We start from the raw sequence: 57,671 nt of genomic DNA, 5'->3' as shown, positions 1-57,671 counted from the left end.
CCCAGGTCATGCGCTGACCGATCCACTGCTGCAACTCCGGCAACCGCTCGGCGTCCACCGCCCGCTGCCATGCCGCGGCATCCAGCGCACGCAACTGCCTCTGCACGACATCCACGGCCTGCCGCAGCAAGCCGGGTCGCTGCATCAGCTCCGGGTCTACGCCCAGGGCGCGGGCCAGATCCTGCTGTGCGGGTGGCAGATCGATAGGAGCCGAGTCCGGTTCGCTACCCAGGTCGGGCGAGCTGGTTTCGGGCGGCTCGACGGTGGCTGGGGTCTCGGTGCCGATGGTGTCGCGGAAGATCCCCGCAAGTCGCTCGACGAGATTCGCACCCGGCCGGTTAACGCCGCGGCGGGTCTTCTCCACCCACTGGACGGCATTGTTGGCGGCGGGGCCGTCGATCATCTTCCGCCCGGCCTTGGTTTGCAGGAAGGCGTCGACTTCCGGACCGGCCAGCCGCTCGGCGTCGGCCCGTGACATGCCGAGCCGGGTGAATTCCTCGATCTTGGAGGCCAAGGTACCGCGCCGGACACTCGCCGATGGCGTTTCCTGGTATTCGCGATACCGTTGCAGAACAAGCGCTTTCGCCTGTTCGGCGGCCACCGGATCGCCGTGCTGGGCGATTTCGTCCAGCAGTTTACGCAGGCCCTTCGGCAGCTCGAGATCAGCTGCGGCAACCTGCGCCCCGGCGAGGAACTGGGCGAGTTCCTTCTCGACCCACTGCTTGGTCCGGTCCGCGGCGTCCCGGCCGATGCGGTCCAGCGACCGCTCGCCGACGAGCTGCTCGTCGGCGAACCGCCGAGCCTCCGACTCCACCTCGGCTTCCGGGTCCTTCGCCTGAAGCTGGTTCGTCTTGTTGTTCACGAACTCTCGATGGGCGCGTACCGCCCGCTCCTGCCGGAACTCCCGATAGCGCTCGAGCACAGCGTCTTTCACACTGTCGGCGAAATCCGGGTCGGTGGCGGCGCCGTCGATCCGGTCCAGGATCGCATACAGCGCGTCGGGCAGTTCAGTATCCGGCAGCGGCGGAATCGAGCGCTGCTCGGCGCTGCTCGAATCCGGCCCGATCTGGGTGTTCGCGTGATCGATGACCTCGATGCGATGGTCCTCGAGCACGCGGCCGTTCTCGTCCTCGATGCGAATGGCTTCGATTCCGGCCTTCTCCGTCGGCGCGATGCCGTCCAGGAAATGCCACACCACCCTGGGTGGCTTCCCGTCGACCCACAGGGCCCGATTCAGGTACGCGATCTGCAATTGCCGACGCACCTGCGCTTCGGTTTCCGACTTCATCCGCCGGTCCTGAGTGACCGTTCGCTGACGCGTCTTCACCTCGTTCCAGGTGGCGCCGCGGTCGGTGACGATATCGACCTCGCCATCGATCGCACCCCCCATCGGCAGGTTCGCGTCGATCAGCATTCCGACGCGGACCACGCCGTCCAGCCGCGACGCAATCGTGAATTCACCGAGGAGCCCGCGCACTATGGCATCGAAGCCACGCAGGAACGACGAGTCGTCCATAGGAGTGGCCAGTCGGCCGGTCGGCGTCTTGCCCTCGAAGTAGTGGCCGGCCAACTCGGCCAGCTGGTTGCGCATCCCCGTGATAGTTGTCTGCCAGTGGTCGGCACCCTTGTCACGCAGGTCGGGTTTGGCTGCCAGCAGCGCATCGAGGGCTTGCTGCGCCTGGGCCACGCGGTCGAGCAGAGCTTCGATCCGGTCGATGAACACGCGCTGCTCGGCGGGCAACTCCGGATCGATATCGGAATCGATCCCTTGCAGTGCCAGGTCGATCCGGATGAGCCGAGCGCAGAAGTCGCCACCCGCTCGTTGAGCGCCGGCTCGGATCTGGTCGACCCATCGGGCAGTGTTGTTCGCGGCGTGCAGGCTGATGCCCCGCTCCGCTCGTGTGCCCGCTACGGGCTCGCCCGCCTGCCGCACGGCCTCCTCGACTTGCCGGCGGTGCACCTGGTATTGCCTGCGCACGAAATCCTTGGCTCGTTCGGCAGCTCGGGGATCCGTTGCGGTGGTATCGATCTGCGCCAGCACACTCCGCAGCGCCTTTGGCAGCGGCGCGTCTGCCCGTCCGGCCGCCGCGGCATCGCCTTCGGGGGAACTCGGCGTGTTCATGCCGAAGGAGACATCATCGGCGGGCGGCGCCGCGTTCGGGTCGGCGAAATCGGGGGCCAGCAGGATGGCCTGGCCGTCCTTGTACACCGTGGCCCAGAGGGCGGCGGTTTGGTCGGTGCTGCCGCCGGCGAGGTCTGCGAGCGAGACCTCGGTCGTGGTGGTGCCGCTGGTGAGTTCACGGGTTCCGGCGAGTGCGGGCCGCTGGAACCATTCGCGGCCATCGGGGTCGACCCGGTCCAGGATGACGGCTTGTCCGTTGAGTTCGAAAGTGTGTGTGCCGTCGGCGTTTTCGCCGATGTAGGTGAGGGCGGCGGCGTGGCCCATGGCGCCGTGGCGGTCGGCGGTGGCGCGCTGTTCGAAGAGGTAGGCGGTGGTGCCGGGGCCGGAGTCGAGCAGGCCGCGCACCAGGCGGGCGTGGGCGGTGGAGTCGGCGTCGGCGACGAAGCCCTGCACCGGTGCGCCATTGAGCTCGGGGACGATATCGCTCCACAGCACACCCGCCAGTGAGGGCTCGAGCAGGTCGGCGTCGGTGACGGTGGTGCCCTGCGCCTGGTTGACGAATCGCGCGGCGACCGGCACGCAGTCGTTGTCGTGCTGGTCGAGGTAGTACCGGGTGCGTGGGAAGGCGCCGTCGCCGTCGACCTCGACGGTGACCGCCAGCACCTGCTCGCCGGGCCTGCCGGTGACGCGCGCCGAGACGTGCACGCCGCCGCGGGCCAGATCGTGGTCGTTGGTCGTGAAGGACCGGGTGGCCCGGTGGACGATGTCCTTCACCTCGGCGAGCGCCTGGTCGACCTTGGCCGCGGGCCAACCGCCCATGACGGCGCGCAGCCTGCTGTCCACCCCGTCCAGGCCCTGCATGCCGTAGTAGAGCGGGAGCGAGAACTGGCGGGTGCGCGCCGGATCGTTGACGTTCGGGTCCAGCCCGGAGGTGAAGTCGAGCGGGTCGGCGCGGCGGCCGGTGAGCCGCTGCCACAGCGTGCGCTTGCCGGGCAGATGCGGGCGGTTGGCGTCCCAGTCGTAGCCTGCGGCCTTGGCGGCCGCGTGCGCCTGATGCCCGGTCGCCTTCGGATTGCGCGCCTGGAACTCCGCTTCGAACAGCGCGCCCTCGAGCGCGATGATGTCCTCGCGCACCGGGTGTCCGGCGATCAACCGGTTCCACATCGCGACGACGTCGGCGATCTGGTTGACCTCGGAATTGCGCAGCAGGTAGTCGCGCGCCCGGTTCAGGCTCCGCACCACCTCGTCGGGTGTGCGGGTGTTGCCCGCGTGATCACGCAGCCAGGTCGAGCCGTCGGACCGCTTGGGCATGTGCTTGCCCTTGGGGTCGCGCACCCAGGCCTTGCCCGGGCCGCGCACCCAGCGCTTGGGGTCGCCGCCGGAGTAGCGGTCCGGATCCGAGAGCGCGTTGTCGACGATCCGGGCCAGCTGGCTGTCGTGCTCGTGGACGCGGTTGTGTTCGAAGTCCGCGTAGGCGGCGTCGGTCTCCTGCTGAATCCGCTGGCGCTCGGCGTCATTGGCGCGCCACTCCTGCGCCAGGCCCTCGGGGATGTCGACGCTGTCGCCGGTGTACGGGTAAGCGTACGTGCCGTCCAGCCGCTTCTGCTCGGAGTTCAGCGCGAGCGGCGCCAGCTCCTCGCGGTGCAGCGCCTGCGGGTCGGGCTGGCCCTCGTTGAACCAGGCGTAGGTGCGGGTGCCGCGCACCACCGGGATCAGGTGGATCCACTTGCCGTCGCGTACGGCCGGAATCCATTGCGTCACATCGGCCATGGCCTGCGCCACATGCGGATGCCGGTTCACGAAGTCCACCGACAGCGGCAGTGGGATCGACTGCCCGTGTGCGGTGTTCGCGGGCAGCCACTGGGTGGTGCGCAGGATGGTCCGGCCGATCCAGGGACGGTTCTGGATCAGGTTCTTCGCCCACGGATGGGTCGGTATCCGCTGGAGGATGCCGATGACCAGGATGCGGGCGTGGAACAGGTTGAGGCCGACGTCCGAGCTCCAGGCGTTCACGCCCTCGGGGACGTTGTAGATCGTCTTCGCGAACGGCAAGTTCTGCGGGAACAGGAACGCCGGAACCTCACCCGGCTCGAACTCGTGCAACCCCGCCATGATCTTGTCGAAGGTCGGCACCATCGACACCTTGAACAGGAACGGCGGCTGCGGGTCGGTCCACTTCTCCTTCTCCCACTTACGCGGATGCTTGGCCGAATCCCACGAACCGGCGCGCTGGGTGAGTTCGGCGTCGGTGGACGGCAACGCCACCGATTGCTGGTAAGCACCGTCGGCGTCGACCTCGACCTGACGGAACTGCACGTTCACCGGAATGACCGACGATTTCGCCATGCCGAGCAGCAGGCTCACGTCGGTCTGCGGCGGCAGCGCCGCAGACAGGGCCTGGCGGTAGTCGTTGACATCGGTGTCGGTGCCGACAACCACCGTCTGCGAGTTCGTAGCCGTGGGGCTGAGCGACGGCCGCACACCCACCCGATCGGAGATCGGCAGCAGGCCCAGCTCGTCCAGCGCGTCCAGCGCGGCCCGCCGCTCGGCGATCCGCTTGTCGAGATACTCGGTGAGCTGGCTCTGTTCGGCTTCCAGTTGCTGGATCTGGTTGATCAGCGCGCGCAGCTGCTGGAGCTCCTGGGCGCCCGGCTCCAGCGGACCCTGGTAGTCCGGGTTCAGCTGGTTGTCGTCGACGATCTGGAAGACCTCGGCCAGGGCGTTGCGCGACCTGGTGCCTGCCAGGATCTCCTGGGTGAGCGCGGCGCGCAGCTCGATCAGCGGACCGGGCGGGGTCTTTTCGTGCAGCGCCGTCTGCGTGGCTTCCAGCTGCGCCAGGGCGTGTAGCGCGTCCCGCAACTTCAGTCGCAGCACGGCCAGATCGGCCTGCTTGGCGCGCGAAGACGCCCGCGTGTCAACGGGTTCCGCTTCGAGATCGCGGATTGCCTCGCGCAGCGTCTGCACCGCGCCCTGGCCGCGGGTGATCTGCTCTTCGAGAGTGCGCCCGAACTGCTGGGCCAGGTCCACCCGATCGCGCAGCACGAACGCCGCGGTGAGGTTGTCGACCAGCTCCAGATCCTTGCGGAACTGGGCACTTTCGGTCTCGCCGCCCAGTTCGCCGTCCAGCTGCGCCTGCAAGGCGGCGGCCTGCGTCCCCAGGTCCGCCAGCCGCGCCCGCGTCTGCGCCTCGGTCCGGTTCAGCGCGTCCTCGTGCGCCTGCACCGCGGCGGTGCGGGCCGCTTCGGCCTCCGCCTTCGCGAGTTCCGCTGTCTCGGTCAACTGTTCGGCCTGCGCGGCCAAAGCCTGTGCGTCGGCTTCGCGACCTGCCTCGATCGCCTCCAGCGTCTGGGTCGTCAACCGCACCGACTGCGCGCGGGCCGCGGTCTCGCGGGCCAGCGCTTCGGACATCTCGGCGCGAAGCGCGTCGATCCGAGCCGAGGGCGGCGCGTGCGCGGGTGGCTGACGGTGCGCGGGGACAGGCGAATTCGGACCGGGGGTCTGGCCGATGCGCAGGTCCGCGTCGGGCTGGGCGGCGAACCTATCACCGAGGCCCTGGATCACCTGGCCGTCACGCCACACGACCGCCCAGGTCGCCTCGGTGGTGTCGGTGGTGCCGCCGGTGAGCTCGGCCAGCGAGACCTCCGTGCCATCGGGGCCGATGAACAACGCGACCCCGTCGCTGTCTGTGTGGCTATAGGTCACAGCAACACCGTCGACCTCGAAGCTGTTGCCGCCCACGTACTTCAGCGCGAACGAATGCGCACCGATACCGTGTGGATCCGCATCGGGCGGGCGTACCTCGCGCTGATCGAGCACCCAGGCGATCGAACCCGGGCCGGCCTGATCCATCAGCGCCTGCACCAGGTTGGCATGTGCGTAGTTCACGCCGAAGTCGAAGCCCTCGACCTGCGCGCCGCGCAGCAACGGCTCCACATCCGACCACATCCGGCCCGCCAGGTTGTCCGGCTGCGGAACAGGCCGGCCGACGACATCCGGCTCCCCCGGTACGCGCTGATCGTCGGCTACCAGGCGCAGTGAATCATCGACACAGGTGTTGATCGGCGCCCGGTCGGGCGCGGTGACCGGAGCCGCAGCGGGGCTCGGAACCGCGGTCGTCGCGTCCACCACATCGGCGACCGCGGGAACATCGAATGCCACCCCCGACTCGGTGAGCCACGGTGTCAGCCGTGCCTGCAGATCCCGCAGCACCGCGCGGATACGGGCCGGATCCGCCCCGAGATCGACATTGGTCAGGCTCGCTGTCGTGGCATCGCCGGTCCGGTCGAGCAGGAGCGTGACAGCACCGGCTTCGCCACGAACCGGGTTGAGCCGCAACGTGATCGCGAGCTCGCCGGTACCAGCCCGCACACCGTCCACCGAGATCCAGAAGTGGTCACCGAACCCGTCGAAGAGACCGGCGGCGCCCTGGCCCGCTCGATCGATCAGAGCATCGACCGAGGGCATGCTCGCGTTCGGCTGCCACAACCGGCCTTCTTCGGTGAGCTCGAATTCGACATCGCTGAGATCCACACCCAGCCTGGTCAATTCGTAGCGAAGCTGCGCGATGTTCCGGTGCTCGGACATGCCGTCGGTGAACCCACCGGACGCGGGCAGCACTGCACGCAACTTGCCGTCGACGATGTGCCACATCCCGTACATGGACGGGCCCTCGGCCGGACTGGCGTAGGTGTTGTACAGGCCCGGATGCAGGACGGCCGCCGAGCTCGCCGATCGAATGTCACCGGGTGTGGTGCCGAACAGGAAATTGTCGCGGTTCTCCGGATCACTGCTGTACAGGTCGCCGTTCTCGTCGCGGAACAGGCCGTTCTCGTCCACCCACAGCCGGTTGTAGGGGGTGTCCGAACCCGCGAAGGGCATGTGGGTGGTCCCGTTGCGCGGAGTCGCCAGTTCGTAGGTCGGCTTGGTCGCGGCGATCTCATCCGATGTCGCGGCCACCTCGCTGAACTCGGCCCACGCCATCTTGCCCGCGTCACCGGCGAGAACAGCGACGCCGGACCGCTCGCCGTGCACAGCATCGCCCGGCTGAGTGTCGAGTACCTGCAGCAGCACCTGCCGCGCGCCCGGCGTGCCGACGAGACGCAAACCGACCCGCACCGGGGCGCTGCCCGCCCGCGACACCAGATCCGCGGCCGCGTTCTGCACCGAACGCCGTTGTCCGACATCACCCCACTCCGCCGCGGTCAGTTGCCCGCCGACCCAGTCCACGATCCCGGCCATGTCCGCGTCCGATGCCACCGTGGTGTCGACCGCGCTACCGGCGTCCCCGAGGAAGGTGGCGCGCGTTTCGCGCAGCCACGGCCCGATCTTGGCGTGCACCTCGTCCAGGGCGGCGGCAACCCGGACCGCGTCCGGCCCGAGCCGGACATCGGTGTAGTGGGCGGTGGGTGCGCCCGCGGTGTTCTCCAGCACCAGCGTGACCTGCCCGGGCACACCGCGCACCGGGGCCAGGCTCAAGGTGATCGACAGCCGGTCACCGGTCGCTTCGATATCGGTCACATCGACCGAGAAATCGGCGCCGAAACCGCGCAAACCCTTCGTGATCAAGTCCCTGGTCGCGGCATCGACCGCGGCCTGCTCGATCAGCAGACGCGGCGCCGCCAGCACCCGTGGTCCCTTCCAGATCCCTTCCTGGTTGTAGGCGCGGAAGTCGACCTGGGCGAGGTCCACGCCTGCGGCGAGGAGCAGATGCTGGAGCTGGGCGGCAAACTTCGGGTCCAGCGACCCCGCCCAGAACGCCTCCGCCGACGAGGCCCACACCCCCGTGATCCGACCGTTCTCGATGATCCACACACCGAATGCGATCGGGCCTGCCTCCGGATCGTCGAACGAGCTGAACAACTCGGCGTGCGAGGTCACATCCGTCGGCGCGCTGCGGATCTCCTCAGGGAAGATGATGAAGACTTCGCCCAGCTCGCCGGTGTTGTGCAGGTTGCCGTGCTGGTCGTAGACCCTGCCGTCCTGGACGGTCAGCGTGCCGAACTGGGCGCGCGCGCCCAGATCGCGCCGATAGGTATCCGGCCGGTTGGGTTCGGCGACATCGTATTCCGGCACACTCGGCTCGACACGAGCGTTCACCGGGGGCGCGGCGGCTGGCTGGGAACCGAGGTTCGCGACCGGTTCGGCTCCAGGATCGGCGTCCGCCTCCGCGCCGAACTCCAACTCCGCGGCATTACGCGAGATCATGGCGAGGATGTCGTTGATCTGGCTCTGCAGCACCGCGATCTGGTCGGGGTATCCCGGCCGCTGTTCCCGGCGAATCTGTTCCAGCCGCGCCTGCGCGCTCGCCAGGGCGTCGGTCAGCACACGCTCGCGTTCCTCGGCGATCTCGGCGCGCTCGGCCGGGGTGACGAAGGACAGCACGGGCGGCTGTCCCGGCCGGAACAGCACCAGCGGCTCGCCGCCTTCGGAGTGGTCCTCCATCATGCCGATGTAGGCGTCCCAGTCCTCCAGCTTGTCCGGGTTCCAGTAGGCCAGCGGCGGATGCTGCACACCCATATCGGCGGCCAGCGCCACCTCCAGGAACAGGAAGTTCTCCGTCGGCGACAAGCGGCTGCGGTCGGGGTGCCGCAGGTCGAACAGATCGTGGTCGCCGGTCAGCGGTTTCAGGACACCGCGCCTGGTGAAGCCCTTGACCACGCCGTTCTCCACAGCGAACCGGCCCTGCGCGATGAAGGCGTCCATCTTCGTGCGCAGTTTGATGTACTCACGCACGCGCTGTTCGTAACGCGCTTCGAGGGCTGCCCAGTCCGCGTCGGATTCATTGGTGCGCGGCGGCATCCGCAGGTCGTGCCGCCCGCCTTCCGGGAATCGGAAGAAGCCCACCAGGCCGACCGCCTTCGCGGGCGCACCCAGCATCACGTCGTATTTGTTGATGGTCTTGGCCTTCATCAACTCCGGCTTGTCCGCGGCATCGTCGTAGATCCACGGCACCGAGTCGGGGTTGGTCGGGCGCACCCAGAGGTGGAGGTCGTGTTCCTCCACGAAGTTCTGTAGTTGTTCCTGGCGATGTAGCGGGATCCCGCGCTCGGCTTCGAGTTGCGCTGGCGTAACCGGTGTTTCGCCGGACTGGTCGGCCGGATACGAGCCGATGTAGACGTCGTCGCCGGGACGGGGGGCGTTCACGTCGCCGGTGTGCAGGACGATCGCCTGCTGGTTCTGGTAGGCGGTGGCCCACAGGGCGACCGTGCCCTCGCGGGTGCCGCCGGCCAGGTCGGCGAGGGAGAGCTGCTGGGGTCGGCTGCTCGGGAGGGCGGCCGGTGCGTCGAAGTATTCGCGGCCGTTCTCGACCCGGTTCAGGGTGACCTGCTCACCGTTGAGCTCGAAGACGTGCCTGCCGTCGACCTCGCCGACGTAGTGCAGCGACATGGCGTGACCGATGGCGCCGTGCCGGTCCGGGTTGCCGCGCTGTTCGATGACGTAGGCGGTGGTGCCAGGGCCCGCGTTGATCAGGCCCTGGACCAGGCGGGCGTGGCCGCTGGTCTGGGCGGTGGTGGCGAAACCCTGGAGCGGCGCGCCGTTGAGCGCCGGGACCAGGTCACCGAATCGCACACCGGCCAGCGTCGACGGCGCCAGCAGATCCGCATCGGTGACGACACCGCCCTGGGCGGCGTTGACGTGCTCGCCTGCCAGTTGCACGCAGTTGTTGTCGTGCTCGTCGAGCAGGTAGCGCTGCGGGCCGAGGGTGCCGTCGCCGTCGGAGACGATCTTCACCTCGAGCACACCCAGACCGGGTTCGCCGGTCACCCGCGCCGAGACGTGCACGCCGCCGCGGGCGATGCCGTGATCACCGTGGTGGGACTGGGTCGCCAAGGCGACGAGATCGGTCACCTCGTCCAGTGCCGTCTCGACCTTCGCGGCCGGCCAGCCGGACATGATGGCGGACAACTGATCTCGGATATGGCCGAGCCCTTGCATGCCGTAGTACAGCGTGCTGCCGAACCGGCGGGTGCGCGCCGGATCGTTGGCCGTCGGGTCGATCTCGGAGGTGAACCCGAGCGGTGTCGGGCGCGCACCGGTCAGGCGCTGCCACAGAGTGCGCTTGCGCGGGTGCAGCGGGCGCTTATCCCAGTCGTAGCCTGCGGCTTTCGCCGCCGCGGTCGCCTGCTGCACAGTGGCGGCGGGGTTTTGCGCGATGAACTCGATCGAGGCGAGCGCGGCCTCGATCCCGACGATGTCCTCACGCACCGCCTGGTTGGACAGCAGCCGCTGCCACATAGCGGCGATGTCGATGTTCTTCGGGATCTCGGTGTTGCGCAGCAGGTAGTCGCGCACCTGGCGCAGCGTCTCGATGACGTCGTCGCGGGAACGCAGGTTGCCCGCATGGTCTGTGAGCCAGGTCGAGCCGTCGCCGTGCTTGGCCATGGTCGAACCGTCGGGGTCGCGCACCCAGGCATTGCCCTTGCCGCGCACCCAGCGCTTCGGGTCGCCGCCGGAGTAACGATCCGGATCGGCGAGGGCACGGTCGGCGATCTGTGCCAGGTTGCTGTCGGCCTCGAAGACCCGGTTGTGCTCGAAACCCTCGTAGGCGGCCTCGGTCCGCTCCCGGAGCTCGGCCCGTTCGGCTTCGTTGTCGGCCCAGCGCTGCCGCAGCGCCTCCGGAATCTCGACACTCTCGCCGGCGTAGGGCAGCGCGTGGGAGCCATCCAGACGCGCCTGCTCCGAATTCCGTTGCAGCGTGGCTAGTTCCGGGTTGTGCAGCGCCTGCGGATCGGGCTGGCTGGTATTCAGCCAGCCGTAGGTGCGGGTGCCGCGCACCATCGGGATCAGCTGGATCCAGCGCCCGTTGCGCACCGCCGGAATCCATTGCGCCACATCGGCCATGGCCCAGGCCAACGCCGGATGCCGTTTGGCGAAGTCGGCCGAGAGCGGCAGCTCGATCGACTTGCCGTGCGCGGTGTTGGCGGGCAGCCAGCGGGTGGCCGAGAGGACGAATTTGCCGATCCAGGGCCGGTTCTGGATCAGGTTCTTCGTCCACGGATGTCCCGGGATCCGGTCCAGGATGCCCAGCGCGAGGATGCGCAGGTGGAAGAGGTTGAGGCCGAGATCGGAGGTCCACGCGTTCACGCCCTCGGGCACGTTGTAGATCGTCTTCGCGAACGGCAAGTTCTGCGGGAACAAGAACGCCGGAACCTCACCCGGCTCGAACTCGTGCAACCCCGCCATGATCTTGTCGAAGGTCGGCACCATCGACACCTTGAACAGGAACGGCGGCTGCGGGTCGGTCCACTTTTCCTTCTCCCACTTACGCGGGTGTTTGCCCGGCTCCCAGGCGCCCGCGCGCTGGGACAGTTCGGCATCGGTGGACGGCAGATCGACGGTGCTCTCGTAGTGGCCCTGCGCGTCGAGCTGTACCCGAGTGAACCGCACGGTCAGCGGCGTGGTGTCCGACTTCGCCATGCCCAGCAGCAGATTCAGGTCGGTCCGTGCCGACAGCGTCGCTTGCAGCGCCTGCCGGTAGTCGTTGACGTCGGTGTCGGTGCCGACGACCACGATCTCACTGTCCCCGAACAGCCCCGTGGGCTGCGCGGCCGGCCGCACGCCGACCCGCTCCGAGATCGGCAGCAGGCCGAGGTCGTTCATCGCGTCCAGCGCGGCCTGCCGCTCAGCGAGCTTGCTCCGTTGCGCTTCCGCGTCTTTGAGCTGCTTGGCGGCCTCGCGCAGCTGCTGCACCAGCTCGGCCCCGGGTTCCCGCGGTCCCGGGTACCGCGGGTTCAGGTGGTCCATATCGCTGATCTGGAAGACCTGGGCGAGCGCGGCCCGCGCGTTGGTGGCGGAGATGATCTCCGTCGTCAGCGCCGACTTCATCAGGGTCAGATCACCCGGCGGCAGCTTTTGCCGCAGCAGTTCCAGCGAGCTCTCCACCTCGCTGAGTGCGTGCGTGGCTTGCCGGAGTTTGGCACGGGCGGCGGCCAGGTCCTGGTTCCGGGCCTGCTCCGCCTCCGGGGTGTCGACCGTGTCGGCCTCGAGCAGAGCGATGCCCGCACGCAGCTTGTGCTGCAACGCTTTACCGCGTTCGATCTGCGCTTCCAGTGTCTGCTGGACCTGCTCGGCGGTCTCGATGCGGTCCCGCAGCTGGAACGCGGCCTCGAGGTTGTCCACGAGGTCGATATCGGAGCGGAACTGCGCGATCTCGGTGTCACCGCCCAGATGGGCGGCCAGCTGCGCTTCGAGCGCGTCGATGCGGGCTTGCAGGTCGCTGCCGTGCTGCGTGATCGAGGTCTGCCACACCTCAACCGCCGCGGCGCGCGCGGCCTCTGCCGCGCCGGTTGCCGCAACGCGCTGCTCGATGTCGGCCGCCAAGCTCCGCGCCAGATCGAGATCTCCGGCGTTCTGCGCGGCCATGGCCTGCTGCCGCAGGTCCGCGATCTCAGCACGCAGGTCGGCTTCGACCGCCACCGCGGCGGCCATGTCGGCGCGCAACCGGGCCACCTCGGCCGCCGGGCTGGGCGGCGCGTTGGCCGGTGGCTGCCGATGCGCGGGAACCGGGGCGTTCGGGTCCGGCGTCTGGCCGATGGCGAGATCGGCGGCGGGCAGTGCGGCACTGAGGTCGCCGAAGTTCGCCACCTGCTGACCGGCGTTCCAGGCCACGGCCCAGGTGGTTTTGGTTTCGTAGCGACTACCGCCGGTGAGATCGGCCAGCGAGACCCGGGTGCCGTCCGGGGCGACGAACCATTCCAGGTTGCTGCGCTTGGAGCCGACCTCGTCATAGGTCACGCGGCGGCCGTCGATCTCGAACTGATTGCCGCCCAGGTACTTCACGGTGTAGGAGTGCGCTCCGACACCGTGCGCGTCGGGGGTCCAGCGCTCGTCGAGCACCCAGGCCATGGCGCCGGGGCCACCCTGCTCGCGCAGCGCCTGGATCAGTTTCGCGTGGCCGCGGGCGTCGCTGTTGTCGAAACCGCCCGGCTGAGCGCCGCGCAGCATCGGCTGCACGTCCTGCCAGTCGCGACCGGACAGGTTGTTCGGCAGGGGGATCGGGACGTCGACGATGTTGCCCTGGTCGGCCAGGACACGGCTGAGCGAATCGGAGACACAGGTGTTGATCGCGGCGGGACCGGCGGGATCGATCTCGCTGGTGTAGTAGGTCACCAGTGCCGTCAGCGCGTCGATCTCGGCGGCGGTCCGGCGGACTTCGGCGCGTAGCTGCTGGTGCAGCGCGGTCAATGTGCCGGGGTCGCGGACGAACAGGTCGGCGAACTTCTCGGCTTTGAACTTGCCGAAGGCCGCCTTGTACTGCGCGTTGGTGGTGTTGTAGATGTCGGCGCCGTGCAGACGCACCCAATCCTGGTCCGGCACCGGCACTCCCGGCACAGTGGTCGGACCGGCCAGTTGCAACTGCACGAGCAGCAGGTCGACGTTCGCGATGAGCGAGGCCAGGTGCGCGGGGGCGTCGGCCAGGTTGATCGGGGCGATGTCGTCGGCCACCCGCGGATCCCGGGTGAACAGCTCCGGATCGGCTTCCAGCTTTGTCAGGAGCGCGTCGATCTCCTTGGCCAGCTTGGGTTTCGCGGTCTTCAGCGCCTCCAGTGTGGCCTTGGGGTCGGTCGCGAGGTCGGCCCGGCTCAGCTCCAGCTTGTTCAGCGCGGTGTCGAGCTGGTGGTAGGCGTCGAGGGCGTGCAAGGTGCGCGCGTACTCGACCAGCGCTTCGATCTGGGCGGCGCGCACCTCGTTGTCGAAACGCAGCCGCTCCAGGGTGGCGTCGATCTGGCTCGGGGTCAGATCGATGCGGCCGATCGGCAGGCGTCCCACCAATTCCGTGATGGCGGACTCGATCTCGCCGCGCGACATCCGGGACAGGTCCAGCGCCGGGCCACTCGGCTCCGCCTCCGCCGTTTGGGTGACCGTCTGCCAGGGGCCACCCTCGTAGCGCACCATGGTGGCGGTCAGGTTCCGCCCGTCGAAGTCCTGCGAGATGTGCCGCACCGCAGGGGAATCCACTGCCGCGGTGGCCACCCGCCAGGTGCCGCCGACCTCACGCGGCCAGGCCACGCGGTACTCGACCTCGAGGCTGCCATTGTCGATCAGCTCCACCAGTTCGGAATTCGCCGGGTCGGCGAGTGCCTTCGCCAGTGCCGCGTCGTGATTCATGGCGTTGTCGATGACAACCAACTTCATCGGCGACCCGACCAGCCCGATGCCCGGATGGTTGGCCGGATCGATCAGGAACCCGCCGCTGACCCGGATCCATTCGCTGCCCGCGATATTCGCCATCACCTCGGCGTGCTGGCCGAAATCGTCGTCGGCGTCGAGTACCTTCTCCGCCTGCCGCTGGAACGCGGTGACCGCGTCCTGGAGGTTGGTGAGCCGAGTCTGCAACTCCGCCAGCACATTCGGGCTCTCGGGGTCGATGCCGAGAATGTGCGCGCGGTGGTGCAGCTCGGTGCGGATGTGGTGGCGGCGCAGCGCCTCCTCGAAGAACCTGCGGCCCGCGGGCGTGTCGCGGTGCGACAGGTCCCACCACTGGCGGCCGCCCTGCATGTTGTTGTTGACGCCGGTCCAGCCCATGGCGGTCGCGCGACCGTTCCGGGCCGCCTCGACCTCGCGCCCATACCGCTCCAGCGGGCTCGGACGGTTGATGACCGCGGCCGGAAGCAGATGCGACAGGTCGATATCGGTCAGGAAGGGGATGTCCGCGTTCTCCGCGTCGTAGCGGGCCAGCGCCGCCTTGAACGCCTCGGCCGACACCGCTTCGCGGGTCAGCAGATACCGCGCCTGATCGACCGCGGCGCGCACCGACTCCGGGCTCGGATCCGGCAGTTCGATGCCGAGCGGGCCCGCCAGCGCCAGCAGCGCCCGCGCCCGCGCGTCCAGCTCCTGCGCGGCCTGCTGGACCTCCCGGCCCCATTCGGCGAGCTCGTCGTGTGCCAGCGCCGACGGATCGTGTTCGGCGTCGGCGGGGACCGGCGGTTCCAGCGAGGCGTCGATGCCGGGCGCGGGCTGCGCGGCCGGAAGTGCCGGTGGCACGGGCGGTCCCGCGAGGAAGCGGTCGGCCAGCCCGAGTCGGCGGAGTTCGGCCTCGTTCTCGCTGATCTTCTGCGGGTCGGCGTCCTCGCGGGCGTAGTCGTAGACATCGCCGGTGCGCGAGACGGGCCCGTGCGATTCCGCGGAGGTGACCTGGCCGAGCAGGAAGGCCTTGATCTTCGGCCAGTTGCGCTTGAGGTTGACCACCTCGCGTGCGGTGAGCGCGGGGTTGGCCTCGAAATTGCCCCAGAAGTCGCTGTCGGCCAGCTGACCGATGTTCTGCACCGTGAACGACTGGCCCAGCGGCACCATCTCCGACGGCGGATGCTGCGGGTTGACCACACCCTGCCGGTCCCGCAGGGTCTGGATGACACCCGGATCGGCCTCCGGAGCCTTGACGATCGCAGCGGTGGGCACTTCCGGTGCGGCCAGGCGGGTGGCCGGTTCGACCCGCCAGCCGCCGGAACCGTCCGGGGTCAGCTGAACCGGGATTCGTTCGCCGCCGACCTCCAGGTCGATCCGCACCGGTCCGCCCGGTGTCCGGCCCGCTTGCAGCACCTGGGTGACATCGGCCAGATCCGCGACCGCCCTGGCGCGGGCCAGCGTTTCCGACCGCAGCCGCTCCAGTGTCTCGGTCAGGTTCGCAGGCGTCAGGCCGTTGTTCGGTATCGCGAGCAGGTCGGCCCAGACCTCGACGATCTTGCCGATCTCGGTCTGCTGATCCGGGTCCAGTGCGAGATCGCGCCGGCCCATGGCGGTGGCCAGTGCTTCGATCGCGCCTGCGCGCAACAGGATTCGGTAGCGCTCCTGCGCGACGGTGCTCGCGAGATTCGCCGGATCCCGCTGCTGGGTCGTGAGATTCAGTTGGTCCGCGAGCGACTGCTGAGCCTGCGCCATGGTGAGCGGGCGCGGCGGGTCGGATGGATCGGGCGGCGAGACCAGCGGGCCCGCGACGGCATCCGGGTGCGCGAACGGAATCGGCGGCGCCGGTTGGGTTTCCGGCGGCTGTCCGATCGACCGCTGGAACGCCTCGGCGGCGTCGCGCTGGGCCAGGAACTCGGCGTCGGACGGATCGGACGGGTAGCGCCAGTAGTGCTCCCCGGGGAACTGCTCGTCCGCGGTGAGCGTGTCGAAGTTCGTCGGGAACAGCATGTGCTGGTCGGCCAGGCCATCCGGCGAAGCGTCCAGGAAGCGGCGAGCCAGCGCCATCTGCGCCAGGTCCTGGAGCGCGGACTGCGGATCTGGCAGTACTCCAAGACTTTCCGCGAGACCGAGGCGCTCGGCGAGGGCTTGCGCGTAGGCCAGATGCGCAGCGGAGGGTTCGGCCCCGGACTCCGGTTCCGTACGCAGGCTTGGTGTTTCGTCGAAGAACCGCGCCGCCTGATGGACCGGGTCCTCGGGCCGCCGCGGCGCGGGCGGATCTTGGCCGACGCGCAGATCGGCGTCCGGCATCGGCCCCTCGTCGCCCAGGCCCGGGACGTGCGCGTCGTTCTGGAAGATGCTCGCCCAGGTGACGGCGGTCTCCGCCGGTGTGCCACCGGTCAATTCGGCCAGCGACAGCGGATCGGTGCCGCCATTGGGGCCGAGGTCGAACAGCTGCTCCTGGCCGTTGTCATCGATATCGGTGAGCAGAACCCGCTGGCCGTCCACGTCGAAGACGTCGCGGCCCAGGTAGGTCACGGTGTAGGCGTGGCCGCCGACACCGTAGTCGTCGACGGTGGTCCGCTGGTCGATCACCACGGCCGAGGCACCCTGGCCCTGCGCGCGCAAGGTGGTCAGCAGGCGGGCATGTGCGCCGCCCTCGTCCCCCGGCAGGAACGGCTCGGGCTGCGCGGTGCCGAAGTGGTCCGACAGCTCAGCCCACGGCACACCGCTGATCCGGCCGGGATCGACGGCGAACCCGCCGAGCACGTTCGGGTGCCGCACCGCCAGCTGGTCGAAAGCCCTTGGCACACAGTGGTTGATGGGGGTGCCGCCGGTGGGCAGACGGTAGTACGTCTCGGCCAGCGCGGCCAAGGCGGCGAGATCGGTGGCGTCCTGGCGGACATCGGCCCGCAACTCCGCCAGCGCCTCGGCGATCTGCTCCGGCGTGCGCAGCGCGGCCGCGTCGAGCCGGCCCGCCCGGAAGTTCTTGTAGATCGACTCCAGCTCGGACGGTGTCGCGGTGTTCAGATCGATGCCCAGCAGGTGCAGCCAGTCGGCGTCCGGGTCCGGGATACCGGGCTCCTGCCCGGGCAGGGTCTGGCCGTGCCGGGCCAGCGCCAGGAAGTCCGCGAGATCGTGGACGAGCAATCCCACCTGATCGTGGGTGTCGCCGTGATGCATCGGCAGGCCGCCGGGCCGCAGCTGATCCTGCGCGTCGTAGATGTTCGGATCGAAATCGACCAGGTCGGGGTCCTGGCTCAGCAGCCGGGCCAGCGCGTCGAGCTTCGCCGCCCGTTCGGGATGCCGGTGCTTCAGCTCCTCGACCGCCGCCAGCGGGCGCCCGCGCAGCTCGGACCGGTTCACCTCGGCTTCGTGCAGCGCCCGTTCGAAGGCGTTGAAGCGGGCCACATTCGCGTGCAGACGGGCCAGATCGGCCATGGCCTCGATCCGCACCGCGCGCAACCGGTTCGCGGCGCGCGCCGCGTCGAGGGTGTCCTCGACGCGGTCCGGGGCCAGATCGGCCAGCTGCACACCCTGCCTGGCCGCCGCGTCCTCGACGCGGGCCACCAGCTCCGCGGTCGACAGCGTGGCGGGGTCGGGCACCGGAATCCCGTTGTCCGGCAGCGTGAGCGCGCTTTCGCTGGGGATGACGCGCCATGGGCTGTCGTCGTTGTCGCGGACCATGGTGAGCTCGAGCCCGCGACCATCCGCGGCACCGGAGAGATGCCGGACCTGCGGCGCGTCCACCTCGGCCACATGGATGACCCCGGTGCGGTCGGCCCAGGCAACCCGATACTCGAGCTCCAGCTCGCCCTGGGTCAGCATCTGCGCGATATCGGTATTGCGCGGGTCGGCGAGCGCGTTGGCCAGCTGCTGGTCGTGATCGCCGCCGTCGTTGATCACCACCAGGCGCTGCGGATTGCCGTCCAGCAGGCCGATACCCGGCGCATTGTCCGGATCCAGCAGGTCGCCGCCCTGGTCGAGCAACCACCGGTGCCCCGCCGCGGCCGCCATCTCCTCGGCGATCCGGGCGAACTCGGTGTCGGCATCGGTGTAGCGGGCCGCCAGTTGCGCGAATTCCGTTGCTTCTCGCGCCAATTCGGCAGCACGGTCGTGCAGCGCGGTCAGCGCGCGTGCGACATCGGCCGGGCTGTGCTTGGCCGGATCGACATCGAGCAGGTTGGCCCAGGTACCCAGTTCGGCGCGCACCTGTTCGCGCTGCATCGCCTCCCGGAACGCCTCGCGGGCTTCCGCGCTCGGGTTGCCCTCCGGATCCCACCAGAGCTTCAGCCGCGTCGGATTGTTGTTGACGCCACTGGCTTCGGAGTCCGCACCGGGCAGACCGGCCGCAACGGACTGCTCGCGCATATAGCGCTCGAGCGGATCGGGATGCATGTCGTTGGTCGGCAGATAGCCAAGGCGCTCGTTCTCGTTGTGGAACCGCGTGGCCGCCTGCGCGTACGCCGCGGCCGCCGCGGCCTGCCGCATCGCCCGGTAGTTCGCCTCACCGACCGCGGTGCGGACCGCGTCGGGGCTGAGGTCGGCCAGCGATAGCGACAGCGCGTCCGCGCCCTCGTAGAGCGCGATGCGGGCGGCGTTGCGGTCGGCGATGGCGTCGCCGAGTTCCCTGCCTCGGCGCGCCAGATCCGGATCGGGGCCCGGGCCTTGCGGTTCCGCGTCCGGAACCGGCGGCACCACGTCCTCATCGAGACCGGCGCGCTCGTCGGGCGCAACCGGATCCGGTGCCTGCGGAGCACCGATCTGGGGACTGGCCGAGTAGTTGCCGGTGACCAGGGCCCAGAACGCCTCGCGGCCCTTCCACAGCTTCGACGCCTGCAACGCGAAGAACGCCGGATCCCAGTTGAATCCACTGACATCGGCCGCCGCGTCACCGGACAGCAACTCGATCTCCGCGCCGAACGCGTTGTAGAGATCGCTGTTGGCCTCCGAACCGAGCGCGTTCTGGGGCGGCCGGCCGGTGCCGTGGCTGCCGAGGTGGGTGCGCAGGAACTTCATCGCCCGCTTCCACCGGCTCTGCGGTTGCGCGTCGGGGTCGCTCGACGAGTCCGGCACCGGCGGCGGCGCCAGCGGCTCGGCGGGCCGCACCCGCCACCGTCCGGAACCGTCGGCGGTCAGCAGCACCGGCACCCGCTGACCGTCCACCACCACCGTGTACCGGCGGCTCTCGCCCTCGGCCATCTGGGTGGCCCGGCCCTTGACCTCGTGCACCGCCTGGGCGACATCGGCCAGATCGTTCAGGGCGACGGCGCGGGCCAGCACGTTGTCGCGCAGCCGCTCGAGCGTCGTGTCGACCTGCCCCTCAGCCAGGTCGCTTTCCGAGAGCTGGAGCAGATCTGCCCACTGGTTGACGATCTTGGTGAGATCCGCCCGCTGGTTCGGGTCGACGGCGGCATCCAGCCGGGCCTTGGCGTACGCGAGCGACTCGACCGCGCCCGCCCGCAGCATGGTCCGATGCCGCTGCTCCGCGATGGTTTCCGCGAGATTCGCCTGGGTCACCTGGTCGGCGTTCATGCGCAGCTGACGCAGCAGCTGCGCCTGCTCCGACTCCGGCGCGAGCGGCTGCGGGGCCCGGGAATCGGGCCGGGCCTGCGCAGGACCCAGCGCGGGTGCGATCGCGTCCGGCACGGCGATCGGCATGGCGGGCGCCGGGGTATCGGGATCGACAACCGGCAGGGCGTGGGCTTCGTCGCGTTGCAGGGCGAAATTCGGGTCGCTCGGATCCGGCGAGTAGTTCCAGTACCGCTCGCCCAGATGCTGCTCGTCGATGCTCAATGGAGCGAAATCGGCCGGGCCCATGAGCTCGTTCATGCGCCCGGTGACCGGGGTCGGGTCGAGGAACCTACGCGCCCACGCCATTTGGGCCAGATCCGCGAGGATCCGGCGCGGGTCCGCGAAGCTCGACAGCGAGTCGCCGAGGCCGAGTGCCTGCGAGAGGCGGGTCAGGCGGTCGCGGTCGGCGTCGGTCAGCGGGGACAGGTCGCCCGTCGGCGTCGTCAGGCGAGCCGGGCTCGGCTGCGGACCGGACGCCGATTCGGCTTCGGGGTCCGGGGTCTGCTGTGCCTCGGGATCGGGCTGTGCTTCCGGATCGGGAGTCTGCTGCGCCTCGGGATCGGGCTGCGCTTCCGGATCGGGAGCCTGCTGCGCCTCAGGGTCAGGCCGCACACCCGGGTCCGGAGTCTGCTGCGAATCCGGATCGAGAGCCTGCTGCGAATCCGGATCGGGCTGAGCACCAGGGTCCGGAGCCTGCTGGGCCTCCGGATCGGGCTGCGCTTCCGGATCGGGCGTTTGCTGAGCCTCGGGATCAGGCTGCGTATCCGGGTCCGGCGTGGGCTGAGCCTCAGGGTCAGGCTGCGCACCAGGGTCCGGAGTCTGCTGCGCCTCAGGGTCAGGCTGCGCACCAGGATCGGGAGTCTGCTGCGCCTCAGGGTCAGGCTGCGCACCAGGATCGGGAGTCTGCTGCGAATCCGGGTCCGGCGTGGGCTGAGCCTCGGGGTCCGGGTTCTGCTGCGAATCCGGGTCCGGCGCAGGCTGGTTGGCGCCGCGCTCTTCGTCGCGCCTGCGCTGCTCCTCCTGCTGCCGCTGTTCGTCCAGGAAGCGCCGGATGTCGCGCATCGGATCCCGCCGGCCCTGATCGTCGCCGACCCGCGGCAGGTTCCGATCGTCATCGTCGTGGCCCTGGGTGGCGGCACCCACCGCGAGCGGCCGCACCGCCAGCGGGCGCACGGAGTTGCCGTTCGCGTCGTAGACCATGACCCAGGTCTTCTTCGCGTCCGGCAGATTGCGGGGGTTGAACTCGACCGGGCCGTTCGGATGCTTGTACGGGTCGTCGACCATGATCTTGCCGGTCGCGGCGTCGTAGTACATGACGTACGCGTGCGCACCGACACCGTGCTCATCGACCGTGTGGTTCTGGTCGACGACGATGACCGTCGCCTTGCCCTTCATGAAGGCAAGCGCCTCGGCGATCGCCTTGTGCGGCGACTTACGCTTGCCGACCTTGACCTCGGTCGCCTGGGAATCGGCGTGTTCTTCGAGCCGGCGCATGGACACACCGTCCGTGCCGACATCGGTCGGCACGGTGATGTCCGGGTTACCGGTTCGCTGGCGCGCCCGGTACAGCGCCTGCTCGGAACACCCGTTCTTCCGCAGCGGCGGCCGATCGGTGTCCAGGAACGACTCGTTGTCGGGCGCTTGGAATTCGGTGGTGCCTGCGGCGATGTTCTCCAGCCGGTACATGCGGTCGACCGGCACGCCGTTTTTCGGCGGCTTCGGGCCGGTGGTCTTCGGGGCGTTGAACTGATGGAACAGGCCGTTGGCGCGATCCTGGATGTGCACACGGACGTCGTCGCCGAAGTGCTTCTTCCGGATCAGCGGTCTGTCTTCCTGACCGGAGAAACCGATGAGCACGACGTCATCGACCAAACGCTCCAAACGCCCCTTGCGGCCGGACGATTCGACGACGTCGACGCCGTAGCCGCGCGCGATGATCTTGTTCGAGACCGCGATCTCGGGTTGTCCCTGCTGCGCCCGCCTCTCGTTGGCCGCCGCCCGAGCCGCGTCGAACGCGGCCATGTCCCGGGCGAGCAGCTTGCCACCCTGGCGGGCATGCCAGGTGGTCATGGACTGGGCCTTGTTCGGCGTGCCATAACCGACCCACGCGATCGACGCCGCCGACTCGCCCGCGCGTAGTCGACCGGCGGTCGCCTGGTACTGGCTGGCCATCTGGTTCACGGTGCTACCGATATTGGCCAGCGACGTGTCCCGGCCAGGGACGTGCCAGGACAACTGGGTCGCGGTGTCGACGTCGCCCATGGCGATCGCCGCACGGCCGCTGCCGTTGAACGCGGTGGAGTCGAAGGCCATGACGTACACCGGCGTGTTCGGATCGATGACGAAGGCGGCCGCCTGCGCCTGCATGAGCGCCTGCTGAGTGCGCAGCAGGTTCACCAACCGGTTGTGCGAGGCGGGGTCCAGTTTGCTCTGCTTGACCAGGTTTTCGAGGTCCTGCTTGACCTGCTTGATGGTCGCTGCGTGATCCTTGCGGGCCTGGGCGATGCGCTGCTTGGCTTCGGCCAGCTCCTGTTTGGCCTGACGGCGCTTCTCCGCCCGGTCCGCCCGGCTGGCTTCGGGATCGACCCGTGTCCGTGCGCGCGGCTGCTCGGCTTTCGCCCGCGCCAAGTCGGCCTCCGCCCGCTGCTGCCGGGTCAGCAGGCCTTCCAGCTCCTGCCGCTGGGTGTCGGTCAGTCCGCTGCGGCCGAGTAGATCCTGCCTGTCCCGGGCGAGCTGGAGCCGGTTGGCGGCGTCGACGTCCGGTGCGGGAATGCCCGGTGCGTTGCCGATGGCGGCCGGATGCACGCGGATCAGGGTCTGCCGCTGCTTTCGCGTAAGTTTGTTCCACCGCTCGGAATTCTTGCGCGCCAAGGCATCTGCCTCATGCGGCTTGGTCTTGGGGGTGAGCTGGAGATCGGTGGCCTTTGGAGAGCCCTCCATGCTGCGGAGGATGGCGGCGGCCCGCCGCTTCTCCGCGCGGGTGGGTTCGCGGGCGGCCGAGGGCAGCACCTGCAGCGGGTGGCGGGTGTTCTCGTCGGTGTCGGGGTTCGGGTCGGACGAATCATCCGGCTCGTTCCGGGTTTCCGGATCGTTGTCGGTATCCGTGTCGTTGTCGGTATCGGTATCCGGGTCCGTGCTGGTGTCCGGATCGGTACTCGGACGCGCCGGAGCCGGGGCCGCCGGGTTGAGCGGCGGTGGCAGCGGAACCAGCGCGGAGTCCTCGTCGACATCCGGCCGCGCCGCCGGATCCTCGTCGCTGTCCGGACGGGCGGGCGCATCCTCGTCACTGTCGGGACGCGCGTCCTCGTCACTGTCCGGCCGTGCCGCCGGGTCCTGATCGCTGCGGGGACGCGCGGGCGCATCCTCGTCGGTGTCGTTTTGTGTCGCCGGATCCAGGGTGCTGTCGGTCCGCGCCTGGACCTGCGGGTCGCTCTCCGGTGTGACCTGCACCTGGCTGTCGGCGTCGCTCTCCGAGTCGACGGTGGCATTCCGTTGCGGCGCTTCGGTATCCGAGACCTGCGTCTGCACCGGACTGGCCGGGGCGGCGCCGGGGGTTGCGGCCTGAGCGGACGCGCCCGCGCGCGACGTGGGTGTCGACTCGGCGTCGGCGCTCGGGGCGACGTTGGATGTGCCGTCGTTGAAACCGGCAGCGGAGGTGTCCCCGGCGCGGGGCACACCGGGCAGGTTGGGCGTCGACGGCCGCCCGGCGCCCGGCTGGCCGGTGGCGGTGCTCGACTGGCCCGTTGTCGGAGACGTGGAGGTGGACCCCGGCGCGGACGACGAACTGCCCGGCGCGACACTGGACGCACCCGTGCTCGTGGACGTGCCCGTGCTCGTGGACGCTCCCGGCGCCGACGTGCTCGCACCGGGCGCCGTCGAGCCCGGCGCGGCCGCTCCCGGCACCATCGTTCCCGCCCCGTTGGTGGCGGTGTTCGATCCGGTGCTCAGGCTCGAGTTGGTATCGCCCGAAATGCTTGCACCAGTGCCGATTTGGGAGTCACCCAGCGGTGAACCGGTGAAATCGTTGACCGCGCCCGGATCGGTGACCGGGCTGGCCTGCGCGGCCCCCGCACCGGGATCCGAAACACCTGCACCCGGGTCCGAAACAGCCGCTCCAGCACCGGGATCCGACACCCGCGAGCTGGGATTGTCGGCGGCCGAACTCGAATCGCCCGCCTGCGGAGCCGCATTGCTCTGATTCCCACCGGAATTCGACGAATTACTGTCGCCCGCACCGTCTCCCGAGCTCTGCTGACCCGCCTGCTGACCCGCCTGCGGTCCGGCCCCGGCCTGCTGCTGGTTGCCCGCGCCCGAGTCGGCGGCCCCGGCCTGCGGCGCGTTCGTGTCCTGCCCGGCGGGCGGTGCGGTGGTATTGCCGGCACTGGCGGTGTTCGTGCCCGGGCTGTTGTCCCCGGCCCCATTCTGGCTCCCGGCGCCGTTCTGATTTCCGGCACCGTTCTGGTTCCCGGCACCAGTCTGGTTCCCGGCACCAGTCTGGTTCCCGGCCCCATTCTGGTTCCCGGCACCATTCTGGTTCCCGGCACCATTCTGATTTCCGGCACCGTTCTGGTTCCCGGCGCCCGAATTGTCCCCGGCACCAGTGGGATTGGAGGGGTCGGTCCCGTTGGTCGGCTCGCCCGGCGGAGCGGTACCGTCCGGCGGCGGAGTCACATTGAAGTTGCCGCCACCGATGTTCGGCCCACCCAAGTACTGACGGTTGCCACGGAAACTCGACGCAGCGGACGGGATCGCACCGGAAAGGCCGCCACCGACGAATGCGTGCGGAGTGAACTCGCCGGTCATCGCCCACGCGGCGCCCGCGCCGGCCAGACCCGCGCCGGTACCCACGATCCCGCCACCCAGGGCGCGGGCCCACCGGTTGTCGCTCATCATCATCCGGTTGAGCCCGGGTATGTGGCCCAGACCGTAACCGGTGCCACCACCCACGCCGCCCGCCACGAACGAGACACCCACGTTCTTCAGATAGCCGTCCCAGTCGAAAGGCTGCGACTTCAGGTTCTCTGCCTTGAGGATGTTGTGGATAGCGACTTCCTCGATGGTTGTCTGGACGACCTCGACCAAACCCTCCTGAACCATCTCGTAGACGACTTTGGCGATGACGGTGCGCGCCGCCTCGGACAGGAAGCGCTGACCGATGATTCGGGCGATCGCGTTCTCCAGAATCCCGCCGATCACCCGGAAGGCGGCACGGGTGGCAGCGATCGCAGTGGCCTCGGCGAGGGGCGCGGCCGGGCCCGCGGCCAGCGCCCAGGCCAGCTCGATCACCAGCCAGCCGAATGCGAAGGTCGCGCTCAAATGGTTGGCGTGGACCTCGCCGGTGAAGTCGTCGACCGCGGTTGCCAGTTGGTCGAAGGACTCGCCCATCAGCTCGATGGAGCCGTGCTTCTCGTCTCGGCCGTGGATTACGCTCTGGAGCGATTCGAATATCTTCTCGCCGCCGCTGCCCAGAGGGTAGGACACGCGGACGGACTGGCTGGCGATATCGGCCTCGCCGATGGCGTACTCGAGGATATCCCGACCGACCCCACGCAGCACAGCCGAGATCCCGTCCAGGTCATTGGGATCGATGTGGGTGATCTCCGCACCCGCAACCCACCCGACCCAGGCGAACTCGTCGGGAATATGGTAGTAACCCATCTAAACCGCGCGCACGTCACCAAACCGAGTCGGTGACGCCCTTTCCGGTTTCGGGCTTGTCCTCGAGGGTCTCCACATCGGTGAACACCAGTTCCGCGTCCTCGCGCTCGGCGTCACCCGGCGGCGCGACGGAAACCGGCGGCTCCATGGGGATCTCGCGCTGGAAGTCGGGCATTCCTGGGATCACGTCGGAGAGCTTGGGCAGCCGCGCCCGCTCCTCCGCCAAGGGCGCCATGACTTGCTTGCTCTGATCGAACACATCCTCGGCGGCCTGCTGGGCCAGCCGAGTGATGGTTTTGGCGATGTCCTGGTAGCTGTATTCGTCGATGCCGCTGCCGAATTTGGTTTGGATGATCACCCCGTTGGCGTTCACCGTCACCGAGATCTGCCGGTCCCTGGTGCTCGCAGTGGCGGTGAGCTTGACCCGCTGCTGCTGCATCTCGGCGATCTCGCGGATGCGGCTGCGGAATTGATCCATCACATCGGCGATCTCGGCATCGCGTCTGGACATCTAGTTCTCACCCACTTCACAAACTGTCATGGCGGTCCGAGTGGACCGCCCGCCAACTATCAGCAACCGGTCCGGCTCAGATGTTCTCGAACTGCTCTCGTCGCTTCTGCTCCTCGAGTTCGGCGTTCTTCGCCGCCTTGAACTGGCCATCGGAGAGCTTGCCCCAGGATTCGGCCATGGTCCGTGTGCCCTCGACAGCGCCCTCGAGCTGGTATTTGAGACCCTTCGGGTCATCCATGAACTTCTTGCCGAAGACCGGGTCGGAGCTGATGATCGAGATCAGAGAATCCAGCTGCTCCTGCACTTGATCAGCGATGTTGTTCATGTGGTCGCGCACCTTGCCGGTGTCGATGCCCGCGATGCGCTGCTTTTCCACAAAACTCTCGACGTCCACCGGGCACCTCTCATCTCACAAGGCTCGTACCAGCCGAAAAGCGGCTGGTACGCGAAGCTTTCCGACCATTCTGGCACCTCGGCCGACGTTGCGGGCCGATTCACCGGGCCTAGAAGCTAAAGAACCCGTAAGGAATTCGCCATCGATCCGTTCCCTGATGTTAACCCGCATTGGGCGGGCAAGCAGGGTCAGGCGTCGACCATCCCGTTGCGCTCCTGGAAGCGCTGCTCGAACTCCGCGATGTAGCGCGAGGGCGCGATCGAGGACGAGGACTGCTCCAGCACACCGTCATCGGCGATGTAGAACAGCGCACGGCCGATGGCGATCTCACCCGGCGCGGTCGGCACGTAGACCATCCAGCCGCAGCTGATGCGGTCGGCGCGCAGCTGATCCAGCGGATAGCCGGTGGTGTCGAGATCGCGGTCGAGGATGTAGCGGCGCACCTGATCGATGGCCTCGTCCTCGGGCATCGGATCCGGCAGCGTGGTGGCCACGCCGGCCATGGTGAGCTGGTAGAAGGCGCTGTCGATATCGTAGCCACCCTCGTCACCGAAGACGCTGAGCAGCGTATCCCTGGTCACCACACCGGCTTCCGCCGCCGAGACCAGCGTGGCCACGGCGGCGACCTGGCCGTCGGTGGGTTCGGCGGCGATCAGGCCGACGATCACGTTGGTCACCGTCTGCGCGGTCCAGATACCGGGCACGGCCTCGGCGAGCTGATCGGCCCCCGGCGACTCGGCGCGGTACCAGCGACCGCCCTCCCACCAATAGCAGAACGACAGCAAACCGCTGGCGGCTCGAGGATTCAGCACCGGGTTCGCCACCCAGGCCGGAGCACCGGCGTAGTACGCGGGCAGCTGCGCACTCTGGTTGTACGCCGCGTCCAACGCGGGCGCGTTCCAGACACCACCGGAGAGCACGGCCCGGCCACCGGGCAGCATGTACAGCGTCGAGCCGCCCCGCTTGGCGCCTTCGAACCAGCCCAGCGCGGGCAGAATACGCGGCCCCCACTCGGAACCGACGGCGACGAACGTGGCCGCCAACACCGCCCAGCGGGCCCACAGCGTGGGCAGCGCCGGGAAATCGCGCTCCGAGAGCGTCCCGCGCACACCGGCTTCCCGATCCGCGCGCGCCCAGGCGGCAGCCTCGGCCGGGGTGCGGGACTGGCGGTTGCCGTGACTCACGTACGCGGCCAGCCACACCGGCAGCCGGTCCCGCGGATTGGCTTCCAGGTCGGCCTGATACACCTCGGCCGGGAACAGGTGATCGTCCGGGAACGGCTCGTCACCGTAGTCGTAGTCGATATCCAGCTGACCGGCCGGCGTCAGCTGCAACAGCAGCCGCCACCACGGGCCGTCGCCCATGGCGGCGGACACCTCGCGGTGCCTGCGCACCAGCTCCAGCACCGCCTCCGACGGCTGGATGCGGACCGAACGCTCCTGATCGTCACTGAACACGATCTGCGCGACCTCGGCGACCGCGGTGAAAGCGAACACCGCGTCCAGCTTGGACCAGCCCTGCGGGCCGCCGGTGGCCAGTTCGCGGGCCAGATTGTGGCCGATCTCGCGGGCCTGCTCGGCCAAGTCTACGGTTTCGGGCTCCGGCTCCGGCTCGGAATCACCCAGCGAGAACTCCACATCGGGTTCGTCGCTGCTCTCCTCGAACGCCTGCTGGAACTCCTGGCGGAACTCTTCGTCGGCGCGCTGCTCGGGTGTGAGATTCGGCTGCTGATCGCCGGGGACCTGGTTGTCGCGGGCCTCGTCGTTCGGGCCTTCTTGGCTGGTCACGATGCAGCTATCTCCTCATCCACGCACCCGTAACCGGAATCCCGACGGGGCGTCCGGTGACAAGTTAGAGCCGACTTGCTGTCCTTCATCCTGGCACAGGATGTCGAGAAGCCGACCCGGCAAGCCGAAACCCTCACCCCTCAGTAGAACTTGTGGACCCGCCGTGGCGGACCTCGTCCGGCCTTCGTAGGGCAGGACGAGGCCGCGGTGCTGCTGGCGGACCGGGGTGCTGGTCATCGGCTCCTTCGAAGGAAGCAGCTGGGAAGGAATTCTCTCGCACCCGGCAGTTTTCGTCTCGCTCATGAGCGGTGACTTCCCTAAGAACATGTCAAGGTCTCGAGTCCGCCGGTCCCCCACCACTCAATACTCCTGCGGACGGAACCTTCGATTTGCGAGGATCTATGCGTGAGACTTGCGATAGTCGAAGATGACCCCGGGGTCGGCGACGCCCTGGTCGCGGCGCTGCGCGCCAAGGACTATCAGGCCGACCATCTGCGGCGCGGCGCCGACCTGCTGCTCACCCACGACCTCTACGACGCCGTCATCCTGGACCTCGGCTTGCCCGATATGGACGGCCTGGAGGTATTGCGCAAACTCCGCGAGGTCAGCTCGGTGCCGGTGCTGATCCTCACAGCGCGCAGCGGCGAACGCGCCGTCATCCGCGGTCTCCGCGCCGGAGCCGATGACTACCTGACGAAGCCGCCGCGCGTCGGCGAGCTGGTGGCGCGCCTGGAAACCGTCACCCGGCGCACCGGTACCCCCACGGCCCCCGCTCAGCCGGTGGTGGTGACCGGCGACGTCCGCGTCGACCTGCAAGCCCGCACCGTCGAGGTCGCGGGCACCCCGATCACGCTCACCCACAAGGAATTCGAACTGGTGCGCATCCTCGTGGAACGCCCGGGCTCCGCCGTCAGCCGCCAGCAACTCATGGACCGCATCTGGGGCGACGCCTTCGCCGCCATCTCCCGCGCCCTCGACGTCCACATGGCCGCGCTGCGCGCCAAACTCCAGCGTCCCCACCTCATCACCACCATCCGCGGCTACGGGTATCGATGGGAAACAGAGTCCCCTGGTCTCTGACGGCTGCAATCCACCGGGGTGATCCGCGCCGACCGTCGCGAATGACATGATCACCGCATGCGAGTAATGGTCCAGCGCGTGACCTCCGCCCGGGTGACAGTCGACGGCGAGATCGTCGGCGAGATCAGCCCGAACCCGCAGGGCCTTGTCGCCTTGGTCGGCGTCACCCACACCGATACCGAGGTGACGGCGAAGACGCTGGCGGACAAGCTGTGGCGGCTGCGCATCCTCGACGACGAGCGCTCCGCGGCCGATCTGAACGCGCCGATTCTGGTGATCAGTCAGTTCACCCTCTACGCGGATACGACCAAGGGGCGCAGGCCGTCCTGGTCGGCGGCCGCGCCGGGGCCGGTCGCCGAGCCACTTGTCGAGGTTTTCGTACAGGCCTTGCGCGCACTGGGCGCGACCGTGGCGACCGGCCGTTTCGGCGCACACATGCACATCGAGCTCACCAACGACGGCCCCGTCACGCTGCTGTTGGACGCGTGAGCACGGGGTTCGCGCCGAATTAGCTGGTAGCTAGCAGCCGGCCCGATCGTTCCTGGGCGACGGCACCCGATTTGTGGCAGACTCTCCGCGAGAACAGACGCGGCCGAAGGAACGACCGTCTGTGAAAGGTGATGCGGGAGTTGGGGTCGCGATGGATCTGAGTGCTATCGAACGACAGGTAGCGGTCGATCGCAGTGCGGCCCGAGACCGAACGGTCGATTCCGAGCTCCGATTGGCCACCTCGCTCTCCGAGCTGGCCAAGGCGCTGATCGCTACCCGAAACGATCCCACCGCCCGCCGGGACCGGACCGTGGAGGCTCCGGCGCCTGCTCAGGAAGCGGTCGGCATCCGGCTGCACTGGCTGGCCGCGGGCATGGTCGAGGCGCGGTTCGCCGGTGAATTGCAAGAGGCACTGCGCGTCTTCGAGCAGGTGACGCGGGCCGCAGGCGGACGCGAACTGGCCACTAGCACCATCCGCGGCGCCTGCGCCACGTATCGCCAAGTGGCGCAGACCCATCCGCACGTGGCGGGCATGTGCGCGGACGGACTCGGCAAGTGCGGCGTGTGGCTGGGCAGGCTGGACCAGGACGCGGCCGTCGCCGCCGTCGAGGACGCCGCCAGGATCCGTGCCGAGCTGGCCGCCACCAATCCCGACCTGGCGGGCAAGTACCTGGCCAGTCTGAGCACGTTGCTGCGCACCTTGATGGTCGGCCGCTCGCGCAAGCAGGCGCTGGCGATGTATCGCGAGCGGTATGCCGCGTTCACCTCGACGAGCATGTCGATCCGTTTGCGCGCGTGCGGGATTCGCGATCTCGATCTCACGCCCAAGTCCTATAACGCGCTGGTCGAACTGGAGTGCCGCACCCTCGAACAAGCGGGACGGCTGACCCAGCAGCAGATCGTCCGCAAGTCCTCCGGCGACCTGTCCACGGTGGAGGAGATCAACTGGCGCTTGGCGCTGGTCGGCCTGCGCCCGCTCGCGCCGGGCGAGGACCCGGAGCCGCCGTCGACGCCGGTAGAGATCGGCCCAACCTTCGGCGCCCTCGGCGTGCGCTGTCCGGACCGGGACGCCATGACGCAACTGCGCGCCGCCATCATCGCGGCCTACGCCGACGACGACATCCAGCTCGTCGACAGCGCCACCTACCTCAGTGCCGACGACGAGGACTGGGTGATCGGCGAGGCCGAGTTCAACACCGCGACCACTCTCGGCGACGACGTGGTGCTGATCGAGATGTCCTACGGCGGCTGGGTGAACGTGATGAGCCTGAACTGGGAACTCGCTCCCGTGGGCAGACATCCACTGGCACTGCGGCTTTCCCAGCGCTGGCCGGTGGTGAGCGTGACGGCCACCGCGAACATGTCCTACGAGCTGTGCCGGTACGAGCACGGCAAGGCGACGCAGTACGCCGCGCTCGGCCGCCCGGCCGGGCCTGCGTCGCTCGACGAACCGCTCGCGCCCTTGGACTTCGGCGTACTGGCCGCCTACGGCGCTTCACACGCCACCGAGAACAAGGTGCGCTCGGCGTTCGGCAATACTCAGTCCTTCGCGAACCTGACCTACTTGCCCGGCGCGGGCATCCGCCAGCTGCGCAAGTCGATAGCGCTCATCGACCACGATCACGTGCTGTTCTTCCGCAAGACCGGCCAGAGCTGAATCATCCTCCACCCCAGTATGTTCGGTGATGCCGTCGGCTGCTCGCCGTGTGCGCATGCGGTCCGGCTGCGGCTTCCGGCAACAAGATTCGAGTAGTTCGCTACTCGGGAACCAACCCTGGCACGGAACCTAATCTGACTGCATCGTCGGAAAGTTCACCACCGAGCCAGGGAGGTACCGAGAAGAACCGCCGAAATCCGCTGCACGGCCGAAGGTCTCGGCTAAGCGCACAGGGCGCGGGTGCAAGGAACGACGTCACCGATCCAGCGGCGAAGCTGGGTATCGTCGGGCGACTCAGGCCAGTACACGAAGGTGTCGAAGCCGGTCGTCGCGGCGAGATCGACCAAGATACGGGCCCAGCCCGCGGCGTCGGTGCGAATCGGGTCCTCGCCGCGCAGGCGCACCGGACCTGGCGCGTCGGTAATCGTCCCGACCAGCTGCGCCATGCGGGTGATGTCCGCCGGGGAACGTCCGGCGTCGACGGCGGACGCGGAGATAATGTCTTGTGCCCCTTGCCATTTCTCGTACGGCAGATAGTGCGGGATCGGCGCCGCCCAACCGTCGGCAATCCGCCCGGTCAGCGCGTTGGCCTTCGGGCCGACGCTGCCGAACCAGATCCCGACGGGATGCGCAGGCGCAGGGCCGGACTGCACGCCGTGCACGGAATAGTGCGTGCCGTCGACAGTGGCCTTCGCGTCGGGCCGCCACATCGCGCGGATGATCTCGGTAGCCTCCTCCAGCGCTCGCAGCGCTTCGGGATTCGTGCGTTCCTGGCCGCCCATCGCCTTGATGGCGGGCCAGAACGCGCCCGCACCGAGGGCGAGTTCGAACCGTCCGCCACTGAGCAGATCCAACGTCGCCGCCTGCTTGCCCAGCATTGCGGGGCCGCGCAGCGGAAGGCTCGCCACGTCCGGAAAGACCCGCAGTCGATCGGTGTCCGCCAGCACAGTGGCGATCAGCGCGAAAGTGTCGGCCAGCGCGCCGGAGTACGGGTGATCCTGGATGCCGAGCAGATCGAGCCCCTCCGCATCGGCGATCTTGGCCAGCTCCCGGATCCGGTGCAGTTCAGTCGCTTTGGGCGCGAGCTGAATTCCGAAACGCAACGTCACGACGTGCTCCTTGGCTGGACGATAGGGGCGGCTCGCCGAAAGCGAAACGGCGGCCCCCGATCCTATCGGGAGCCGCCGTAGGGGCGGCTCGCCGAAAGCGAAACGGCGGCCCCCGATCCTATCGGGAGCCGCCGTACGGAACTTTCGCCCTTACTCGGGGCGCACAGTGAGAATGCGCGGACCGTCCTCGGTGACCGCGACGGTGTGCTCCCAGTGGGCGGAGCGGCTGCCATCCAGGGTGACCACAGTCCAGTCGTCGTCGAGCACCTTGGTCTGGGTGGTGCCGAGCGTGAGCATGGGCTCGATGGCCAGCACCGAGCCGACCACCAGCTTCGGGCCCTTGCCGGGCGCGCCCTCGTTGGCCAGGAACGGGTCCATGTGCATCTCGCGGCCGATGGCGTGCCCGCCGTAACCGTCGACGATGCCGTAGGCCCGGCCGTGCAGTTCCTCCGCGGCCCGCGTGCCCAGCTCGATGGCGTGCGACACGTCGGTCAGCCGGTTGCCCGGCAGCATGGCCGCGATGCCCGCCTCCATGGAGAGGCGGGTGGCCTCGCTCAGCAGACGATCGGCCTCGATGATCTCGCCGACGCCGAAGGTCCACGCGGAGTCGCCGTGCCAGCCGTCCAGGATGGCGCCGCAGTCGATCGAGATCAGATCGCCCTCCGCGAGGATCTCCTCCACGGTCGGAATCCCGTGCACCACACGGTCGTTCACCGACGCGCAGATCGAGGCCGGGAAGCCGTGGTAGCCCTTGAAGGACGGCACCGCGCCGGCGTCGCGGATGGTCTGCTCGGCGACCTCGTCCAGTTCCAGGGTCGAGACCCCGGGCTTGGCGGCCGCGCGCACGGCGACCAGGGTGCGGCCTACCACCGCGCCTGCCGCCGCCATGGCGTCCAGCTCACCGGCGGTGCGGAACGGCACCACCTTCTTGCTTTTGTTGCGCCCGAAGACCATGGCGACTCAGCGTTTCCGAGACAAGGACATCAGTGTCCCAGCACGCGCAGCGCGCGGCCGTTGACCTCGTCCACCTCGCCGACGCCGTCCACCGTGACGACAAGGCCGTCGTAGTGCTGCAGCAGCGGCGCGGTCTCCTCGCGGTACACCCGGAGCCGGTTGCGGATCACGTCCTCGTTGTCGTCGGCGCGGCCACGCGCGAGCATCCGCTCGACCACGGTGTCCTCGGGCACGACGAAGCACAGGACAGCGTCCAGCTTCTTGTCCATGTCGCCGAGGATCTTCTCCAGTGCCTCGGCCTGGTCGATGGTGCGCGGGTAGCCGTCGAGCACGAAGCCGTTCACGGCGTCCGGCTCGTTGACGCGCGCCTCGACCATACGGTTGGTCACGTCGCTGGGCACCAGGTCGCCAGCGTCCATGTACTTCTGCGCTTCGCGACCCAGCGGAGTCTGCTGCCCGATGTTCGCGCGGAAAAGATCCCCTGTGGAGATGTGCGGGACGCCCAGCTTTTCCGACAGCAGGACGGCCTGGGTGCCTTTGCCGGCACCCGGCGGACCGAGCAATACAACTCTCACTTGAGGAACCCTTCGTAATTTCGATTCATCAGCTGGCTTTCGATCTGCTTCACGGTGTCCAAGCCGACGCTCACCATGATCAGCACCGCGGTACCGCCGAACGGGAGGTTCTGGACGCCACCGGTGTTGCCGATATCGAGGAAGAGGTTCGGCAGGACGGCCACCAGACCGAGGTAGATGGAGCCGGGCAGGGTGATGCGGCTCAGGACGAAGTTCAGATAGTCGGCCGTCGGCTTACCGGGACGATACCCCGGGATGAAGCCGCCGAACTTCTTCATCTCGTCCGCGCGCTCCTCCGGGTTGAAGGTGATCGCGACATAGAAGTAGGTGAAGAACACGATCAGGCCGAAGTAGATGGCGATGTACACCGGGTTGCCCGGGTTCACCAGGTACTTCTGGATGATCTCCTGCCACCAGCTCGGATCGGGCTCGTTCTGCGATCCGGTCAGCTGCGCGACCAGGTTCGGCAGGTAGAGCAGCGACGAGGCGAAGATCACCGGGATGACACCCGCCTGGTTGACCTTCAGCGGCAGATAGGTCGAGGAGCCGCCGTACATCTTGCGACCGACCACGCGCTTGGCGTACTGCACCGGAATGCGGCGCTGGCCCTGCTCGACGAAGATGACCGCGACGATGATGGCGAAGGCGGCGAGACACACCAGGCCGAAGACGAGGCCGCCGCGGCTGTCCAGGATGGCCTTGCCCTCGGTGGGGATGCGCGCGGCGATGCCCGCGAAGATCAGCAGGGACATGCCGTTGCCGATACCGCGCTCGGTGATCTGCTCGCCGAACCACATGACGAGCGCCGCGCCCGCGGTCATCACGAGCACGATGATGATCATGCCGAAGATGCTGGTGTCGGCGAGGATGTCTTGCTGGCAGCCCTGGAGCAGCTGACCACGCGCCGCGAGCGCGACCAGACCGGTCGCCTGCAGGATGGCCAACGCGATCGACAGGTACCGCGTGTACTGCGTCATCTTCGTCTGGCCTGCTTGGCCTTCTTTACGCAGTTCCTCGAACCGCGGGATGACGACGGTGAGCAGCTGAATGATGATGCTGGCGGTGATGTAGGGCATGATGCCGATCGCGAAGACCGACAACTGCAGCAGCGCACCACCGGAGAACAGGTTGATCAGCTGGTAGATGCCTGCGTTCTCACCGCCGGAGACCAGGTCGACACATTCCTGGACGGCCTTGTAGTCCACGCCGGGAGACGGCAACGCGGCACCGACACGGTACAGCGCGACCAACCCCAGCGTGAAGAGAATCTTCCGCCGTAAGTCCGGAGTCCGGAAGGCCGATACGAAGGCGGAAAGCACTGATCCTCCTGGCGCGAACGACATGGTCATGACATGGCAGTTTCAGCTTTGCCCGATTCCCTGGCGAACAGGGGGACGCCGAAAGCCATGACGTGGCTTGGCAGACAACAATTGAACTCTAACAGTGGCACCGGACGAGCTCTTCACTCGTCCGGTGCCACTGCTTGTCAGAGTACCGTCAGCCCAGCTCGGTGACAGTGCCACCGGCCGCGGTGATCTTCTCCTTGGCGGCGCCGGTCACCTTGTCGACGGTCACCTGGACCGCGACACCGATCTCGCCGTCGCCGAGAACCTTGACCAGCTGGTTCTTGCGCACCGCGCCCGCGGCGACCAGCTCGGCCTTGCCGATCTCGCCGCCCTGCGGGAACAGCTCGGCGATCTTGCCGACGTTCACGACCTGGTACTCGGTACGGAACCGGTTCGTGAAGCCCTTGAGCTTGGGCAGCCGCATGTGCAGCGGCATCTGCCCGCCCTCGAAGGCGGCGGGGACGTTCTTGCGCGCCTTGGTGCCCTTGGTACCACGGCCCGCGGTCTTGCCCTTGGAGCCCTCACCGCGACCAACGCGGGTCTTCTCGGTCTTGGCGCCCGGGGCGGGACGCAGGTGGTGCAACTTGATGGTCATGTCAGACCTCCTCAACTGTCACGAGGTGGCGCACGACGTTGATCAGCCCGCGGTTCTGGGCATTGTCCTCGCGGACCACGGACTTGCGGATACCGCGCAAGCCGAGGGTACGAAGGCTGTCCCGCTGATTCTGCTTGGCGCCGATCGAACTCTTGATCTGGGTCACCTTGAGATCTGCCATTACCTGGCACCTCCAGCCGCCTGAGCGCGCGCACGCAGCATGCCCGCAGGAGCGACGTCCTCGAGGGGCAGGCCACGCCGGGCCGCAACCTCTTCGGGGCGCTGCAGCATCTTGAGCGCCGCAACGGTCGCGTGCACGACGTTGATGGCGTTGTCGCTACCGAGCGACTTCGCCAGGATGTCATGAATGCCAGCGCATTCGAGCACGGCACGAGCCGCGCCACCGGCGATCACACCGGTACCGGGCGAAGCCGGACGCAGCATGACCACACCGGCCGCCGCCTCACCCTGAACCGGGTGGGTGATGGTCGAGCCGATCATCGGGACGCGGAAGAAGCCCTTGCGAGCCTCCTCGACACCCTTCTGGATGGCCGCGGGAACTTCCTTGGCCTTGCCGTAGCCGACGCCGACCAGACCGTTGCCGTCGCCGACGATCACCAGGGCGGTGAAGCTGAAGCGACGACCACCCTTCACGACCTTGGAGACGCGGTTGATCGCGACGACGCGCTCGAGCTGGTTCTTCTCGGCCGCTTGGTCCCGACGGTCGCCGCCACCGCGACGATCGCCGCCGCCGCGACGATCGCCGCGGCCGCCCTCGGGGTTGCTGCCATTCTGTCCGGCGGGTCCGTTTCCGCCGTCACGCCGCTGACGTCCCGGCATCAGACGTTCCTTCCGTTCGCAATCTTCATCATCAGAACTTCAACCCGCCTTCGCGAGCGGCATCGGCCAGAGCGGCGATGCGGCCGTGGTAGTCGTGGCCACCACGGTCGAACACGACGGCCTCGACACCGGCAGCCTTGGCGCGGGCGGCGAGCAGCTCGCCGACCTTCTTGCCCTTGGCGGTCTTGTCGCCTTCCACCGCGCGCACGTCGGCTTCGATCGAGGACGCGGCGGCGATGGTCTTGCCGAGCGAGTCGTCGATGAGCTGCGCGTGCAGGTGGCGCGAGGAGCGGTTGACCACCAGGCGCGGACGCTCGGTGGTGCCGGCGACCTTCTTGCGCAGGCGGAAGTGACGGCGCGTCTTCGACAGACGACGCTGGGTCGACACGTCCTTGCCCAGCGGGATGCGCTTGGCCTTCTGGTTTTCGGTTTGCGCCATGATCACTTACCCGTCTTTCCGACCTTGCGGCGAACGACCTCGCCTGCGTAGCGGATGCCCTTGCCCTTGTACGGGTCGGGCTTGCGCAGGCCGTGGATGACCGCCGAAATCTGGCCGACCTTCTGCTTGTCGATTCCGGACACGGAGAACTTGGTGGGCGATTCCACCGCGAAGGTGATGCCCTCGGGCGCCTCGACGGGCACCGGGTGGCTGTAGCCGAGCGCGAACTCGAGGTTCGAGCCCTTGGCCTGCACGCGGTAACCGACGCCGAAGATTTCCATCTTCTTCTCGTAGCCCTTGGTCACGCCCTCGATCATGTTCGAGATCAGCGTGCGGGTCAGGCCGTGCAGCGAGCGGTTGCGGCGCTCGTCGTTCGGGCGGACGACCTCGAGCTGGCCGTCGTCGCCGCGGGCGACGGTGATCGGCTCGGCGACCACGTGCGAGAGGGTGCCCTTGGGACCCTTCACCGACACGCTCTGGCCGTCGATGCTCACCTCGACACCGGACGGGATTGCGATGGGCTTCTTACCAATACGCGACATTGTCCTGACCTCCCTTACCAGACGTAAGCGAGGACTTCGCCGCCCACGCCGCTCTGTGCCGCCTGCTTGTCGGTCAGCAGACCCTGCGACGTGGAGATGATGGCCACGCCGAGTCCGCCCAGGACCTTGGGCAGGTTGGTGGATTTCGCGTACACACGCAGACCGGGCTTGGAAACGCGGCGCACGCCCGCGAGGCTGCGCTCACGGCTCGGGCCGTACTTGAGGTCGACGATGAGCGTCTTGCCCACCTGCGCGTCCTCGGTCCGGTAGTCGGCGATGTAGCCCTCACGCTTGAGGATCTCGGCGATGTTCGCCTTGAGCTTCGAGTGCGGAGCCTTCACCTGATCGTGGTACGCCGAGTTGGCGTTGCGCAGACGGGTCAGAAAGTCTGCGATCGGATCAGTCATGGTCATAGTTCGACCTCGACACCTTTCTCGCTGCGGTTCCCATACAGCACCCGCGCGCCCGGGAGCGCGCCAATGGTGGGCCTACAACAATTCGGCTGGTCCGGCCGGCAACTGCCGACCGGCGGGGTACGTATCGCCCGGATCGGTACACATGCGGACATGGAGGTGCCCAGGCAACCGCTCTAGTGTAGGCAATGGGCTGACCAGGACAAAATCGGGTCCCGGCGGGGGGCGGCCCGTCAATGCCCGCGACCAGCAAAAACCACCGACGGCCCGGCTACCATAGGTCCATGTCGGGTCCGCACATCGAACGGCCGGACCTCCCCGAGTATCTGACCTGGGAGGAGCTCGGACAACTTCCCGAGGAGATCGCCGAGCAGATCGAGCTATGGGAAGGGCGGGTCGTCTGGCTGCGTCGTGGACCCTCCGAGCACCAAACCTTTACGAACCTGCTGTGGAGTGCCCTCAGGCGCTGCGCGCAAGCGGATATGTCGAACCGAACAGAACGATGCTGGGGCGTCACCACCGAGACGAACGTCTTCCTCGGAGCCAGTGGCAAGTCGGATTTTCTGACGCCGGACTTCCTGGTGCATCGTTGCCTCGAACACGCTTACCAGGACATTCGCGCCACCGACACCCTGCTGGTCGGGGAAGTGCTGTCGCCATCGAACAGCCAGACGGACATGGACGCCAAACGGGCACGCTATGCGAAGGCAGGCATCCCTTGGTACTGGGAGGTCACCCTCGAACGCGAGACGAGCGCCATCGCGATGGTCCGCGCTTTTGCGCTGGAAACCACACATGGCCAGCTTCCACCGGGTGTCCACCCGCTCTACCCTGCCAATTACCTGCTGACCGGGAAGTGGGCTCCGAAGGACTCCGCAGCCATCGAAATCCAGTTCCCGTTCCCCATCCACATATCTTGGTCCGAACTCGAGTTCTGAACTCGCACAAGACCGAACGACGCGCGCGAGCGGCGTCGGCATGGCCGATTTCGACTCGACGCTGCGGTCGCGGCGACCGGTGCGTGTTGCCCAATCCTGCAATGCCACAACCTCTTCCGCGATCCACTATCTGCGCCACCCATCACCATGTACCTCGATCGCGAAGTCGGTAGACTCGCGGCAGTCCCAGATGCATTGGAGCTCAACGGAACTCAGGACGTAGTGAACTACGGGCCGAAGACAGTGCTCGACGACCACTTTTCGCGCCCGCGGACCGCAATCTCCAGGTGCCGAGGGACTGGGTTGTACCGCCGTCCGCTTCAAGGCGCCACAGTCGACGATGGGGTCAGCGCCGCGAGCAGGGGTAGGCATTCGAACGTGAGTGTCCAGCACAGCAAAGAGGTGTAGTACATGCCGGTCAGTGGGGGTTCTCTCCGGCCTCGTCGCTCTTCAGCCGAACAACTGTTCACGATATTCCACCCACACACAGAGCCTGAACTGAGCATTTCGGAGTCGGCGGCGCGTGCTGGTCAACCCGACGCTGACGCTGAACGTATGGCGGTGTGGTGGACCAGCTGACAGCCAAGTTCAGGGAGTTGGCCCGCGTCATAGAGATCCCTTACCCGTGGGATACGTCGGCATACGTAGCCCGTGTGGCCGAATACCGGGGGCGCCCGATCCACCTGTGCTCGATCGATCCCGATGCCTTGGCGGGAACAGGCTGCGGCACCGGGTCCGGTCTGTGGATCGCCCGCGAGCACGACGACGTGATCATGTACGGCGGCGAAACACCGTGGCACAACGACCAGATCATCGCTCACGAGATCGGGCACATGCTGCTCGGACACGGAATCGGCAAGGCAGACAACGCCGACGACGCCGGTGACCTCCCCCTGCGCGAACTGATGCCGTCGCTATCGGCCGAGGCGATCCGCAGCGTGCTGCGACGTGCCGACTACGGCAGCGATCGGGAGCACGACGCCGAAGCGTTCGCCGACCTGCTGATGGTCCACGCAATGCTGCCCCGTCGGCGCGCAAGTCGGATACGGTCGACCTTCTTTCGCGCACGGCATCGGTGAGATGACCTCCCCGATACCGGAATACCTCACCGTGCCCATGATCGTGGGCATCGCCCTGACCCTGATCGGTCGATGGTTGCTGCTGCGCGACACCATCGTCGACAGGCTGATCAACCGTGCGATCGCCACATCGCTGGTCGGCATGCTGCTGCGAGAATCATGGTTCGAGCAGGCCCTGACCTCGGCACTTCCCGGCGACGACGACACCGTGGTGAACCTCGCCCGCCAACTCTCCTTCGGCGCGATCCTGCTCATCGTGTCCAACATCTACGGCATCGCGAAGTTGTGGGACGGTGCAGACCCGGACAGCGCGTGGCGACGACAGCGCACCTACGACCTGATCGTCGCCACCGTCACCGTCGTCATCCTTGTCGCTGGAACACCGGCACGCCGCGCGAACCTACTGGTGGACCAGCTTCTCGGCTGGCCAACCGTCGTTCTCTGGATCTCCTTCTGCTTGCCCGTGGGTATCACCGCCGTACTCGTCGGCAGGATCTGCGTCCGAGAGATGCTGACCGGAGACATCACCCGCCAGGAGCGTGTGGTCTTCGTCGTCATCCTGTGCACCGCCGTCGCCTTGGGGCTCGACGCGAGCACCATCGTCATCGAGACGATCGGATGTGCGCTGACAGACCAGCCGGTCCTCGATCCCGAAATGCACCGCAAGGCCTTGTCCTTCGCCACCTCCACATTCTTCGCGCGGTCAGCGTCTCGGCGATCCCCCTGATCAGCACGCTCATCACGCGCCTCGGCCACGATCGCACCGGCCGTTACCTTCGCCGGCTGCAACCGCTGTGGACCGACCTGACCGCCGCCGTACCCGAGGTCGTACTCGCTACCACAGCCGACCGCAGGCCGCCTGACCCCGCAATCCGGCTCCACCGCATGACAATGGAGATCCGCGACAGCCTGCTGCACCTGCGCCGCTATGTCAGTCTCGATGATGCCGACTACCAGGATCCGCAGGTCTATACCCGCCGCATCGCCGAGGCCATCGTCGTGAAAACGGCCGGACGACCGCCGGTAGACAGCCCCGCGAAACCCAAGAACCGAGCGCAACCCGGCGTCCGGGACCTCAATGCCGAGCTTCACGAACTGCTCGCGCTCGCCCACGCATGGCCGCAAGTACGCGGTCTGATCACCACCCACGGCCAGCGGCGCGACACGTCGCAGGCCCGATAGGAGCTCCAATGGCCGTTCGCACGCCCTCGACCACCGAATCCCGACTTCCGCTTCCGCATCCGCGGTGGAGGTTGCCGGTGGTCGGCGATCTGCTCACCACCGACCCGATCAAGCCCACCCAGATGTCGATGCGTGATGCGCAGACGCTCGGGCCGATCTTCGAGCGCCGGATCATGGACTGGCCCATGATCGTTGTCTCCGGCGCCGACCTGATCGCCGAGATCAACGACGAGAAGAACTGGACCAAGCACGTCGGGGTGTTGTTCAAGAAGATCCGGCCCGTCGCCCGCGATGGCCTGTTCACCGCGTACAACAGCGAGCCGAACTGGCAGAAGGCCCACAACATCCTCGCCCCCTCCTTCACCAAGGAGGCCATGATCGGCTACCACGACACGATGAATGCGGTGGCCGGCGACCTGATCGCCTACTGGGCTTCGCGCCGGGGCCAGTGGGTCGACGTCGCGGAGGACATGAACCGCTTCACCCTCGAGGTCATCAGCAAGTGCGGATTCGACTTCACCTTCGACTCGTTCACCCGCGAGAAGACCCACCCGTTCGTGGCGACCATGTTGCGGGGACTGCGGTACATCAACAGCAACGCCAACCTCCCGCCGTTCATCCAGAAGACCATCGGCCGCCCCGCCGCCGTCCAGCACAAACGCGACATCGCCTACGTTCACCAAGTCGTCGACGAGATCATCGCTACCCGCAAGTCCAGCGGCACCGTCGGCGGGCACGGCGACCTGCTCGACCGCATGCTCACCGTCCCGGATCCCGAGACCGGCGAGAAGCTCGATGACCTCAACATCCGCAACCAGATCCTGACTTTCCTCGTGGCTGGCCACGAGACCAGCGCGGGCGTGCTCGCCTTCGCGCTCTACGAGATCGCACGCAATCCCGAGATCGCCGCGAAGGCACGCAAGGAGCTGGCTGAGCGATTCCCGGGCCGGACCCACCCGACGATCGCGTTCGACGACGTCGCGAAACTGCGGTACATCCGGCGCATTGTCGACGAGACGCTGCGGCTGTGGCCGATCGCGCCGGGATACTTCCGGGAGGCTCGTCACGATGTAGTGATCGGCGACGGCCGCTACCACTTCAAGGCCGGTGAGTGGGTTCTGGTCCTGACACTCCAGGCCCACCGAGATAAGGCGGTGTGGGGCGAGGACGCCGAGGAATTCGACCCGGACCGCTGGCTACCCGGCCGCCAGCGCGACCAGCGCGCCTACAAACCCTTCGGCACCGGATTACGCGCCTGCATCGGCCGCCAGTTCGCCTACCACGAAGTGATGCTCGCCTTGGCACACCTCCTGCACGCATTCGACTTCGAGCACGACCCCGGCTACAAGCTCGACATCAAGGAGCAGATCACCCTCAAACCTTCGGGATTCAAGCTGCTGGTGTCGCCCCGCACCATCTGAGAGCCCAAGCACGCGGACGACGCATGGACACCATGCATTTCCAGTTCGCCGGCGATCGCCTCGCTCCGGATGGCCGGTTCGTGGGCGCCGAAGGACTCCGACGCGATCGCTACGAACTTCCCGTTTCCGATCCACATCCCGTGGTCCGAATTCGAATTCTGATCGGGCGCTCCGCAAGTCGAATATTCGAGGGCCCGGTCTCGCTCGGAGTCCGTGTTCAGTATTCCGTGCGCGGTCGCCGCGTGTGCCTACACGAAATGGCGCACTGCGGCGAGCTGCCGGGCGCGCACAAGGGCCCTGCGCTATGTGTGCGCTCACCACATGGCACAAGCGGAGGCGGAGACACTCCTATCGGGTGGGACGGCGGGGCACCGGGCGGTTCAGGTTCTGATGTCCGCATGTCATCCTCCGGGCTGGCGAGGCGTCGTTCGAATACGTGGCGCCTACCGCGCCCGCTCACAGGAGCAGCTCCCCTCGACGTACATGCATCGGGGCGGGTGAGCGACCTGCCGTAGGTAGGGTGAGGATCATGTCGACACCGCAGAACGAGCCACCTCGCCTCGTCGCCGTGGAGGAGTTTCTCGCGGGACAACCCGACTCCTTCGGCGAGATCCATGACGGTGTGATGATCACGGCCATGGCGCAGTCTCCTGAACACGATCTCGTCATCAGGAGACTGGCTTCAGCGGTCGAATACGCTATCGATCCGCAAGGCCCCTGCCGAGAGGTGCACAGCGACACTCCGATGCGTCTGGCCGACGCCGATCTCGTCGACCCGCTTCGGCGGTTGCGGGTCAGGTATCCGGATCTGGTCCTGCGCGATTGCACGGATGGCCCGTATGACGTCCAATTCGTCGCCCGACAGACGCTTCTGGTCGTCGAGGTCACTTCGGAGGACACCGTCGACACCGATATCGGCATCAAGCGTGAGTTGTATGCGCGGGAGGGCATTCCCGTCTACCTGATCGTGCACTTCGCCAAGGATTGGCAGCAGATCACCGAGATCGAGGAATGCCGACTCGACTGGTCGGGACGACGCTACATCACGCGGCACACCCACACCGATGCGCTGGTTCTCACCGAACCGGTGACTTTGGCGGTCACCTTCGCGGAATTGCAGAGTCGGCTACCGCGGCGTATGTACTGAGTTCGGCTGGGAAACCATCACGCTATCGCCGACCGTGAACGTGCACGAGGGCACGGACTCGCTGAAAGTCCGTGCCCTCGTGCGTTGTTCAGTTATGCGTGCGCGCTCACCAGGAGCGCGAGCTCACCAGGAGCTCTTGTGCACGCCCGGCAGCTCGCCGCGGTGCGCCATTTCGCGCAGGCACACGCGGCACAGGCCGAACTTGCGGTAGACAGCGTGCGGGCGGCCGCAGCGCTGGCAGCGGGTGTAGGCGCGCACCGCGAACTTCGGCTTGGCGTTGGCCTTGTTGACCAGTGCTTTCTTAGCCATGTGTTCAGTTCTCCTTGAACGGGAAGCCGAGGTGCTTCAGCAGGGCACGGCCTTCTTCGTTGTTGGTCGCGGTGGTCACCACGGTGATGTCCATACCGCGCGGGCGGTCGATCTTGTCCACATCGATCTCGTGGAACATCGACTGCTCGCTCAGGCCGAACGTGTAGTTGCCGTTGCCGTCGAACTGCTTCGGCGACAGGCCGCGGAAGTCGCGGATACGGGGCAGCGCGATGGAGACCAGGCGGTCCAGGAACTCCCACATGCGGTCGCCGCGCAGGGTGACCTTCGCACCGATCGGCATGCCCTCACGCAGCTTGAACTGCGCGATGGACTTGGTCGCCTTGCGGATCTGCGGCTTCTGACCGGTGATCAGGGCCAGGTCCTCGACGGCACCGTTGATCAGCTTGGCGTCACGGGCGGCGTCGCCGACACCCATGTTCACGACGACCTTGACCACGCCAGGGATCTGCATCACGTTGGCGTAGTTGAACTCGCTGTTCAGCGCGTCCTTGATCTCGGCGCGGTAGCGCTGCTTCAGGCGCGGCTGGGTCTGCTCAGAAGTGGTCATGTCAGATGTCCTTCCCGTTCTTACGGGAGATCCGGACCCGCTTGCCGCTCTCCTCGTCGGTCCGGTAGCCGATACGGGTCGGCTTGCCATCGGAGTCGACGACCATCACGTTCGACACGTGGATGGGGGCTTCCTGGGTCACGATGCCGCCCGAGGAGGCGCCGCGCTGGTTGGCGGAGTTCGCGACGTGCTTCTTGATCCGGTTCACGCCCTCGACGAGGACCTTGTTGGTCGCCGGGTAGGCCTGGATGACCTTGCCCTTGGCGCCCTTGTCCTTGCCCGAGATGACGAGCACGGTGTCGCCCTTGTGCACCTTCATGTCAGAGCACCTCCGGAGCCAGCGAGACGATCTTCATGAACCTCTTGTCGCGCAGCTCGCGGCCGACCGGGCCGAAGATACGGGTGCCGCGCGGGTCGTTGTCCGCCTTGATGAGCACGGCGGCGTTCTCGTCGAACTTGATGTAGGAACCGTCCGGACGGCGGCGCTCCTTCACGGTGCGCACCACGACGGCCTTCACCACGTCACCACGCTTGACGTTGCCGCCGGGGATGGCGTCCTTCACGGTGGCGACGATGATGTCGCCGATACCGGCATAGCGACGCGACGAACCGCCGAGAACGCGGATGCAGAGGATTTCCTTCGCACCCGTGTTGTCGGCGACGCGCAGTCGCGACTCCTGCTGAATCACTTCAGCCTCCTTGACCTGGACGTATACGCACGCCGGATTGCCGACCCGACGGGCATGGTCGTGTCACCACCCGAACGCGCGCCTGCCAGCGGTTTCGTATGGTCTGAGCAAGAACTCGAGAGCCAACCACTGGGGGTTCGCGGCCAGGACGCGGGCACAGCTCCCGCAGGCAACCGGTCTAGTGTATGGGAATCCCCAGGTCGTTCCCAAATCGGGGACGTCGACCCAGGAATCCGTGCCCGGACCCCTCCGCGCCGGTAGCCTCGGCGCGAACGAACGTCGCCATCGATCACAACGTGCGGGCGTGGACCGCATCGGGGAGAGGATTCACGTGACATCAACCGGTCGTCGGGTCCAGCTGGACCGCCGCGCCTTCTTGATCGCACTCGGCGTCGCCGCTCCCGCCGCGGCGCTGCTGTCCTCCTGCACGAGCGACGGCGACGCCAGCACCGTGCGGCTGACCGGCGTCGACATGGGCGGGGCCGACCAGCTCGTCCGCCCGCAGGACGATCTGTACCGGCACGTCAACGGCGCCTGGCTGCGCGACTACCAGCTACCGCCGGACAAGTCCGAGGTCGGCGCGATCAGCGAGGCGATCGATCGCACCACCGAGCAGCTGCGGGCCATCATCGAGGGCATCGAGGACCCGAAGCCCGGCTCCGAGGCGCAGCAGATCCGCGATCTGTACGACGCCAGGCTGGACCTGGAGGAGATCGAGCGGCTCGGCATGAGCCCGCTGGCCGACCTGTTCGCGAAGATCGACGGCGCGGCCACCAAGGGCGATCTGGCCAAGGTGATGGCCGAGCTGCCGATCGGCGGCCTCATCGGCCTCGGCATCAACATCGATCGCAAGAACTCCAACGCCTACATCCCCTCGATCGGGCAGTCCGGCCTGATGCTCGGCGAGCAGGAGTACCGCAAGCCCGAGTTCGCCGCCCGGATCGCGGGCTACAAGGTCTACCTGGAGAAAATGGCCGCGGGCGCGGGGTTCCCCGATCCGGCGGGGCTGGCTCAGCGGGTGCTCGACCTCGAGACCAGGATCGCGGCGGCGCATTGGGACCGCGTTCGCTCGCGCGACACCGACGCCACCTACAACCTGATGAGCTGGAACGAAGTGAAGGCTCTCGCACCGCAATTCGAGTGGGATCAGTGGCTGGCGGGCAACACCGACCGGCCGCGATCGCTGTTCGAGAAGATCGTGGTCGGCCAGCCGTCGTTCGTCACCGCGGCCGGGCAGCTGTGGGCGGAGGTGGATATCGCGCAGTGGCGGGAGTACCTGCGCGTGCACGTCACCAACGCCTACGCCCGCTTCCTGCCCAAGGCCATCGCCGATGCGCGGTTCGACTTCGTCGGCAAGGTGCTCGGCGGCCTGGAGGAGCGCCCTGAGCTGTGGAAATCGGCGGTCGGCGTGGTCGACGACAATCTCGGCGAGCAGCTCGGCAAGCTGTACGTGGACGAGCACTTCCCGCCGGAGGCCAAGCAGCGCGCGCAGGAGATGATCGCCGACCTGATGACCGCCTACCGGGCGAACTTCACCAATTCGTCCTGGATGTCGCAGCCCACCCGCGAGGCCTCGCTCGCCAAGCTGGCCAAGATCAACGTCAAGATCGGTTACCCGGACAAGTGGGTCGACTATTCCGGGCTGACGATCACCAGGGGCAAGCTGATCGAATCCCTGCGCGCGGTCAACGCTTTCGAGGTGAAGCGGGCCTTCGACCGGCTCGGTACCCCGGTCGACAAATCCGAGTGGGCGATGTCGCCGCAGACGGTGAACGCCTACTACTCCCCCACCAACAACGAGATCGCCTTCCCCGCCGCGTATTTGCAGCCGCCGTACTTCGACAAAGACGCGACCACCGCGGTCAACTACGGCGCGGTCGGCGCCACCATCGGCCACGAGATCGGCCACGGCTTCGACGACCAGGGCGCCAAGTACGACGGCGACGGCAATCGCCGCGACTGGTGGACCCCGGAGGATCTGGCCGCGTTCAAGGCCAAGACCGATCAGGTCATCGCGCAGTTCGACGGCTTGGTGCCCGAAGGCCTCGACCCCAAGTACAAGGTGGACGGCAAGCTGACGGTCGGCGAGAACCTGGCCGACCTGCGCGGCCTGCAGATCGCGCTGGCGGCCTACCGGATAGCCGCCGAACGCGAGGAAATCACACCCGATTACCGCGAGATGTTCTTCTCGCACGCCCGCACCTGGCGGGAGAAGCAGACGGAAGAGTCCGCCATCTCGCGACTCCAGGACACCCACGCCCCCAACGAGTTCCGCTGCAACCAGGTGGTGCGCAATATCGCGGAGTTCTACACCACCTTCGAGGTGAAGGAAGGCGACGAGCTGTTCCTGCCGCCGGAGCAGCGGGTCAGCCTCTAGGTTTGCGCGAGCATCCGGCCGAAGATCACCTTCGGTCGGATCGCTGCGCGAGTAGTCCGTCGACAAGGGCGCGCAGACCATCGGCGTAATTGTCGGCGGTGGTGAGGGCGGTCCACCGGGGCCCGAGTTCGGCCAGGCGCGGCAGCGTTTCGGGGTCGAGGTCGGCGAAGACCTGGTCACGGTAGCTGGGCCGCTCGTCGGCGGCGCGGCGAACGGCGTTGCCGCGTATCAGGATTTCGCCCGCGGTGTAGTGCCAGATGGCGCGGTACGCGTGTGCGGCGCGGTCGAGGGTGAGACCGGCGGCGACGGCCGCGTCGATGATGTTCTCACTGACCCACAGGGCGGACAGCCCGAACAGATCGCCCTCGGTGAGCACCTCGACAATCCACGGCCTGGCGGCCAGCACGTCGTGCATCGCGGTGGCGGCGACGAGGATTCGCTGTTTCGGATCGTCCGGCAGGTCCGGCCAGGCGACCTGGTCGGCGTAGTCGTCGAGCAGCACGCGCAGCAGGTCTTCTTTGTCGCGCACATGGTGGTAGAGCGCCATCGGCGTGCAGCCGAGTTCGGTGGCCAGCCTGCGCATCGTCAGCTTCTCGACGCCCTCGGCATCGAGCACCGCCTGCGCGGCCGTGACGATCTCCGCGCGGGATATGCGCGCGGGCCTGCCGGTGCGGCGCTCCGACGGCGCGCGCTCACCGGATCTCGCACGCTCGCCCGGCGGTTCATGGTCGGCCGCCTGCGCACCGGCTGGCTTACGGCGCGCCGGTGCGGTGCGCTCACCCGGCTTACGCTGCGACGACGAAGGGGGCATGGGCCCCATCTTCGCGTACGGCGGGACGAAGGTGTGGACAAGGGTCTGCCGCGCGGTTAGTTTTTATACATGTATAAAAACTGGAGCCGAGGACCTGGCGTTGCGTTGACGGCGGTGGCCGTCGCGCAGTTCATGGTCGCGTTGGACATGGCGGTGGTGAATGTGGCGCTGCCCGCGATTCGCGCGGATCTCGGGTTCGCGCCCCTCGATCTGGCCTGGGTGGTGCACGTCTACGCGCTCACGTTCGGCGGATTCCTGCTGCTCGGCGGTAAGGCCGCGGATGTGTTCGGGCGGCGCAGGCTGTTCCTCGGCGGGCTCGTCGTCTTCGGAATCGCCTCGCTGGCAGGCGGATTGGCGCAGGCGCCGTGGGAGCTGGTCGCGGCGCGGGCGATTCAGGGAGTCGCCGCCGCGGCCGTCGCGCCCGCCGCGCTGGCGACGCTCACCACCACCTTCGCCGAGGGGCCTGCACGGGTTCGAGCGCTCGGGGTGTGGGGTGCGGTGAACGCGGCGGGCGGCGCGATGGGCGTGCTGGTCGGTGGACTGCTCACCGAGTACCTGAGCTGGCGCTGGGTGATGTTGATCAACGCGCCGATCGTGGTGGTCGCGTTGGTCGCGGTGCTGGCGGGCGTCGCCGCCGATACACCCGGCGGCGCGGCGCGACGGCTGGACATTGTGGGCGCGGTGCTGGCCACCGGCGGCGTCGGCCTGCTGGTGATCGGGGTGATCCGCACCGAGCGGTACGGCTGGCTCTCGTCGGCTACCGGGGTGACGCTGGCCGCCGCGGCGGTGACGATCGCGGCGTTCGTCGCGTGGGAGAGGCGCGCCGCGGACCCGTTGCTTCGCCTCGGGTTGTTCCGCAGCCGTTGGGTGACGGGCGCGAATATCTTCGTATTTCTCGCCGCCGCAGCGCAATTCGCAGCCTTCTACCTGACGTCACTGTATTTGCAGCAGGTGCTCGGCATGAGCGCGGGCGCGGCGGGTGCGGCGTTCGTGCCGTTCTCCCTCGCGGTCATTGCGGGCACGGTGGCGGCCACCAAGCTCGGGGCGCGGCGCTCGCCGCGCGGGCCGCTGATCGGTGGTGGAGCGGTCGCCGCACTCGGGATCGGTTGGTTCGCTCTGATCAGTCCGGACGGCGGGTTCCTCGCCGACGTGCTCGGCCCGTCGCTGGTGGGCGGGTTCGGGCTGGGACTGTGCCTCGCGCCGGTCGCGACCGCCGCGACGATGGGCGTCGCGGGCGCCGAAGCCGGAATGGCGTCGGGAGTCTTCAACAGCGCCAGGCAACTCGGCGGCAGCGTCGGCGTCGCCGCCCTGGCCACCCTCGCCGCCGCCCGCACCGGCGAGCGGATGAATCCGGTGGGCCTCAACGACGGCTACGCGCTCGGCTTGGCCGTTGCCGCACTGCTCTTCGTCGCGGCGGCGGTTGTCGCGGCCATCGTACTGCCCGCCGCCCGGCGTCCTATCGATTCGAAACAACCACTGCTGGAAGAAGTTTCCGCAGTCAACCGATGAAAGGAAACACAATGAACTCTATCGATCTGTTCAGTCGCGCCCTGCAGTTCCGCCCGGACGGCAACGTCGAGACCGGCCCGCGCCGCATGGCCGACGACTCCGGCGGCTGGCAGCTGGCCGCATTCCACGTCGAAACCGACGCCGACGTGCACGCCGACCACTGGGAGATCCACCCGTCCAGCGAGGAAGCCGTCTGCTGCCTCTCCGGCGGATTCCGCCTCTACCTGCGTCCCGAGCGCGCAGGAGATCCCGAAACCGTGGTGGCCCTGCGCGCGGGAAGCGCCTATGTCGTCCCCCGAAACCGTTGGCACCGTCTCGAACTCGACGAGCCCTCGGACATCGTGTCCATCGGCCTCCGCGCCGAGACGCGCCAGGAACCGGTCACACCCTGAGGCTCTCCTTCGGCCACGCCTTGGCGAGCCGGAGCAGATCGCGCAGACCCGTGGCGCGGTCGTCGGTCCCGAGTGTTTGTACCGCGCCCGCGGGCCTGCCGTCGGGTGGGCGTGGTGGTTCTCCGGTGGCCTTCGCCCGTGCCGCGTGCGCGATTCGCCTCGCGTAGTCCTCCACGCCTGGCTCGTCCGACGGCGCGGGCTCGTATGGCCGCAGGTGCAGCAGTGCGTCCTGGATCTCGACCGTCATCCGGTACAACCGCATCATCGGCTCGTCGCGGTGCGAATCATCCTGGAGCAAGACTATTTCCGGGACGGCGGTGGTGAGATCGCGCCACAGAGGATGCAATCGCCTGCACGCGCGGCCGTTCCGATCGAAGCCGCTGCGTACCAGCACGGCGTTGAGCAGCGGGATCGCGATCAACGCGGTCAGCACGGCAAGCATTACGAAATTCGCTACAGCCCAGGGCAAACCGGGCTCCATAGAGGACATCCCGCGAGCCACATTGATCGTCCCGACCGCGGAAGCGAGGCAGCAATACAGCCCGACCGCGAGCAGCGCGGAGTAGGCCCAACGCTCCCGTGACGTGGGGTCGGGTGTGCGCAGTTCTCGCACACAAGCGCGAGCGATCAGCGCTCCGCACAGGGAGCCGACGAAACTACCCGCCGTCCAGATGACTCTGTTCTGGACGGCGGGGCTGCCGAGCGGCAACCCGAGCAGGTCGACCAGGACGGGTCCGAACAGGACGAGTGTTCCCGTCGCGGCGCCGATCCTGTTGTACCGGCGTTGCCGTGCGCGCAGAACGGCCGGATCCATACCGTCCAGCAGCCGCGCGAGGCCATATACGTTGGCCAAGGCCATCGCACCGAAACCGAGAAACAACCGATCGGCGAGTTCAGGCATACCGCGGACGCTCGCCGCCTGGTACAGCACGATCCCAGCCAGATCCCAGCTCAGGGTCGAATTGATCAGCCGGTCGGTCAGCAACTCGTTCACCAGGAACCAACGCCCCACGACGATCGCGGCGATGAACACGGCCACCGACACCACGCCCGCGACCGGCAGAGTACTCACGCCGAGCACACTATCGGCCTCTGCACCGACGGACGTCGGTAACGGGTCACCCCCGGAGGCGTCCGTCCGCTAGCGGACCAGGTCGGCGAATCCGATCTCGCCGAGCACCACGTGCTCCAACTCGAGAGAGCCTTCCCGGTGCAACCGGTGCAGGCGATACTCTCCCGCGTGCGCATCCAGGCGGAACTCGCGCACTTCCTCGATCTCGTAGCGACGGCGTTCGGGGATTCGACCGGGGGCCCTCACCGGATATGGATAGGTTAGGCTTGGCTGACTTAATCTGCTGGCTCGGAAAGGGCCGATCGAGGAGTTCCTCGATGAAGGAGGGTTCAACGATGAGGTCTGTTCGGGCGTCCCGCGGTTGGGCGCGGGCGGCGGTGGCCGTGCTGGCCGGCGCCATGGCCCTCGGCGTCACCGCCTGCGGATCGTCGAGCGACGCGGCGAGCGGCGACGGCGAGTCCATCACCGTCAGCCACGTCAGGGGCGAGACCACCATCACCGGTGTCCCGAAGAAGATCGTCGTGCTCGGAAACCAGTGGCTCGACACCAGCATCGCGCTGGGCGTGACGCCCGCCGCCTACATCGACAACGTCGCCGTGCTCGGCAAGGGCGCGCCGCCATGGCAGCCCAAGATCGGCGAGACCGCGAAACCGCTGAGCACCACCGGCAACCTGGCCGAACAGGTCGCCGCGCTGGAACCGGACCTGATCCTGGCCGACTCCTTCATCGCCGACCAGAAGAACTACGACGAGTTCTCCAAGGTCGCGCCGACCCTGCCCGGCCTGAGCAAGGAGATCATCACGCCCTGGCAGGATTTGGTGACCACGCTCGGCAAGGTGCTGCACAAGCAGGACGAGGCGACAAAGCTCATCGCGGGCGTGAACGACAAGATCGCGGGCCTCACCACCGCGAATCCGGGCCTGAAGGGCAAGACCTTCGCCAGTACCTGGCTGGCCAGCATGACCCAGCTGATGGTGCTCAACGACCCGAACGACGGTTCTGCCAAGGTGTTCGCCCAGCTCGGCCTCGGCATTCCGAAGAACCTCGTCGACCTGCCCGCCAACCAGGGCCGCGTCGCGCTGTCGCCGGAGCGCATCAACGAGCTCACCGCCGACCTGCTGCTCGCCGGTTACTCGGCGGGAATGGACGAAAAGTGGCGCCAGCTGCCCGGTTACGCCGAGCTGCCCGCGGCGAAGAAGGACGCGGTCGTCTTCCTCACCACACAGGAGATCACCGCGGTCAACCAGCCGACCGTGCTGTCCATCCCGTTCATCCTGGACAAGTTGTCGCCCGCGCTGGCCAACATCGCGAAGTAACCGAAAACGCAAGAAGCAAGAGGAGTTTCCCGGTGCCCGCCGTCACCTATCCCGACCAGACCCGGTTCGCCCTACGCGACGGCGTCACCTGCGTCACCGTGCCGACGGGTGCGGTGCTGCTGAATCCGCCGAACAACCAGAAACTCACCGGCCTCGGCGCGGCCCAGGTGCAAGCGCTGAAGACGCTGAACCAGGGCCCGTCGACGCTCGGCGAGATGGCTGGTCAGAACGGCGGCGACGGGGTCGGCGAGCTGGTGGAGCAGCTGACCGACGGCGGCTGGCTGTCGGTCACCGTGCGCGACGGCGGGCGCGATCTCTACACCATCCGGCCATTCGCCAATCCGCCCGCCCGCCCGACGAACGCGCTGCCGTGGTCGGCGACCCTGTCGAAATTCGCGGTGCTGCACCGCGACTCGCAGGGCTTCGTGCTGGAGCATCCGCTGGCCTGGTGTGATCTGCGCATCCACGACCCGCGCCTGCTCGGCCTGCTGGACGGCCCCGGCGCGGCCGACTCCACCCTGCCCATCGCAATCAAGTCCCAGCTCGCCGCCGACCTGCACTGGTGCGGCTTCCTGGTCGCCGATCCGGCCACCGAGGAACGCGAGTTCACGACCCGCAGCTGGAGCGCGCCCGACCTGTGGTTCCACCGCCGCAGCACGCTCGGTCCGCGCACCATCACCTGGGAGCATTTCGGCCCCACCAAGTGGGGCAAGCCGTCCTTCCCGCAACCGCCCGCGCGCAAGCCGAACTACCCCGGCGCGGCGGTCCCGCTGGCGAAGCCGGACCTGGACAAGCTGCGCATCGCCGACCCCAGCCTCACCGACGTGCTCGAAGACCGCGTCTCGTGCCGCGATTTCGACGACGCCGCGCCGATGACCGTCGACCAGCTCGCCGAGTTGCTGTACCGCACCGCCCGCACCCGCTCGGTCCGCCAGGTCGCCGAGGGCGAGGAGCTCACGTCGCGCCCGTATCCGTCGGGCGGCAGCGTGTACGAGCTGGAGCTGTACCCGATCGTGCGCAACGTAGCGGGTCTGGAACCCGGGATGTACCACTACGATTCGTTCGATCACGTGCTGCGTCCGGTCGCCCCCGCCGACTCGCCCGCCGTACAGAAGCTGATCCGCTCCACCTCGGCCACGCTGGTCGACGGCGGCGAACCGCAGCTGGTGCTGCTGATGGCCGCGCGCTCCGGGCGGGTGATGTGGACCTACGAGCAGGTCGCCTACGCGAGCATTCTCAAGCACGTGGGCGTGCTCATGCAGACGGTGTATCTCGCGGCCACCGCGATGGGTCTCGGCGCGTGCGCTCAGGGCTTCAGCGACACCGCCGCGTTCGTCTCCGCCGCAGGCGTGAACGAACTCGAGGAATGCAACGTCGGCAGCATCATCGTCGGCTCGCCCGCGCGGGCTGGCTGAGCGCGCCCGGCCAGGCCCTGGCCAACTCGAGCAGGTGTAGGAGTTCCGCGTTCAGGTCCTGGCCCGCATACCGGTTCTCCCTGGCCGCCCGGCCTGCCGACGGCGTGGCTCCGGCTGCCTTGGCGTCGACGGCTTGCGCGATCTGCCGCGCGTAGGCCGCGATGCTCGGCTCGCCGGAGTTGTCCAGCGGCATGTACATCCGCAGGTGCTGCAGCGCGTCCCTGGTCTCGACGACCATGCGATAGAGACGCGAGTCCGGTTCGGTGGTCCGCCCGGCCGGTGGGCGCAGCACGACTTCCGGAACGGCGGTCGTGAGGTCCCGCCACAGGGGGTGCAAGGTGCGTAGTTCTCGCCCGGTGCGGTCGAGGCCGCTGTGCGCGCCCGCGGCCCGAACCAGCGGCACGGCCGTGAGCAATGTGACGAACAGGTAGACCAGGCACGAGGTCACGGTCCACTGGGTGGGATAGGTGACGCCGCGCAGAATCGATGTGGCCGTTGCGAAAAGGGCGGCGGCGCACCAGTAGGCGGCGGTCACCAGCAGCGCCGAGTAAGCAATCCGTTCCCGCAGCGAACGCGCGCGCGGCATTTCGCGCAGGCACGCGCGCATAGTGCGCACCCCCGCGGCGGCCATCGGCACCTGGAAGACCGCGACCCAGAGCAGGGTCCGCCACCAATTCGCAGGCGAGGCGAGACCGTCGCCGAGCAACAGCAACACCGCGCCGCTCACCGCGAACGCGTCGTAGGCCCACTGCCTGCGACGGGCCGCCGCGGGGTCGGCGCCGTCGAACAGCTCGGCCAAGCCGTACACGCTGGCCAACGCCAGCACACCGCAGACGAGGAAGACCCGGCTCGGGTAGCCGTCGGAGCCCAGGTCGGTGTCCCACAGCGCGGCGAATACGCACACCGCGCTGAAACTCAACGCCCGGTTGATGAGTCCGTCGGCGGGGGTTTCGTTCACCAGCAGCCAGCGGCCGACCGTGACCGCGACCTGTAGCACGAACACCGGGACCATCAGCCACATCGGCGCCGCGCCACTCACGCCGGACACCCCACCGGGACGCAAGCCGCCACAGTTCGCGCGGTCACGACAGCTCCACCCTGGCGCGGGCGGCCGGTCTGGGCGCGAGGTTCGAGACGACGGTCGGGGCGGAGTACATCGCTCCCGACGCTATCGGTCGTTTCCCATGTAGCGACAGACGCCCCGGTCGGCCGATCGGAGACCGGCCGACCGGTCAGCATCAGTTCTGCGCCGCCCAGGAACTCTGCAGCGCGGCAAGGGCATCCTGGTCCAGGCCGGACACCGACATCGCTTCGTGCCGGTGCTCGCCCTCCTCGCCGTCCGCGGCGGGCGGATTCGCGGCCGCCTCGTCGACCGCGGCGGCCAGTTCGGCGATGGTGAAGTATTCGAACACCAGCTGCGGGGTCAGCGGCAGACCCGCCTCGCCTGCCCGCGCCGCCCACTGGATGGCGATGACGCTGTCACCGCCGAGGCCGAAGAACCCGTCGTCGCGGCCGACGTCGGTGATCTCCAGCAGCTCCTCCAGGATGGCGATCAGCGTCCGCTCGGTGTCGGTCTGCGGCGCCTCGTTCTCGCCGCCGGTCAACCGCGCGGGCGCGGGCGTCATGTGCACGACCGATCTGGCCGGATCCCACTGGCCGCCCAGCACATCCAGCTCGGTGAGCGCCCGATCGGGCCGCTCGGCGAACGCTTCGAGTACCCGAATGAGCACGTCGGCGAAGACTTCGCCGGTCGCGGCCTCGTACAGATCGGGATTGACCACGACGCGCGCGATCAGGTCGCCGGTGATGTCCACGGTGTAGTCGAAGTGGAAATCCATGAACGACACGTCGTAGAACTTGGCGATGTCGCGCACCGTGGTCGCGCCGTCCTCGCTGAACGCGACCGGCGCCTGGCGGTGCCGGACGTGCATCATCGCCTGGAACAACGGGTTTCGTGCGAGCGAGCGCGGCGGGTTGATCGTCTCGACCAGTCGCTCGAACGGCACGCCTTGGCGGCTGATCGCGTCCAGCGCCGCGTCGCGCACCCGGTCCAGCACGACCCGCGGGGTCGGGTCGCCCGAGACGTCGTTGCGCAGCACGACCACGTTGGCGAACAAACCGATCAGGTCGTCGGTCGCCTCGCCGATCCGGTTGGCGACCGCCGCGCCGATGGCCAGGTCGTCACCGGCGCCGAGCGCGTTCAGCGTCACCGCGCCCACTGCCTGGCAGAGCATGAATTCCGTGGCGCCCGCTGCCTCGGCCGTGGCCCTGGCCTTCTCCCAGATCGCGGCGGGCACGGTCCGGACCGTGGCGATGCCGTTGCGCCCCAGCACCTGCGGACGCGGACGGTCGTGTCCGACTGCGATCTCGTCCGGCAGCCCGGCCAGCGCCTCGCGCCAGTAATCCAATTGCGCCTGACCCAGCTCGCTGACCGCGCGATCGGGTCCCCGGTCGAAGACCTCACGCTGCCACATCGCGAAATCGGGGAACTGAATGGCCAGTTCCGGCCAGTCCGGAGCCGTGCCACGCACCCTGGCGCGGTAAGCCACGGTGAGGTCGTCGACGAAGATCTGGCAGGACCGGCGGTCGGCGATGATGTGGTGCATCAGGATCGACAACACGTGCGTGCCCGGATCCAGCGCCAGTAGCCGAAGCCGCAACAGCGGCTCGGCCTGCAGATCGAAGACGTACTCGGCGTCCGCGGACAGTTCCGTGTCGAGCGCGGCCTCACTGCCGTCGAGATCGAGCACCGGAACCTCGACGTGCTCGAACGGGTGCACGAGCTGGTACGGCGTGCCCTCGTGCTCGGGGAACGTGGTGCGCAGCGATTCGTGGCGGGCCACCACGTCGTCGATCGCGGCGAACAGCGCTGCCCTGTCGAGGGGTCCTTCGAGCCGGATCGGATAGGTGACATTCTCGCCGTCGATCGAGCCCTCCATCCGCCGCTGCAACCAGTACGCGCGCTGCGAGTAGGACAGCGGGATGTGCTCGGGCCGCTCCCTGCGCGCCAGTTCCGGCCCGGCCGAGGTTCGCGCCTCGGCGGCGGCCTGATCGGCGCCCGACGCCTCGGTCTCGCCGAGTTCGTCGAGGTCGATGCCGAATTCGTCGAGGAACGATGCGACCAGGTGGGCCGCGAGGCCGGAGACGGTCGGCTTGTCGAACGGCACGCGCATATCGATCTCGATGCCGAACTCGGCGCGGATCATGGTGATCAGGCGGGCCGCGAGCAGCGAGTGCC

Annotated in this window: 37 protein-coding genes (2 of these 37 only partly in view); 14 read left to right on the top strand and 23 right to left on the bottom strand. The window is 67.9% G+C overall.

What is annotated here, in order from left to right:
* The 4 genes from AB0H50_RS22850 to AB0H50_RS22835 all read right to left on the bottom strand — a co-directional run.
* On the bottom strand, positions 1 to 25,477 hold the 5' end (the start) of the coding sequence (locus tag AB0H50_RS22850; RefSeq protein ID WP_357455991.1) for a LuxR C-terminal-related transcriptional regulator. It extends 25,820 nt beyond the left edge of the window; 25,477 of the gene's 51,297 nt are visible here — the first part of the coding sequence; it begins with the start codon at positions 25,475 to 25,477; the stop codon falls past the left edge of the window.
* Positions 25,478 to 25,493: 16 nt separating this feature from the next.
* Entirely contained in the window at positions 25,494 to 25,988 is a 495-nt protein-coding gene (locus AB0H50_RS22845) for a YbaB/EbfC family nucleoid-associated protein (protein WP_357455988.1), read from the bottom strand.
* Positions 25,989 to 26,064: 76 nt separating this feature from the next.
* Complete coding sequence (locus tag AB0H50_RS22840) at positions 26,065 to 26,382, bottom strand: hypothetical protein (RefSeq protein WP_357455985.1); 318 nt, start codon at positions 26,380 to 26,382, stop codon at positions 26,065 to 26,067.
* A gap of 188 nt (positions 26,383 to 26,570) precedes the next feature.
* A complete protein-coding gene (locus AB0H50_RS22835) occupies positions 26,571 to 28,169 on the bottom strand; it encodes a hypothetical protein (RefSeq protein ID WP_357455983.1) in 1,599 nt (532 codons plus the stop codon).
* Between the two features lie 405 nt (positions 28,170 to 28,574).
* Here AB0H50_RS22835 and AB0H50_RS22830 point away from each other — a divergent pair, with 405 nt between their 5' ends.
* From AB0H50_RS22830 to AB0H50_RS22820, 3 genes are all read left to right on the top strand, one after another.
* A complete protein-coding gene (locus AB0H50_RS22830) occupies positions 28,575 to 29,249 on the top strand; it encodes a response regulator transcription factor (protein ID WP_357455980.1) in 675 nt (224 codons plus the stop codon).
* Positions 29,250 to 29,306: 57 nt separating this feature from the next.
* On the top strand, positions 29,307 to 29,738 hold the full coding sequence (gene dtd / locus AB0H50_RS22825) for a D-aminoacyl-tRNA deacylase (RefSeq protein ID WP_357455977.1): 432 nt from the start codon (positions 29,307 to 29,309) through the stop codon (positions 29,736 to 29,738).
* A gap of 151 nt (positions 29,739 to 29,889) precedes the next feature.
* The gene (locus tag AB0H50_RS22820) at positions 29,890 to 31,395 is read left to right on the top strand and encodes a hypothetical protein (protein ID WP_357455974.1); all 1,506 of its coding nucleotides are present in this window, start codon (positions 29,890 to 29,892) and stop codon (positions 31,393 to 31,395) included.
* Between the two features lie 221 nt (positions 31,396 to 31,616).
* On the opposite strand, the gene AB0H50_RS22815 is transcribed toward AB0H50_RS22820, so the two are convergent.
* The 10 genes from AB0H50_RS22815 to rpsH all read right to left on the bottom strand — a co-directional run bounded on the left by AB0H50_RS22815 (position 31,617) and on the right by rpsH (position 38,208).
* On the bottom strand, positions 31,617 to 32,504 hold the full coding sequence (locus tag AB0H50_RS22815; protein ID WP_357455971.1) for an LLM class flavin-dependent oxidoreductase: 888 nt from the start codon (positions 32,502 to 32,504) through the stop codon (positions 31,617 to 31,619).
* A 150-nt stretch (positions 32,505 to 32,654) separates the two neighbouring features.
* Positions 32,655 to 33,458 carry a type I methionyl aminopeptidase gene (gene map / locus AB0H50_RS22810; protein WP_357455969.1) on the bottom strand — a complete coding sequence of 268 codons (804 nt, stop codon included), beginning with the start codon at positions 33,456 to 33,458 and terminating at the stop codon, positions 32,655 to 32,657.
* Between the two features lie 29 nt (positions 33,459 to 33,487).
* Entirely contained in the window at positions 33,488 to 34,033 is a 546-nt protein-coding gene (locus AB0H50_RS22805) for an adenylate kinase (RefSeq protein WP_357455966.1), read from the bottom strand.
* Entirely contained in the window at positions 34,030 to 35,352 is a 1,323-nt protein-coding gene (gene secY / locus AB0H50_RS22800; RefSeq protein WP_357455963.1) for a preprotein translocase subunit SecY, read from the bottom strand. Before secY ends, AB0H50_RS22805 begins: the two co-directional genes overlap by 4 nt.
* 178 nt (positions 35,353 to 35,530) lie before the next feature.
* Positions 35,531 to 35,974: a 50S ribosomal protein L15 gene (gene rplO, locus AB0H50_RS22795; protein ID WP_067833562.1), complete on the bottom strand. Its 444-nt coding sequence runs from the start codon at positions 35,972 to 35,974 to the stop codon at positions 35,531 to 35,533.
* A gap of 1 nt (position 35,975) precedes the next feature.
* Positions 35,976 to 36,155 carry a 50S ribosomal protein L30 gene (gene rpmD, locus AB0H50_RS22790; protein ID WP_014349110.1) on the bottom strand — a complete coding sequence of 60 codons (180 nt, stop codon included), beginning with the start codon at positions 36,153 to 36,155 and terminating at the stop codon, positions 35,976 to 35,978.
* On the bottom strand, positions 36,155 to 36,814 hold the full coding sequence (gene rpsE / locus AB0H50_RS22785) for a 30S ribosomal protein S5 (protein ID WP_357455960.1): 660 nt from the start codon (positions 36,812 to 36,814) through the stop codon (positions 36,155 to 36,157). Before rpsE ends, rpmD begins: the two co-directional genes overlap by 1 nt.
* A gap of 31 nt (positions 36,815 to 36,845) precedes the next feature.
* Positions 36,846 to 37,253 carry a 50S ribosomal protein L18 gene (gene rplR, locus AB0H50_RS22780; RefSeq protein ID WP_357455957.1) on the bottom strand — a complete coding sequence of 136 codons (408 nt, stop codon included), beginning with the start codon at positions 37,251 to 37,253 and terminating at the stop codon, positions 36,846 to 36,848.
* Positions 37,254 to 37,255: 2 nt separating this feature from the next.
* The gene (gene rplF / locus AB0H50_RS22775; protein WP_357455954.1) at positions 37,256 to 37,795 is read right to left on the bottom strand and encodes a 50S ribosomal protein L6; all 540 of its coding nucleotides are present in this window, start codon (positions 37,793 to 37,795) and stop codon (positions 37,256 to 37,258) included.
* 14 nt (positions 37,796 to 37,809) lie between these two features.
* Positions 37,810 to 38,208, bottom strand: coding sequence for a 30S ribosomal protein S8 (gene rpsH / locus AB0H50_RS22770; protein WP_067785212.1), 399 nt, complete (start codon positions 38,206 to 38,208; stop codon positions 37,810 to 37,812).
* A gap of 284 nt (positions 38,209 to 38,492) precedes the next feature.
* Here rpsH and AB0H50_RS22765 point away from each other — a divergent pair, with 284 nt between their 5' ends.
* From AB0H50_RS22765 to AB0H50_RS22740, 6 genes are all read left to right on the top strand, one after another.
* Complete coding sequence (locus AB0H50_RS22765) at positions 38,493 to 39,146, top strand: Uma2 family endonuclease (RefSeq protein WP_357455951.1); 654 nt, start codon at positions 38,493 to 38,495, stop codon at positions 39,144 to 39,146.
* Positions 39,147 to 39,712: 566 nt separating this feature from the next.
* On the top strand, positions 39,713 to 40,225 hold the full coding sequence (locus tag AB0H50_RS22760) for a hypothetical protein (RefSeq protein ID WP_357455948.1): 513 nt from the start codon (positions 39,713 to 39,715) through the stop codon (positions 40,223 to 40,225).
* Position 40,226: 1 nt separating this feature from the next.
* On the top strand, positions 40,227 to 40,952 hold the full coding sequence (locus AB0H50_RS22755; RefSeq protein ID WP_357455945.1) for a hypothetical protein: 726 nt from the start codon (positions 40,227 to 40,229) through the stop codon (positions 40,950 to 40,952).
* Complete coding sequence (locus AB0H50_RS22750) at positions 40,844 to 41,407, top strand: MAB_1171c family putative transporter (protein ID WP_357455942.1); 564 nt, start codon at positions 40,844 to 40,846, stop codon at positions 41,405 to 41,407. Before AB0H50_RS22755 ends, AB0H50_RS22750 begins: the two co-directional genes overlap by 109 nt.
* Positions 41,408 to 41,415: 8 nt before the next feature.
* Positions 41,416 to 42,828 (top strand): cytochrome P450, encoded by a 1,413-nt coding sequence (locus AB0H50_RS22745; protein ID WP_357455939.1) that lies wholly within the window; start codon positions 41,416 to 41,418, stop codon positions 42,826 to 42,828.
* A 529-nt stretch (positions 42,829 to 43,357) separates the two neighbouring features.
* Positions 43,358 to 43,975: a Uma2 family endonuclease gene (locus tag AB0H50_RS22740; RefSeq protein ID WP_357455936.1), complete on the top strand. Its 618-nt coding sequence runs from the start codon at positions 43,358 to 43,360 to the stop codon at positions 43,973 to 43,975.
* A 123-nt stretch (positions 43,976 to 44,098) separates the two neighbouring features.
* Here the strand turns inward: AB0H50_RS22740 and AB0H50_RS22735 are convergent, their stop codons facing one another.
* Genes AB0H50_RS22735 through rplN form a run of 4 tightly spaced genes read right to left on the bottom strand, consistent with a single transcriptional unit; the run spans position 44,099 to position 45,541 of the window.
* Positions 44,099 to 44,284: a type Z 30S ribosomal protein S14 gene (locus tag AB0H50_RS22735; RefSeq protein WP_014981705.1), complete on the bottom strand. Its 186-nt coding sequence runs from the start codon at positions 44,282 to 44,284 to the stop codon at positions 44,099 to 44,101.
* Positions 44,285 to 44,288: 4 nt separating this feature from the next.
* Positions 44,289 to 44,852 (bottom strand): 50S ribosomal protein L5, encoded by a 564-nt coding sequence (rplE, locus tag AB0H50_RS22730; RefSeq protein WP_357455933.1) that lies wholly within the window; start codon positions 44,850 to 44,852, stop codon positions 44,289 to 44,291.
* Between the two features lies 1 nt (position 44,853).
* Positions 44,854 to 45,171: a 50S ribosomal protein L24 gene (gene rplX, locus AB0H50_RS22725; RefSeq protein ID WP_068056941.1), complete on the bottom strand. Its 318-nt coding sequence runs from the start codon at positions 45,169 to 45,171 to the stop codon at positions 44,854 to 44,856.
* Between the two features lies 1 nt (position 45,172).
* The gene (gene rplN, locus AB0H50_RS22720) at positions 45,173 to 45,541 is read right to left on the bottom strand and encodes a 50S ribosomal protein L14 (protein WP_054815839.1); all 369 of its coding nucleotides are present in this window, start codon (positions 45,539 to 45,541) and stop codon (positions 45,173 to 45,175) included.
* Between the two features lie 331 nt (positions 45,542 to 45,872).
* Here rplN and AB0H50_RS22715 point away from each other — a divergent pair, with 331 nt between their 5' ends.
* Complete coding sequence (locus tag AB0H50_RS22715) at positions 45,873 to 47,918, top strand: M13 family metallopeptidase (RefSeq protein ID WP_357455930.1); 2,046 nt, start codon at positions 45,873 to 45,875, stop codon at positions 47,916 to 47,918.
* A gap of 25 nt (positions 47,919 to 47,943) precedes the next feature.
* Here AB0H50_RS22715 and AB0H50_RS22710 read toward each other — a convergent pair whose 3' ends face one another.
* Positions 47,944 to 48,729 carry a TetR/AcrR family transcriptional regulator gene (locus AB0H50_RS22710; RefSeq protein ID WP_357455928.1) on the bottom strand — a complete coding sequence of 262 codons (786 nt, stop codon included), beginning with the start codon at positions 48,727 to 48,729 and terminating at the stop codon, positions 47,944 to 47,946.
* A 69-nt stretch (positions 48,730 to 48,798) separates the two neighbouring features.
* On the opposite strand from AB0H50_RS22710, the gene AB0H50_RS22705 reads away from it, so the two are divergent.
* Positions 48,799 to 50,238 carry an MFS transporter gene (locus tag AB0H50_RS22705; RefSeq protein WP_357455925.1) on the top strand — a complete coding sequence of 480 codons (1,440 nt, stop codon included), beginning with the start codon at positions 48,799 to 48,801 and terminating at the stop codon, positions 50,236 to 50,238.
* A gap of 11 nt (positions 50,239 to 50,249) precedes the next feature.
* On the top strand, positions 50,250 to 50,630 hold the full coding sequence (locus AB0H50_RS22700; protein ID WP_357455923.1) for a cupin: 381 nt from the start codon (positions 50,250 to 50,252) through the stop codon (positions 50,628 to 50,630).
* Here the strand turns inward: AB0H50_RS22700 and AB0H50_RS22695 are convergent.
* Together AB0H50_RS22695 and AB0H50_RS22690 are read right to left on the bottom strand one after the other, a co-directional pair.
* A complete protein-coding gene (locus AB0H50_RS22695) occupies positions 50,620 to 51,702 on the bottom strand; it encodes an MAB_1171c family putative transporter (RefSeq protein WP_357455920.1) in 1,083 nt (360 codons plus the stop codon). The two genes, AB0H50_RS22700 and AB0H50_RS22695, sit on opposite strands and share 11 nt — an antisense overlap.
* 69 nt (positions 51,703 to 51,771) lie before the next feature.
* Positions 51,772 to 51,948, bottom strand: a complete 177-nt coding sequence (locus tag AB0H50_RS22690; RefSeq protein ID WP_357455917.1) for a hypothetical protein — start codon at positions 51,946 to 51,948, stop codon at positions 51,772 to 51,774.
* Positions 51,949 to 52,037: 89 nt separating this feature from the next.
* On the opposite strand from AB0H50_RS22690, the gene AB0H50_RS22685 reads away from it, so the two are divergent.
* Complete coding sequence (locus AB0H50_RS22685; protein WP_357455914.1) at positions 52,038 to 53,018, top strand: ABC transporter substrate-binding protein; 981 nt, start codon at positions 52,038 to 52,040, stop codon at positions 53,016 to 53,018.
* Positions 53,019 to 53,050: 32 nt separating this feature from the next.
* Positions 53,051 to 54,433, top strand: a complete 1,383-nt coding sequence (locus AB0H50_RS22680) for a SagB family peptide dehydrogenase (protein WP_357455911.1) — start codon at positions 53,051 to 53,053, stop codon at positions 54,431 to 54,433.
* On the opposite strand, the gene AB0H50_RS22675 is transcribed toward AB0H50_RS22680, so the two are convergent.
* Complete coding sequence (locus AB0H50_RS22675) at positions 54,402 to 55,472, bottom strand: MAB_1171c family putative transporter (RefSeq protein WP_357455908.1); 1,071 nt, start codon at positions 55,470 to 55,472, stop codon at positions 54,402 to 54,404. The genes AB0H50_RS22680 and AB0H50_RS22675 overlap by 32 nt on opposite strands.
* A gap of 199 nt (positions 55,473 to 55,671) precedes the next feature.
* A protein-coding gene (locus tag AB0H50_RS22670; RefSeq protein WP_357455905.1) for an amino acid adenylation domain-containing protein crosses the window boundary here: on the bottom strand, positions 55,672 to 57,671 show its end. Its footprint extends 3,043 nt past the window's final position; only the last 2,000 of its 5,043 coding nucleotides appear in the window; its start codon lies off the right edge, out of view — the gene reads right to left on this strand; it ends in the stop codon at positions 55,672 to 55,674.

This window comes from Nocardia sp. NPDC050793, assembly GCF_040654065.1.
Taxonomy (GTDB): Bacteria; Actinomycetota; Actinomycetes; order Mycobacteriales; family Mycobacteriaceae; genus Nocardia.
The sequence above is the reverse complement of the archived record's forward strand: the minus strand, read 5'-3'. Positions and strand labels throughout refer to the sequence as shown.

Bases quoted from the DNA above. Each gene is read 5' to 3' on its own strand.
- AB0H50_RS22845 (WP_357455988.1), bottom strand. From the start codon at position 25,988: ATGTCCAGACGCGATGCCGAGATCGCCGATGTGATGGATCAATTCCGC.
- dtd (WP_357455977.1), top strand. From the start codon at position 29,307: ATGCGAGTAATGGTCCAGCGCGTGACCTCCGCCCGGGTGACAGTCGAC.
- AB0H50_RS22820 (WP_357455974.1), top strand. From the start codon at position 29,890: ATGGATCTGAGTGCTATCGAACGACAGGTAGCGGTCGATCGCAGTGCG.
- map (WP_357455969.1), bottom strand. From the start codon at position 33,458: ATGGTCTTCGGGCGCAACAAAAGCAAGAAGGTGGTGCCGTTCCGCACC.
- rplO (WP_067833562.1), bottom strand. From the start codon at position 35,974: ATGACCATCAAGTTGCACCACCTGCGTCCCGCCCCGGGCGCCAAGACC.
- rpmD (WP_014349110.1), bottom strand. From the start codon at position 36,155: ATGGCAGATCTCAAGGTGACCCAGATCAAGAGTTCGATCGGCGCCAAG.
- rpsE (WP_357455960.1), bottom strand. From the start codon at position 36,814: ATGCCGGGACGTCAGCGGCGTGACGGCGGAAACGGACCCGCCGGACAG.
- rplR (WP_357455957.1), bottom strand. From the start codon at position 37,253: ATGGCGCAAACCGAAAACCAGAAGGCCAAGCGCATCCCGCTGGGCAAG.
- rplF (WP_357455954.1), bottom strand. From the start codon at position 37,795: ATGTCGCGTATTGGTAAGAAGCCCATCGCAATCCCGTCCGGTGTCGAG.
- rpsH (WP_067785212.1), bottom strand. From the start codon at position 38,208: ATGACCATGACTGATCCGATCGCAGACTTTCTGACCCGTCTGCGCAAC.
- AB0H50_RS22765 (WP_357455951.1), top strand. From the start codon at position 38,493: ATGTCGGGTCCGCACATCGAACGGCCGGACCTCCCCGAGTATCTGACC.
- AB0H50_RS22755 (WP_357455945.1), top strand. From the start codon at position 40,227: ATGACCTCCCCGATACCGGAATACCTCACCGTGCCCATGATCGTGGGC.
- AB0H50_RS22750 (WP_357455942.1), top strand. From the start codon at position 40,844: ATGTGCGCTGACAGACCAGCCGGTCCTCGATCCCGAAATGCACCGCAA.
- AB0H50_RS22745 (WP_357455939.1), top strand. From the start codon at position 41,416: ATGGCCGTTCGCACGCCCTCGACCACCGAATCCCGACTTCCGCTTCCG.
- AB0H50_RS22740 (WP_357455936.1), top strand. From the start codon at position 43,358: ATGTCGACACCGCAGAACGAGCCACCTCGCCTCGTCGCCGTGGAGGAG.
- AB0H50_RS22735 (WP_014981705.1), bottom strand. From the start codon at position 44,284: ATGGCTAAGAAAGCACTGGTCAACAAGGCCAACGCCAAGCCGAAGTTC.
- rplE (WP_357455933.1), bottom strand. From the start codon at position 44,852: ATGACCACTTCTGAGCAGACCCAGCCGCGCCTGAAGCAGCGCTACCGC.
- rplX (WP_068056941.1), bottom strand. From the start codon at position 45,171: ATGAAGGTGCACAAGGGCGACACCGTGCTCGTCATCTCGGGCAAGGAC.
- AB0H50_RS22710 (WP_357455928.1), bottom strand. From the start codon at position 48,729: ATGCCCCCTTCGTCGTCGCAGCGTAAGCCGGGTGAGCGCACCGCACCG.
- AB0H50_RS22705 (WP_357455925.1), top strand. From the start codon at position 48,799: ATGTATAAAAACTGGAGCCGAGGACCTGGCGTTGCGTTGACGGCGGTG.
- AB0H50_RS22700 (WP_357455923.1), top strand. From the start codon at position 50,250: ATGAACTCTATCGATCTGTTCAGTCGCGCCCTGCAGTTCCGCCCGGAC.
- AB0H50_RS22685 (WP_357455914.1), top strand. From the start codon at position 52,038: ATGAGGTCTGTTCGGGCGTCCCGCGGTTGGGCGCGGGCGGCGGTGGCC.